The 54,071-nt window shown below is 46.5% G+C and carries 47 protein-coding genes, 1 tRNA gene and 1 rRNA gene (1 of these 49 only partly in view); 20 read left to right on the top strand and 29 right to left on the bottom strand.

The genetic code is table 11. From position 1 onward, the window contains the following. The first annotated feature begins 2 nt into the window (after positions 1–2). The 4 genes from rrf to FKN08_RS17420 all read left to right on the top strand — a co-directional run bounded on the left by rrf (position 3) and on the right by FKN08_RS17420 (position 3,909). Positions 3–119, top strand: a 5S ribosomal RNA gene (rrf, locus tag FKN08_RS17435). Positions 120–165: 46 nt separating this feature from the next. Then, positions 166–242 (top strand) — tRNA-Asp (locus FKN08_RS17430). A 941-nt stretch (positions 243–1,183) separates the two neighbouring features. Beyond that, complete coding sequence (locus FKN08_RS17425; protein WP_145533572.1) at positions 1,184–2,755, top strand: ABC-F family ATP-binding cassette domain-containing protein; 1,572 nt, start codon at positions 1,184–1,186, stop codon at positions 2,753–2,755. After that, positions 2,752–3,909, top strand: a complete 1,158-nt coding sequence (locus FKN08_RS17420) for an MFS transporter (protein WP_145533574.1) — start codon at positions 2,752–2,754, stop codon at positions 3,907–3,909. Before FKN08_RS17425 ends, FKN08_RS17420 begins: the two co-directional genes overlap by 4 nt. Before the next feature lie 74 nt (positions 3,910–3,983). Here FKN08_RS17420 and fis read toward each other — a convergent pair whose 3' ends face one another. From fis to FKN08_RS17375, 9 genes are all read right to left on the bottom strand, one after another. Next, positions 3,984–4,280, bottom strand: a complete 297-nt coding sequence (gene fis / locus FKN08_RS17415) for a DNA-binding transcriptional regulator Fis (RefSeq protein WP_000462885.1) — start codon at positions 4,278–4,280, stop codon at positions 3,984–3,986. Between the two features lie 23 nt (positions 4,281–4,303). Continuing rightward, positions 4,304–5,272, bottom strand: a complete 969-nt coding sequence (gene dusB / locus FKN08_RS17410) for a tRNA dihydrouridine synthase DusB (protein WP_005382505.1) — start codon at positions 5,270–5,272, stop codon at positions 4,304–4,306. Between the two features lie 139 nt (positions 5,273–5,411). After that, entirely contained in the window at positions 5,412–6,299 is an 888-nt protein-coding gene (gene prmA / locus FKN08_RS17405; RefSeq protein WP_005397838.1) for a 50S ribosomal protein L11 methyltransferase, read from the bottom strand. A 165-nt stretch (positions 6,300–6,464) separates the two neighbouring features. After that, positions 6,465–7,808 carry an acetyl-CoA carboxylase biotin carboxylase subunit gene (gene accC, locus FKN08_RS17400; RefSeq protein ID WP_005397839.1) on the bottom strand — a complete coding sequence of 448 codons (1,344 nt, stop codon included), beginning with the start codon at positions 7,806–7,808 and terminating at the stop codon, positions 6,465–6,467. A 14-nt stretch (positions 7,809–7,822) separates the two neighbouring features. Next, positions 7,823–8,287 carry an acetyl-CoA carboxylase biotin carboxyl carrier protein gene (gene accB, locus FKN08_RS17395; protein WP_005397840.1) on the bottom strand — a complete coding sequence of 155 codons (465 nt, stop codon included), beginning with the start codon at positions 8,285–8,287 and terminating at the stop codon, positions 7,823–7,825. 61 nt (positions 8,288–8,348) lie between these two features. Further along, on the bottom strand, positions 8,349–8,798 hold the full coding sequence (gene aroQ / locus FKN08_RS17390; protein WP_005397842.1) for a type II 3-dehydroquinate dehydratase: 450 nt from the start codon (positions 8,796–8,798) through the stop codon (positions 8,349–8,351). A 303-nt stretch (positions 8,799–9,101) separates the two neighbouring features. Then, complete coding sequence (acs, locus tag FKN08_RS17385; protein WP_006742998.1) at positions 9,102–11,054, bottom strand: acetate--CoA ligase; 1,953 nt, start codon at positions 11,052–11,054, stop codon at positions 9,102–9,104. A gap of 237 nt (positions 11,055–11,291) precedes the next feature. Further along, positions 11,292–11,921 carry a 3'-5' exonuclease gene (locus FKN08_RS17380; RefSeq protein ID WP_005382363.1) on the bottom strand — a complete coding sequence of 210 codons (630 nt, stop codon included), beginning with the start codon at positions 11,919–11,921 and terminating at the stop codon, positions 11,292–11,294. A gap of 35 nt (positions 11,922–11,956) precedes the next feature. Next, the gene (locus tag FKN08_RS17375) at positions 11,957–13,783 is read right to left on the bottom strand and encodes a DUF294 nucleotidyltransferase-like domain-containing protein (protein WP_170892589.1); all 1,827 of its coding nucleotides are present in this window, start codon (positions 13,781–13,783) and stop codon (positions 11,957–11,959) included. 230 nt (positions 13,784–14,013) lie between these two features. On the opposite strand from FKN08_RS17375, the gene FKN08_RS17370 reads away from it, so the two are divergent. Together FKN08_RS17370 and FKN08_RS17365 are read left to right on the top strand one after the other, a co-directional pair. Continuing rightward, positions 14,014–15,201 carry a 3-phenylpropionate MFS transporter gene (locus FKN08_RS17370; protein ID WP_145533580.1) on the top strand — a complete coding sequence of 396 codons (1,188 nt, stop codon included), beginning with the start codon at positions 14,014–14,016 and terminating at the stop codon, positions 15,199–15,201. Positions 15,202–15,335: 134 nt separating this feature from the next. Further along, a complete protein-coding gene (locus FKN08_RS17365) occupies positions 15,336–18,767 on the top strand; it encodes a PAS-domain containing protein (protein ID WP_170892588.1) in 3,432 nt (1,143 codons plus the stop codon). A 94-nt stretch (positions 18,768–18,861) separates the two neighbouring features. Here the strand turns inward: FKN08_RS17365 and FKN08_RS17360 are convergent, their stop codons facing one another. The 5 genes from FKN08_RS17360 to FKN08_RS17340 form a co-directional block, all read right to left on the bottom strand. Next, complete coding sequence (locus tag FKN08_RS17360) at positions 18,862–20,247, bottom strand: class II fumarate hydratase (protein ID WP_170892587.1); 1,386 nt, start codon at positions 20,245–20,247, stop codon at positions 18,862–18,864. Between the two features lie 17 nt (positions 20,248–20,264). Further along, the gene (locus FKN08_RS17355) at positions 20,265–20,642 is read right to left on the bottom strand and encodes a hypothetical protein (protein WP_012841320.1); all 378 of its coding nucleotides are present in this window, start codon (positions 20,640–20,642) and stop codon (positions 20,265–20,267) included. Positions 20,643–20,843: 201 nt separating this feature from the next. Continuing rightward, complete coding sequence (locus tag FKN08_RS17350) at positions 20,844–21,326, bottom strand: hypothetical protein (RefSeq protein ID WP_012841321.1); 483 nt, start codon at positions 21,324–21,326, stop codon at positions 20,844–20,846. A gap of 256 nt (positions 21,327–21,582) precedes the next feature. Then, complete coding sequence (locus FKN08_RS17345; protein WP_005397550.1) at positions 21,583–23,310, bottom strand: sodium:solute symporter family protein; 1,728 nt, start codon at positions 23,308–23,310, stop codon at positions 21,583–21,585. A gap of 12 nt (positions 23,311–23,322) precedes the next feature. Beyond that, a complete protein-coding gene (locus FKN08_RS17340; protein ID WP_005397548.1) occupies positions 23,323–23,586 on the bottom strand; it encodes a DUF4212 domain-containing protein in 264 nt (87 codons plus the stop codon). A 520-nt stretch (positions 23,587–24,106) separates the two neighbouring features. Between FKN08_RS17340 and FKN08_RS17335 the strand changes: the two genes are divergently transcribed. Next, on the top strand, positions 24,107–25,852 hold the full coding sequence (locus FKN08_RS17335; protein ID WP_005397543.1) for a potassium/proton antiporter: 1,746 nt from the start codon (positions 24,107–24,109) through the stop codon (positions 25,850–25,852). Positions 25,853–25,854: 2 nt separating this feature from the next. Here FKN08_RS17335 and FKN08_RS17330 read toward each other — a convergent pair whose 3' ends face one another. The 4 genes from FKN08_RS17330 to aspA all read right to left on the bottom strand — a co-directional run bounded on the left by FKN08_RS17330 (position 25,855) and on the right by aspA (position 31,586). Further along, the gene (locus FKN08_RS17330) at positions 25,855–26,484 is read right to left on the bottom strand and encodes a response regulator transcription factor (RefSeq protein ID WP_005397542.1); all 630 of its coding nucleotides are present in this window, start codon (positions 26,482–26,484) and stop codon (positions 25,855–25,857) included. A 194-nt stretch (positions 26,485–26,678) separates the two neighbouring features. Beyond that, complete coding sequence (locus tag FKN08_RS17325; RefSeq protein WP_170892586.1) at positions 26,679–28,490, bottom strand: protein-disulfide reductase DsbD; 1,812 nt, start codon at positions 28,488–28,490, stop codon at positions 26,679–26,681. Positions 28,491–28,651: 161 nt separating this feature from the next. Then, the gene (locus tag FKN08_RS17320) at positions 28,652–29,959 is read right to left on the bottom strand and encodes an anaerobic C4-dicarboxylate transporter (RefSeq protein WP_065646964.1); all 1,308 of its coding nucleotides are present in this window, start codon (positions 29,957–29,959) and stop codon (positions 28,652–28,654) included. A gap of 175 nt (positions 29,960–30,134) precedes the next feature. Next, positions 30,135–31,586 (bottom strand): aspartate ammonia-lyase, encoded by a 1,452-nt coding sequence (aspA, locus tag FKN08_RS17315; protein WP_005397540.1) that lies wholly within the window; start codon positions 31,584–31,586, stop codon positions 30,135–30,137. A gap of 430 nt (positions 31,587–32,016) precedes the next feature. Here aspA and FKN08_RS17310 point away from each other — a divergent pair, with 430 nt between their 5' ends. Beyond that, entirely contained in the window at positions 32,017–32,535 is a 519-nt protein-coding gene (locus FKN08_RS17310; RefSeq protein WP_053807754.1) for an FxsA family protein, read from the top strand. Between the two features lie 70 nt (positions 32,536–32,605). On the opposite strand, the gene trmL is transcribed toward FKN08_RS17310, so the two are convergent. The 4 genes from trmL to FKN08_RS17290 all read right to left on the bottom strand — a co-directional run bounded on the left by trmL (position 32,606) and on the right by FKN08_RS17290 (position 36,090). Further along, positions 32,606–33,085 (bottom strand): tRNA (uridine(34)/cytosine(34)/5-carboxymethylaminomethyluridine(34)-2'-O)-methyltransferase TrmL, encoded by a 480-nt coding sequence (trmL, locus tag FKN08_RS17305; protein ID WP_170892592.1) that lies wholly within the window; start codon positions 33,083–33,085, stop codon positions 32,606–32,608. 136 nt (positions 33,086–33,221) lie between these two features. Then, positions 33,222–33,830 (bottom strand): superoxide dismutase, encoded by a 609-nt coding sequence (locus tag FKN08_RS17300; RefSeq protein WP_005397537.1) that lies wholly within the window; start codon positions 33,828–33,830, stop codon positions 33,222–33,224. Positions 33,831–34,006: 176 nt separating this feature from the next. After that, positions 34,007–35,401, bottom strand: a complete 1,395-nt coding sequence (cpxA, locus tag FKN08_RS17295) for an envelope stress sensor histidine kinase CpxA (protein ID WP_048626677.1) — start codon at positions 35,399–35,401, stop codon at positions 34,007–34,009. Further along, positions 35,401–36,090: a response regulator gene (locus FKN08_RS17290; RefSeq protein ID WP_005397534.1), complete on the bottom strand. Its 690-nt coding sequence runs from the start codon at positions 36,088–36,090 to the stop codon at positions 35,401–35,403. The genes cpxA and FKN08_RS17290 overlap by 1 nt, the downstream gene beginning before the upstream one ends. A 190-nt stretch (positions 36,091–36,280) precedes the next feature. Here FKN08_RS17290 and FKN08_RS17285 point away from each other — a divergent pair, with 190 nt between their 5' ends. The 3 genes from FKN08_RS17285 (at position 36,281) to pfkA (ending at position 39,060) form a co-directional block, all read left to right on the top strand. Beyond that, positions 36,281–36,793 carry a CpxP family protein gene (locus tag FKN08_RS17285; protein WP_005397532.1) on the top strand — a complete coding sequence of 171 codons (513 nt, stop codon included), beginning with the start codon at positions 36,281–36,283 and terminating at the stop codon, positions 36,791–36,793. Positions 36,794–36,904: 111 nt separating this feature from the next. Next, entirely contained in the window at positions 36,905–37,813 is a 909-nt protein-coding gene (fieF, locus tag FKN08_RS17280) for a CDF family cation-efflux transporter FieF (protein ID WP_005397530.1), read from the top strand. Between the two features lie 284 nt (positions 37,814–38,097). Then, complete coding sequence (gene pfkA / locus FKN08_RS17275; RefSeq protein WP_005397529.1) at positions 38,098–39,060, top strand: 6-phosphofructokinase; 963 nt, start codon at positions 38,098–38,100, stop codon at positions 39,058–39,060. A gap of 94 nt (positions 39,061–39,154) precedes the next feature. On the opposite strand, the gene FKN08_RS17270 is transcribed toward pfkA, so the two are convergent. Then, positions 39,155–40,537 carry an MATE family efflux transporter gene (locus FKN08_RS17270; protein ID WP_170892585.1) on the bottom strand — a complete coding sequence of 461 codons (1,383 nt, stop codon included), beginning with the start codon at positions 40,535–40,537 and terminating at the stop codon, positions 39,155–39,157. Between the two features lie 240 nt (positions 40,538–40,777). Here FKN08_RS17270 and FKN08_RS17265 point away from each other — a divergent pair, with 240 nt between their 5' ends. The 3 genes from FKN08_RS17265 (at position 40,778) to FKN08_RS17255 (ending at position 43,672) form a co-directional block, all read left to right on the top strand. Next, entirely contained in the window at positions 40,778–41,068 is a 291-nt protein-coding gene (locus tag FKN08_RS17265) for a co-chaperone GroES (protein ID WP_005381516.1), read from the top strand. A 77-nt stretch (positions 41,069–41,145) separates the two neighbouring features. Continuing rightward, complete coding sequence (groL, locus tag FKN08_RS17260; RefSeq protein ID WP_005381509.1) at positions 41,146–42,792, top strand: chaperonin GroEL; 1,647 nt, start codon at positions 41,146–41,148, stop codon at positions 42,790–42,792. Positions 42,793–43,108: 316 nt separating this feature from the next. Continuing rightward, entirely contained in the window at positions 43,109–43,672 is a 564-nt protein-coding gene (locus tag FKN08_RS17255) for a hypothetical protein (RefSeq protein ID WP_005395435.1), read from the top strand. 100 nt (positions 43,673–43,772) lie between these two features. Here FKN08_RS17255 and FKN08_RS17250 read toward each other — a convergent pair whose 3' ends face one another. Together FKN08_RS17250 and epmB are read right to left on the bottom strand one after the other, a co-directional pair. After that, entirely contained in the window at positions 43,773–44,270 is a 498-nt protein-coding gene (locus FKN08_RS17250) for an MgtC/SapB family protein (protein WP_005395427.1), read from the bottom strand. Between the two features lie 95 nt (positions 44,271–44,365). Further along, entirely contained in the window at positions 44,366–45,388 is a 1,023-nt protein-coding gene (epmB, locus tag FKN08_RS17245; RefSeq protein WP_170892584.1) for an EF-P beta-lysylation protein EpmB, read from the bottom strand. Between the two features lie 32 nt (positions 45,389–45,420). Between epmB and efp the strand changes: the two genes are divergently transcribed. Together efp and FKN08_RS17235 are read left to right on the top strand one after the other, a co-directional pair. Beyond that, positions 45,421–45,987, top strand: coding sequence for an elongation factor P (gene efp, locus FKN08_RS17240; protein ID WP_005395425.1), 567 nt, complete (start codon positions 45,421–45,423; stop codon positions 45,985–45,987). A 265-nt stretch (positions 45,988–46,252) separates the two neighbouring features. Then, positions 46,253–47,656 carry an SPFH domain-containing protein gene (locus FKN08_RS17235; protein WP_048626682.1) on the top strand — a complete coding sequence of 468 codons (1,404 nt, stop codon included), beginning with the start codon at positions 46,253–46,255 and terminating at the stop codon, positions 47,654–47,656. Between the two features lie 101 nt (positions 47,657–47,757). Here FKN08_RS17235 and frdD read toward each other — a convergent pair whose 3' ends face one another. The 4 genes from frdD to frdA are packed head-to-tail and all read right to left on the bottom strand — an operon-like array spanning position 47,758 to position 51,089. Continuing rightward, the gene (gene frdD / locus FKN08_RS17230; RefSeq protein WP_005395421.1) at positions 47,758–48,135 is read right to left on the bottom strand and encodes a fumarate reductase subunit FrdD; all 378 of its coding nucleotides are present in this window, start codon (positions 48,133–48,135) and stop codon (positions 47,758–47,760) included. Positions 48,136–48,145: 10 nt separating this feature from the next. After that, the gene (frdC, locus tag FKN08_RS17225) at positions 48,146–48,529 is read right to left on the bottom strand and encodes a fumarate reductase subunit FrdC (protein ID WP_005395419.1); all 384 of its coding nucleotides are present in this window, start codon (positions 48,527–48,529) and stop codon (positions 48,146–48,148) included. A 2-nt stretch (positions 48,530–48,531) separates the two neighbouring features. Next, positions 48,532–49,290, bottom strand: coding sequence for a succinate dehydrogenase/fumarate reductase iron-sulfur subunit (locus FKN08_RS17220; RefSeq protein ID WP_005381489.1), 759 nt, complete (start codon positions 49,288–49,290; stop codon positions 48,532–48,534). Then, positions 49,290–51,089, bottom strand: a complete 1,800-nt coding sequence (frdA, locus tag FKN08_RS17215; RefSeq protein ID WP_170892583.1) for a fumarate reductase (quinol) flavoprotein subunit — start codon at positions 51,087–51,089, stop codon at positions 49,290–49,292. Before frdA ends, FKN08_RS17220 begins: the two co-directional genes overlap by 1 nt. A 435-nt stretch (positions 51,090–51,524) precedes the next feature. Here frdA and epmA point away from each other — a divergent pair, with 435 nt between their 5' ends. The 4 genes from epmA to FKN08_RS17195 all read left to right on the top strand — a co-directional run. Further along, on the top strand, positions 51,525–52,496 hold the full coding sequence (gene epmA / locus FKN08_RS17210; protein WP_046874653.1) for an elongation factor P--(R)-beta-lysine ligase: 972 nt from the start codon (positions 51,525–51,527) through the stop codon (positions 52,494–52,496). Positions 52,497–52,505: 9 nt separating this feature from the next. Continuing rightward, the gene (locus tag FKN08_RS17205) at positions 52,506–52,880 is read left to right on the top strand and encodes a VanZ family protein (protein ID WP_048626684.1); all 375 of its coding nucleotides are present in this window, start codon (positions 52,506–52,508) and stop codon (positions 52,878–52,880) included. Between the two features lie 21 nt (positions 52,881–52,901). Beyond that, complete coding sequence (locus FKN08_RS17200) at positions 52,902–53,537, top strand: TetR/AcrR family transcriptional regulator (protein WP_005395413.1); 636 nt, start codon at positions 52,902–52,904, stop codon at positions 53,535–53,537. 144 nt (positions 53,538–53,681) lie between these two features. Continuing rightward, a protein-coding gene (locus tag FKN08_RS17195; RefSeq protein ID WP_170892582.1) for a DHH family phosphoesterase crosses the window boundary here: on the top strand, positions 53,682–54,071 show its beginning. It continues 567 nt past the right edge of the window; 390 of the gene's 957 nt are visible here — the first part of the coding sequence; its start codon is at positions 53,682–53,684; the stop codon falls past the right edge of the window.

Below are 54,071 nucleotides of genomic sequence, written 5' to 3'. Positions count from 1 at the left end.
TGCTTGGCGACCATAGCGTTTTGGACCCACCTGATTTCCATGCCGAACTCAGAAGTGAAACGAAATAGCGCCGATGGTAGTGTGGGGCTTCCCCATGTGAGAGTAGGACATCGCCAGGCTTTAAATTATGGACACTTGCTGATTACAAGCGAGTGATACCACTGCGGAGTGGTAGTTCAGTTGGTTAGAATACCGGCCTGTCACGCCGGGGGTCGCGGGTTCGAGTCCCGTCCACTCCGCCACTTATATTAAGCCTCAGTCGAAAGACTGGGGCTTTTTTCGTTTTGGTTATCCGACTTCCCTTAACCCCATTTCCATATTGAAATTTTGCATCGAGAGGCAGGCTCCTCTCTCGCGATGCTTTCTAAGCCCTGCCATGACGAGTTGATGCGCAGCTCTGTGCGGTTTCTACTTAACCGGGTCCCAGTCTCGAGCGCTAGTTTTGAGCCCTTGTGCTTACTTACCAAAGCTTCCTTTATTATTACCTGGAAAGTTTATTCGCTAGGTTATGTTATTTTCGGGGGAGATTTCTCTGCTTTAGATGTTTTGATTTAGCCACAGGCGATCATTAAAATAAACTCAGCGCATTTAAAACTTTCCTAACATGGATCTTGTTTGTAGATCTATTTAAGCCAGTGCCTGCCTTAAAGGATATTTGCTACTTCTTCCCCTCTAACCGTCTCCAACCGACAAAGCCACTACTACGTACGTATAACGTGAGCGGTATAGGTGATCCCATAGCTGTGTTTGCTGAGTAAGTCGTTCACCTGGCACATTGACTGAGGAAAGGTCTTCTTTCAGTGGACCTTTGTGTAAGTCACGATAGTTTTAATAATTATCTGGTACTTTTTATTCTAAAGGTGTACGCTTCACATTGAATGTTTTTTCGACAGTAAACCATGTTATATCTCTTGTTTAAAAGCTTTGTAAGAAGGCTGAACTCCGTGCAAAAAACGCGATGAAGTGTTGCTCGGAGTCTTAAATTAATCTTCATCAGGTGTTTATGCGTGAGTAACTTCGCTGAAGTTATACGCAGGCGTTTGTACACCTGATAAAAGAGAAGAGATGGCCGGTGATATTTCATCATCGGCCTTTTTGTATCTGTTAAGCAGCTACAAAGCATTATCCAGTATTGAAATAAGGGCCGGTATTGATCACCGGCCCTTTTTATTTGGTTAAAAACATGAGTATTTTACAAGTTAAAAATTTGTCTTATCAGATCGCTGATAAGAGTTTATATAACAACGCGACATTTCGAATTAACGTGGGAGAGAAAATAGGTATCACTGGAGCGAATGGCGTTGGAAAAAGCACCTTATTAAAACTGCTTACCGGTGAATTATCTGCAGATAAGGGCTGCATTGACTGGTTACCAAACCTTGAGGTGGGGTATTTAGAGCAACATTTTAAGATGGATAATGCGCTGACGGTTTATGAATGCTTAAAGAATGCTTTTGAGAACTTATACGCTGCCGAGCAGAAGCTTTGGACTTTGTATCAGGCGATGACCGAGTCTCACTCTACATCTCTTTTAAGCCAAGTCGCCCGACTACAGGCATATTTAGAAGATGAAGACTTCTATGCAATTGATACCAAAATTGAACAAGTTGCTGTAGGTCTTGGCATTTATCAATTTGGCTTAGATACACCGCTTGTCTCGCTAAGTGGTGGTCAAAGACACAAGGTCCTTTTAGGGAGGTTGTTACTCCGCAACCCCGATGTGTTAATTCTCGATGAGCCGACAAACTATCTTGATGCTCTGCACATTGAATGGTTGGTCACGTTTCTCAACGATTACACTGGCACTGTTTTACTGGTTTCTCATGATATTGACTTCCTTAATCAAGTAGCGACCAGTATTTGTGATATTGATTATCAAACGGTCCGAAAATACAGCGGCACTTATGTCAAAGCAATGCAGCAAAAGCAGCACGACGGTACTTTGTTAGAAAAGCAATATAAGGCTCAGCAAAATGAAATTCGAAAGTTAGAGCAATTTATTGCCAAAAATGGCGCTGGAGTTAACGCGAGTCTTGCTAAGGGACGCAAGAAAAAACTGGATAAAATCGAACGTATTCAACTTAATCATACAGAGAAAGTATCGATGTTTGATTTTGCTTACCAGCCCATTGGGCAACAGTATGTGATTGACGCAAAAGCGTTGATGATAGGTTATCAGCAGCCTCTGCTTCCTGCGCTTGATATCACGTTAGCGCGCGGGGAGAAGTTGGTCGTTTCTGGTTTTAACGGCGTAGGTAAGTCGACTTTACTTAAAACCCTTATGGGGGAGATCGAGCCGCTCTCTGGTGAGGTGGTATTGGCAAAAGGTGCAATGATTGGGTATTTTTCTCAAGATTTGTTTTGGCGTCACCCTCAGCACACGCCCGAGCAGGAGCTATGCTCTTGTGATCCAACGATATCAAGCAAAGAATCACGTAAGCTATTAGCTCGTTTTGGGGTCTCCGGAGATAAGACGCAGCGCCACCTAGATACATTGAGTGGAGGTGAGCAAACTCGCGTGAAACTTTGTTGTTTATCAGTCCAGAGATGCAATGTTTTGCTGTTGGACGAGCCAACGACACATTTGGATAGCAGCAGTAAAAATGCGCTTAAAGAAGCTCTCCAGCGCTTTTCTGGTAGCGTGATTGTGGTATCTCATGAGAAGGCGTTTTTACAATCTTGGCTCGGCAGAGTTTTAGATATTTCGTTGCTCACTTGTGCTGAATCGGAAACAAAACAGGAGGTGGAGCTATGATGCAGTCCATGATCCTATTTCTTGTTGCTTTTCTTGTAGGTGCTGATGAATTGATGCTTGGATCTATTCTTGAACCTATCGGAAATGATTTAAGTGTTCAACCGAGTCAGGTTACGTTATTTATTACAGCATATAGTTTAGCTATAGCAATTTGTGCTCCTTACCTGGGACGTTTATCAGACCGGGTTGCGCGTATTCGTATCATGTTGCCTGCTTGCTTCGTATTTGGGGTTGCGTCTATTACGACGGGCATAGTTCATGATTTTGAACTTGCGATTGCAAGTCGAGTGATCACAGGTATTGCAAGTGCAGGCATGTTGCCAATTGCATTCGCGTTGGCGGGAGACGCGAAGGGTAATAGAGCGATGCGTCAAATTGTGATGGTTCAGGCGGGATTAACGCTGGGTATGATAACCAGCCCGGCGATCGGAGCATTGTTGACCCAGCTTTTATCATGGCGTGCCGCTTTTATTATTTTGGGCGTTGCGGCTCTTCTTGTCGGTGCCATGAGCGTAGTGTTCATGAACAACAAGCATAATGAGTCCAAGAAGTCAGATACTCTGCCACCTATCACAGACGTCATTCATCTTCCAGGCGCGTTGAGGGCGATTCTAGCGATGTGTTTAGGCCTAGGGGGAGGTATTGGTGTATTTAACCTGATAGGCCTTCATATTCGAGATACCAGCGAGTTGGCGCTCGGTTGGGTGGGCGCTATTTATGCTGCTCTAGGGATCGTGAGTGTGGTTGGAAATATGTGCGTGGGGAGAGCTTGCCGTTGGCTTGGTAGCTCTCGAGCCGTTATGCGAGTGGCTTTAATGGTGTGCATACCTTGTAGTGCATGGGTGTTATCAAATGAGATGAGTACGGTGACCGCTTATCTTCCAGCTCTAGTGCTCTGGTCTCTTGCTGGAGGGGTAGGCTCTCCGGCGTTACAAGCACATATAGCAAGCTTATCTGATGAACATCGAGGTGTGCTGATGTCTTCTGGAATGAGTATGATGCACTTTGGTGTCGCGATTTGGTCTGCCTTGGCGGGCTTTGCTTATTCTGTAGGTAGTGAATGGGTCGCTGTCGTGGCTTTGTTATTGTTTGGCTCAGCGGTAGTTATATTAAAGCCAGTTGGTAATGCTGAACAAAGTGAGCGTTATTCGTAGTATTTTTGTAGATAAAGAAAAGCCGTTACCTAAAAAGGTAACGGCTTGTTCCAAATACTTTTTGAAAAACGGTCTTAGTTCATGCCGTATTTCTTAAGTTTTTTGCGAAGAGTACCGCGGTTGATACCCATCATAGTTGCCGCGCGAGTTTGGTTACCGCGAGTGTACTGCATGATAGTATCTAATAGTGGCTGTTCAACTTCAGCTAGAACTAATTCGTATAGTTCTGTTACTTCCTGGCCGTTTAGTTGAGCAAGGTAGTTTTTAAGAGACGCTTTAACAGAGTCACGTAAAGGCTTCTGAGTAATCTGGTCTTGTGACGTTACTGTAGTTACTGTTAATGCTTCTGAAGTCAGATTTTGTTCGAACATATTCGGTCTAGCTCTTCTCTTAATTATGATGCAACGTTATCAAAATAACCTTCTAACGCCTCAATTTGCAGCGGAGCTGCGTCGATAGCGTTGAAGGTACGGCGAAACTCACTTGCCTGTTCATGCTCTTTCAGGTACCACCCAACGTGCTTGCGCGCGATACGTGGACCTAAGAACTCCCCATAAAATTCATGCAGAGCATTTACATGACCAAGCATAATGGTTTTCACTTCCTCAGTTGGAAGCTCCTCCATTGTGGTGCCGTTTTCCAAATAGTGATGGATTTCCTGGAAAATCCAAGGACGACCCTGGGCAGGGCGTCCAATCATTAAAGCGTCCGCACCGGTGTACTCCAGTACAAATTTGGCTTTCTCCGGGCTATCGATATCACCGTTCGCGATAACCGGAATTGAAATCGCCTCTTTTACCGCTTTAATGCTGTCATATTCGGCCTCACCTTTGTACATACATGCTTTCGTTCTGCCATGCAGAGCAAGAGCTTGTATGCCGCAGTTTTCGGCTAATTTAGCGATCTGGACACAGTTCTTGTTGTCTGTATCCCAGCCAGTTCGAGTCTTTAACGTTACAGGAACGTCCACTGCATTCACGACCGCTTTCAAAATCTCTTCGATAATGTTTGGGTATTGAAGCAGAGCAGAGCCCGCTAGCTTCTTATTCACTTTTTTTGCCGGGCAGCCCATGTTGATGTCGATGATTTGTGCACCGTTCTCAACACTGAATTGAGCTGCGTCCGCCATAAGCTGTGGATCGGAACCCGCAATCTGTACAGAGCGAATGCCCGATTCGCCCTCGTGTACCATGCGCTGTTTCGACTTTGACGTTCCCCATAGTTTTGGGTTAGCAGACATCATTTCACTGACGGCCATTCCCGCACCATAGCGAAGACACAACTCGCGAAACGGTCTATCCGTTACACCAGCCATAGGGGCTACGATTAGATTGTTCTTAAGTTGATAGTTTCCGATTTTCAAAACGTCATCACAGTTCTGTACCAGCAAGGGCGCGCATTTTACGCATTTTTTCACTGCGTGAAAAGACTAATATTTGAGCATTTACAAATTGTTTTTGTAAATTGTATGAATTTCAAACAATTAGCTCTGAAAACCTTGTCTAGCCTTGCTTACGACCAGAGATGCGACACCATTCACTTTGCTCAACAATCGGGTCAATGTGAAGCTCGTCACGGTAATAATTCGCAACATCTTCGGCTTGGGTGTCTAATACGCCAGACATTGCAAGGTCGCCATTTGGTTTAACTAGGCCTTTAATGATTGGTGCAAGTTCACGCAGTGGGCCAGCAAGAATGTTAGCAACAACCACGTCTGCAATCAGACCTTCTGGTTGGTTTTGCGGTAAGTAAACTTCTAGTTTGTCGGCAACGCCGTTACGCTCTGCGTTGTCTTTCGAAGCAAGCAGTGCTTGAGGATCAATGTCGATCCCTATCACTTTTTCAGCGCCCAGTTTGATCGCCGCGATCGCCAGAATGCCCGAGCCACAACCGAAGTCGATAACGGTCTTACCGCTTAAGTCCATGCTTTCTAGCCACTCAAGACAAAGTGCTGTTGTAGGGTGAGTACCCGTACCGAATGCAAGGCCAGGATCCAACATAACATTAACAGCGTCAGGATCTGGAATGTCGCGCCAGCTTGGACAAATCCATAGTCGTTCACCAAATTTCATTGGGTGGAAGTTTTCCATCCATTCGCGTTCCCAGTCTTTATCTTCAAGCTGTTCTACTTTGTAAGCAAAATTGTCAGCCAGCATATTGCTCGCTTTAATTTGGTCGATGATGAAGTTAGTGTCTGCTTCTGCATCATACAGTGCTAGAATATCAGTATCGCCCCATAAGCGAGTTTCGCCAGGTAGAGGTTCGAATACAGGTGTATCCTGCGCGTCTAAGAATGTAACAGACAGCGCGCCAGTCTCTTCCATTAGCATATCGCCGATTTGCTCAGCGTTTTCATTGGTCGCGTTGAGTTTGATTTGAATCCAAGGCATTGGTTTTTGCTCTTAAAGTGAATGAAGTGGCGCAGAGTTTACCAGAACTCTACGATTTGTTTGAGTATATACCCAAATAAGCCTACGTATCTGTTGAACGCTTAGAGTCCATACAAAACAAAAATGCCCACGGGTGTGGGCATTTTTTAAGACGTTAGCTAAGGCTTATTGTAAGCCGAGCTTCTTCTCTAGGTAGTGGATGTTTGCACCACCATGCTGGAAGTTTTCGTCATTCATAATGGAGAATTGCAGTGGCACGTTGGTTTTGATGCCTTCGATGATCATCTCACCCAGAGCATTCTTCATGCGCGCAATCGCCACATCACGGTTTTCACCGTACGTGATTAGCTTACCAATCATTGAATCGTAATGAGGTGGTACTGTGTAACCAGAATAGATGTGTGATTCCCAACGCACACCCATACCGCCAGGCGCGTGGAAACGCTCGATCTTACCTGGAGATGGTAGGAAGCGTTCTGGGTCTTCTGCGTTGATACGGCACTCAATCGCATGGCCACGGATCTTAATGTCATCTTGAGTGAATGACAGAGGTTGACCCGCTGCAACGCGAAGCTGTTCTTTGATTAGGTCGATGCCGGTAACCATTTCTGTTACTGGGTGTTCTACCTGAATACGAGTGTTCATTTCGATGAAGTAGAATTCACCGTTCTCGTACAGGAATTCGAACGTACCTGCGCCGCGGTAACCAATTTCGATACATGCACGAGTACAACGTTCACCGATGTACTTACGCATCTCTTCAGTGATACCTGGTGCTGGCGCCTCTTCCACTACTTTTTGGTGACGACGTTGCATTGAACAATCACGCTCACCAAGGTGGATTGCGCCGCCTTGACCGTCAGCGATAACTTGCACTTCAACGTGACGAGGGTTTTCTAGGAATTTCTCCATGTAAACCATATCGTTGTTGAATGCTGCTTTTGCTTCAGCACGCGTCATTGCAATCGCTTGGATTAGGTCTTTTTCTGCGCGAACGACACGCATACCACGGCCACCGCCGCCACCAGACGCTTTGATGATGACTGGATAACCGATGCGTTTAGCAAACGCCTTGTTTTTCTCTTCGTCGTTGTCCAGAGGACCGTCAGAGCCAGGTACACAAGGAACGCCAGCTTTCTTCATTGCGTTGATAGCCGACACTTTGTCACCCATCAGGCGGATAGTGTCTGCTTTTGGACCAACGAAGATGAAACCACTGCGCTCAACTTGCTCAGCGAAGTCTGCGTTTTCTGACAAGAAGCCGTAACCAGGGTGAATGGCAACGGCCCCTGTTACTTCTGCTGCAGAAATAATTCGTGGGATATTTAGGTAGCTGTCGATACCACGAGCAGGGCCGATACATACGGTTTCGTCTGCGAGTAGTACGTGCTTAAGATCGCGGTCAGCTGTCGAGTGAACAGCGACGGTCTTAATACCTAATTCTTTACAAGCGCGAAGAATACGAAGTGCAATTTCACCTCGGTTCGCGATGACTACTTTGTCTAGCATAAGGCAAGCCCCGCTTATTCGATTACAACAAGAGGTTGGTCGAATTCAACTGGTTGGCCGTCTTCAGCTAGGATCGCTGTAACAACGCCAGATTTGTCCGCTTCGATTTGGTTCATCATTTTCATTGCTTCAACAATACATAGCGTATCGCCAGCATTTACTTTCTGACCCACTTCTACGAATGCTTTAGAGTCTGGGCTTGGAGAACGGTAGAAAGTACCAACCATTGGAGAAAGAACTTGGTGACCTGCAGGCGTTGCAGCTGCTGGAGCTTCTGCTGCTGGCGCTTCTGCTACTGGTGCCGCTGCTGCTGGAGCAGGTGCCGCTACTGGAGCTGCTGCGTAGTGAACTGGTGCTTGAGGGGCTGCAGTGCCGTGACGACTGATGCGTACTGACTCTTCACCTTCAGAAATCTCTAGCTCAGCAATGCCAGACTCTTCAACTAACTCAATTAGCTTCTTGATTTTACGAATATCCATCTTTTCTTTCTCTTTTATCTTGTGATTAAGACAACCCTCGTGGGGTTGCAGAGTGTTAGGGTTACTTTGCCTGTAGCTTATTAATCGCTGCAGACAGAGCGAATTCATAACCTTGTGCGCCTAAACCGCAAATCACGCCTTCTGCTTTATCTGACAGATAAGAGTGATGACGAAATGGTTCACGTGCGTGCACATTTGATAAGTGCACCTCAATAAATGGGATGGCGACGCCAAGTAATGCATCTCGCAGTGCCACACTGGTATGAGTGAAAGCCGCTGGATTGATGATGATGAAGTCAATCTTGCCATAAGCAGCATGAATGGCTTCAATCAGTTCGTACTCACGATTTGATTGTAGGTGTTCCAGTTCCACCCCAGCGTTATGAGCTTGCTTCGTAAGAGCATCCACAACTTGTGCTAAGGTGCTGTGACCATAGTGTGTCGGTTCGCGCAGACCCAATAGGTTAAGATTTGGTCCGTTTAGAACAAGAATCCGTGACTTTGCAGACATTATGTTGCTATCTTCCCTTATCGTGAGTGGAACGTTTATATTCCCAAATATACGATAGTTCAGCACGATTTTTTTGTTAAAACCGAGCAAATTTTAAAAAATCGACCAAGATTATAGCTAATTCATAGCAATTAGCAGCAATTTACTGGTCTAATCTCCTAATAGCCACCTTCGTTTCTGTAACCAAGTTAACAAAAACAACATAATTACCATGTTCTTTGTGTGGCCAATTTGTGCGCAAAAGCAAAAAACCGCCATGAGTGATGGCGGTTTTTAAAGTGCTTTTAAAACAGTTGGTTGAATTTATGCCAATTCTGCTTTCTCTGCGATGAGTTTGTCTACCACGCTCGGATCGGCAAGCGTTGACGTGTCTCCGAGGTTGCTTGTATCGCCCGTTGCAATCTTACGCAGGATTCGACGCATTATCTTACCAGAACGAGTCTTCGGTAAGGAATCTGTCCAGTGCAGTACATCTGGTGTCGCGATTGGACCAATCTCTTTACGCACCCAATCTTTAACTTCTTTGTGCAGCTCAGCTGACGGGAATTCACCATCGTTCAATGTAATGTAAGCGTAGATAGCTTGGCCTTTGATGTCATGTGGAATACCAACAATCGCCGCTTCTGCAATCTTGTGGTGCGCCACTAGCGCTGATTCAATTTCAGCGGTACCCATACGGTGACCCGACACGTTCAGTACGTCATCAACACGGCCTGTGATCCAGTAGTAGCCGTCTTCGTCACGACGCGCACCATCACTGGTGAAGTACATCCCCTTAAAGGTTGAGAAGTAGGTCTGTTCAAAGCGCTCATGGTCGCCGTAAACCGTGCGCATCTGGCCTGGCCAAGAATCAAGGATAACCAAGTTACCTTCAGCAACGGTATCTTCAAGAATGTTGCCCATATTATCGACAAGAGCAGGCTGGACGCCGAAGAATGGGCGAGTCGCAGAGCCTGGTTTTAGATCGGTTGCCCCTGGTAGTGGCGCAATCAAGATGCCGCCAGTTTCCGTTTGCCACCAAGTATCGACGATAGGTGAGTTCTCGTTACCAATCGTTTTGTAGTACCACTCCCACGCCTCTGGGTTGATTGGTTCGCCCACTGAGCCCATGATGCGCAGGCTTGAACGAGATGTGCCTGCAACCGCTTCATCACCTTTTGCCATTAGCGCACGAATCGCGGTTGGGGCGGTGTATAGAATGTTGACTTGGTGTTTATCAACCACTTCACTCATTCGGCTTGTGCTTGGGTAGTTTGGTACACCTTCGAATAAGATGGTCTTCGCCCCATTTGCAAGTGGACCGTAGATTAGGTAAGTGTGACCGGTAATCCAACCCACGTCCGCGGTACACCAGAAGGTTTCGCCTGGTTGGTAATCGAACACATATTTGAAGGTCATAGCCGCGTAAACGAGGTAACCGCCTGTTGTGTGTAGTACGCCTTTAGGTTTGCCTGTTGAACCTGAAGTGTAAAGGATGAAGAGCGGATCTTCGGCTTTCATCTCTTCTGGTGGGCAAACGTCAGAAACGTTAGCTGTTGCTTCGTGCCACCAAACATCACGGTGTTCATGCCATTCGACATCACCACCTGTACGTTTAAGCACCAACACTTTATTGATGGTTTTTACGTCTGGGTTAGTTAGTGCTTCGTCCACGTTCTTTTTCAGTGGAACGGCACGCCCGCCGCGCACGCCTTCATCAGCGGTGATCACGACTTTTGCGTCAGAGTCGATGATACGGCCGGAGAGTGCTTCTGGTGAGAAACCGCCAAATACAACGGTATGAACCGCACCGATGCGGGTACAAGCGAGCATAGCCACTGCGGCTTCTGGAACCATTGGCATGTATAAACACACCACGTCGCCTTTACGTACGCCTTGCTCTTTCAATGCGTTGGAGAACTTACATACTTCTTTGTGCAGTTCGTTGAAAGTGAGTGTTTTGTCGTCGGCTGGATCATCGCCTTCCCAGATGATTGCGACGTCATCCCCGTGTTCTGCGAGATGACGGTCAATACAGTTCGCCGAGACGTTCAGCGTGCCGTCTTCAAACCAACGAATGTCGACATGACCAGTATCGAAAGAGGTGCTTTTTACTTTGGTGAAAGGTTTGATCCAATCAACGATTTTGCCGTGTTCGTTCCAGAAGCCCTCTGGATCGGTTACCGACTGCTGATACATGGCTAAGTAAGTATCATTATCCGCGTGTGTATGAGTTTTAATATTTTCTTTTACCGGATAAACGTGGGCTTCGCTCATGGCTTCTCTCCTTGTGCCTTATTTCTCGGCCTTACACCAATCTAGATAAGATTTTGAATATGTTTTTGTAGGGCTGTTTTTTGGTTCTAAATAACTTGGTCGTGGTAATGACGACGTTGTGCTTATAACTGTCAGTTACTGCGCGTATTTCCACAATTAGACTTTAGGATGAGAGTGAAGGAAGCGCCGTGAAATCGCTGAAACAAAAGTATTTCTGGGAGCTAGGTCAACTGATTTTTATGTATACGGCGCGGTTAGGTTGGGCAAATCGCCTTTCGTTAAGCGAACAAAGACCAAAGCGGCAGAAATCGCATCTTGTAAAGCGTCGTGTTTATCTTGGATAGGAAGTTCGAGGTGTTTACAAATAGCATCCAGACTTAAGTCGAAATAGGCATTCGGCAAATGTCTTTCCAGCTTGTCGTGATAAATCTGACTGACCTCGATGAGCGGGTTAGGAAGTGGAAAGCCAAGTTGCCTCAGACAAGCAAGATCTAAGATCTTTTTATCGTAACGAATGTGATAACCGACAAGTGGTCGGTTGCCGATGAAGTCGAGCAGCTCGAGCAGCGCCTCTTTTTCGCTAATCCCGTCGACTAAGTCTTGGTGGCGAATTCGATGAATTTTGACTGAGCCAGAATCGAGCGATTGCGGCGCGCGTAAGCGGACTTCAAATGGCTGGCTAGTGATGATGCGGTTGTCGATGATCTTCGTGGCCGCAATGGTCACCAACTCGGCACGATTTGGATCAAGGCTGGTGGTTTCGCAGTCGAGAGAAACGTATTCTGTTTTATCGGGCGTGCAAAAAAGCGACTGATAAGGAGAGCCTTTCAGTTTGTAGTGCCAGTATTTGCGTTGTAACCAGTTCATTGCCTACGCCTCTGTATGATTTATGAAAATCATGGTTAATCACGAATTTGATAGTGGAAGCCTAAAAATTGCTTAAATTTTTTCACTACATGTAAGCTGTGGCGAAGTAAATCACGCTCGGTTCTATCCAGTTGTTTAATATCAATGTTATTCAATGCTTCTTGCTTTTTGAGTTGTTGATTAAGGCGAACCTTAAAGAACAATTTCAGTGCTTCGTTGAGGTTATCTGCCGTTTCAGGCTCTAAGATGCGTTTTTTCCGAAGTGCTTCAATGCGCTCAAACGTGTTCTTCTCCTCAATGGCATATTCCAAAGACAAGGTGCGAATGCCGTGCACAATTGGGAAAATGCCGCCGCGTTTAATATCTAATCCGTCCTTAGCACTTTTTACGTTGCCAAACAGAGTTAGGGGCACAGAAAACTGCAAGGCAGGGCGAGTAAAATCAGACAGTATCAACATGCGATCTTTCATTGTGTCGCGAAGGTGGGCCGCGATTGGAGCCAGCAGCTCGCGATTTCCCGCAACAGCATGGGCGTCACTGAAAATGGCTAAGTCCATGATTTGTTGTGGTTCGGCTTTGGCTATCCAGCGGTCTAAGGTGTTTATCCACTCTTGCTGCGTTTTGACCCATTTCGGGTTGTTGACCATGACTTTACCCGGGCAGAGTGGGTAGCCGAGCTGTTGTAGAGTGTGCGTGAAGGATTGCATCACTTGTTCGCAATGAGGCCATTCCAAACCATCTTGAATAATTAGAGCATTGTCTTGGTCTGTCTTGAGAATTTGTTCTCCTCGACCTTCTGAGCCGAGCACGATTAAGCAACAATGATCGTGCAAGGCTGGTGGAACCACTAACTCGAACGCTTTTTCGATAATTTGCTCGTTCACGGCGGAAATTAACTCCATGATAAAGCGAGTGCGGATGCCGTTTCTCAATAAGCTCTCGACCAATTGACGTTGGCGGTTTGAGGCTAATGCGAGCTCTTCCACACTGCTTGCTCTGGCAATACTGAGCGTTAATACGTGAGAGTGGGTAGAGAACGCGCTGAGAATTTGGGTCATATCCAGCATGCCGACGGCTTGGTTGCCATCACATACCATGAGACGTTTCATTCGATTTCGGGTCATGGTGATCATGGCATTGAATAAAAAATCACCATCATCAACGTGATAGACAGGAAAGGTGGCGATATCACCAACAGGGGTATTGAGTGCGCTGCCATCTAACATCACGGAGTGCAGCATGTTGGTTCGCGTCACGATGGCGTATGGATGAGCCGAGGGCCATTTTTCTAATCGCGGATCGTCATCATTGAGTTTGACAAGTGCTGCATCGATCCCATTTGCTTTTAGGGTGTGCGTCACCTCGTTAATCGGCGTATTTGGCTCAAGGATCATCGGTGGGTGATAAATGCTGCGGTCCACTTTGGTGAGGATAAACTCTGCCAAGTTTTGTTGTTGGTGAGCGGCTTCGATGAGCTCTTGTCGCTTTGATAAATTGTTATCGAAATAGGCCGCAAACTGACCATTCTCGTTGTAAAGCGCCAGAAAGACGTCTTTCGGTAGCAGATAGGAGAGCGTGTCCTCAAGAGCGATGTATTGATGACGTACGTTGTCTTCAAGTAATGAGCGCACATCAAACATATCGTCATTGGCATAATGCGCGAACACTTCCTGCTGATCTTGGGAGCGTTCTTCTACCGCGCCTTTGATCAGAATATGCAAGTGAGGGTTTTTCTGTCCGCAAGATAAAATAACATCTCGAGCTCGATAGTAGGCAACGTCCAGAGACGAGCGCAGTCGTGTCTGTTGTGCTTCGGTTAAGCGGTCGAACGGTGGAGATTGCATGTTAAATTTGTCAGGCATGAGAACACCCAATGATGGAAGGAACACTCTCTAAGTCTGACAAATTTCCTACTGGAAGCCAGACGACTTTGGTCTAAATCACGATGATTTCGCTTTAAGATGGCCAATGTCGCAAAGTTAGTATTCCATCGAGGAAACGATAAGTTGCCTATTCTTCCCTTTTTATAATACGCATAGCGATCCATAATTCCCGGTTCGAACGTTGATGTTCCCGTTTTAGGATATTAGTAATGTTGAAACCTTCTCCGTATGGCTGGATTTCCCAGTACTTTCTCGGATTCTTCTTTGCGTATGGCGTATATCTGCCATTTTGGTCACTCTGGTTTAAGGAGCAAGGTGTCTCTTCGACCGACATCGGTTTGCTAGTTGGGTTAGGTCTTGCGACACGTTGTGTCGCCAATATCGTGATCACCCCACGAGTGCACAAAGTTGAACACCTTATGCCTGCTTTACGTTGGTTGAGTTTCGCTGCCCTCCTTTTTGTTGGATTTCACTTTTTTACAGGTGGCAGTTTTTGGTTAATGGCGTTAGCGACGGTGCTATTTAACCTCTGTTGTGGACCGATTGTTCCATTATCGGATGCGATGGCAAACTACTACGCTCGTCTGAAAATGCTCGATTATGGCCGTACGCGCTTATGGGGCTCGATCGCCTTTATCGCGGGTTCGACGGCCGTGGGTTATCTGGTGGCTGAATTTGGCTCTGATATGATCTTGTACACGGCGATGGCCGGGGTATTAGTTTCGTTGCTATTTTCAATGCGTATGACTAACCCGATGCCCGTTACGCTTGATGGGCAAAGCGCGGAGCGTCCAAAACTGAGTGCTCTTTTGACAGACAAGCCGATACTTAAATTCTTAGTGTTGGTGTCATTAATTCAGGGCAGTCATGCGGCTTACTACGGTTTTAGCGCTATTCACTGGAAAGCCGCAGGTCATTCGGAAGATGTGATTGGCTATCTGTGGAGCTTGGGTGTTGCAGCCGAAGTGGCAGTGTTTGCGCTGAGCAAGCGTTTATTTGTCGGTTGGTCAATGCGCGCGTTATTTGTTGTTGCTGCCGTTGGTGTGATGATGCGTTGGGGCATTACGGCATCGACAACGTCGATTGTTGCTTTGGTGATTGTTCAATTATTGCATGGCGTGACATTCGCAACGGCACACATTGCTGCGATTCAATATATCCAAAACTCGGAAGAGAATAAGATAGTGGCGCTGCAAGCATTGTATAACGCGATTCCTCTAGGCGCATTCATCGCACTGATGACCGTGTTGAGCGGTTGGGGTTATGAGCACTGGGGACCACTTGTGTTCTGGGGCATGGCCGCGATGGGTTTATTGGCATTGTTCATCAAGCTCGAACCACAAGAGCCACATCATGTGGTCGATGTATCAGACAAGTCACTGGAAACACAGAATTAGACTTCTGTGACAAAGGTTAAAAACTAAGCTTTGTCTCCGTTGTGAAAGCAGTGTTAAATGAAACCTCTCCCTAATGGAGAGGTTTTTTTATTCTCTTGCTTTAAAACGGCAAGAAAGGCAAGAAAGGATATCGGATGCAAGGATGGCTGGTGGTTCCCGTTTCTTTGGCGTATTTGGGAGCCTTATTTATCATCGCGTGGTACGGCGACATTCAGAAAAGGTGGTTAGCACGCTGGCGGCCGTGGATTTATAGCCTTTCCATTGCGGTGTACTGTACATCGTGGACCTTCTACGGCACGGTCGGGCAGGCCAGCACTAACCCTTGGTCTTTCTTGCCCATCTATATTGCCCCCATTTTAGTGTTTACCATCGGATGGCGCGTTTTAGCTCGGCTTATTTTGATTGCTAAACGGGAACACATCACGTCGATTGCTGATTTTATCGGAGCTCGTTACGGCAAATCTCAAGGTTTGGCCGTAGTCGTTACACTCATTGCGGTTGCGGGAATTTTGCCGTACATCGCTTTGCAGTTGCGTGGTATCACCATGGGGCTAGAAATCATTGCCCCAGAACTGGCTACCGATTTTGGTTATCAAAACGATAGCGTGTCGTGGTTTGTCGTGGTCGCACTGGCAATTTTTACCATGCTATTTGGTACCCGGCACATTGATAACACGGAACACCATCGTGGGATGATGATGGCGATTGCCTTCGAATCGATTATCAAACTGTTGGCGTTTTTAGTAGTCGGTGTATTCATTGTTTGGTTGGCGATGAACACCGAGAATTTGAGCTTAGTTGACGTTGCCACACAGACGTATCAGTCACCAAACATCCCTACCATATTGATTCATACCGTACTCACGATGCTGGCGATTGTTTGTCTTCCACGACAATTCCATACGATGGTAGTGGAAAATGAACGCGCGCAAGATTTGCATGTTGCTCGTTGGTTGTTTCCCATTTATCTGATCTTGATGGGGATTTTTGTTTTACCTATTGCGTGGGTAGGGCAAGGTTTGTTGAGTGGTGCTTCGCCTGATACTTATGTGATCAGTGTGCCGATGTCGGTAGGGGCGAGTGAAATCGCTTTGCTTGCATTTTTAGGCGGCACTTCGGCGGCCAGTGGCATGGTTATCGTGTCGACGATTGCCTTAGCGATCATGGTATCGAACGACTTGGTTATGCCACTACTGTTGCGTCGCATGCGATTGACGCAGCGTAACCATCATCACTTCTCTGAATTATTACTGCGGATCCGCCGTGGTCTGATTTTAGTCCTACTAATTGGCGCTTGGGGTTTTTATCAAGCGTTAGATACCATTCACTCACTCTCAGCGATCGGCTTTCTCTCATTTGCGGCGATCACGCAATTCGCGCCTGCGCTGGTGGGCGGTATGTACTGGCGTCAAGGGAATAAGAAGGGTGTGTATGTTGGCTTGGCGGTAGGCTTTACCATTTGGCTGATTACGTTAATGAGCCAAACGGACATGCTTGCCGGGAATGCCAGTAACAACTTTTTGATTTGGTTGATCACCCCACCAGAGGTATTGGCTGGCTTTGACATTGCGATTTCAGATTGGGGGATGATCCTCAGTGTGGTCGCCAATGCAGTGTGTTTTGTTGTGGTTTCTATGACCACACGACCAAGCCTAAGTGAGCGCTTACAATCGGCGTCATTCGTTGGTACGCCACTGCCTGAAAGCGAAAACATGAGCCTGTACCAGAGTCGTGTTACGGTTGCGGAACTAGAAATGTTAGCGTCTAGGTTTGTTGGGCGAACGCGAGTAAAAGCGGCTTTTCAAGCGTATTGGAGCCAGCAACGAGAAGAGCTAATGCCGAATCAGCAAGCGCCATCTTCTCTGATTCGACATACCGAACGTGTATTAGCCGGGGTATTCGGTGCTTCTTCTGCTAAGTTAGTACTTACTTCTGCCCTGCAGGGAAGAAACATGCAGCTTGAAGAGGTGGCGACTATCGTCGATGAAGCCTCTGAACTGTACGATTTTAGCCGAGGCCTACTTCAAGGGGCGATTGAACATATCGGCCAAGGTATTGCGGTGGTCGATAAGCAACTACGCTTGGTAGCGTGGAACCAACGCTATTTAGAACTCTTTGAATTTCCGCCAGGCCTGATTCAAGTAGGTCGACCGATTGCGGATGTGATTCGGCACAATGCAGAGCAAGGGTTGTGTGGCCCTGGTGACCCTGATGACCACGTCCGTCGCCGTGTTTATCACCTTGAGCAAGGGACTCGGCACACCTCTTCTCGGGTTCGTCCCGATGGTCGCGTGATTGAGGTACAAGGTAACCCAATGCCAGGTGGTGGCTTTGTGATGAGCTTTACCGACATCACCGTATTCCGTGATGCAGAGCAAGCACTGAAAGACGCCAACGAGACATTGGAAGAAAGGGTACGTCTGCGGACTCGAGAATTAGAACAACTTAACAAGCAGCTGGTGGAAGCGACGCAGCGCTCCGATTTGGAATCGAAGTCCAAATCACGGTTCTTGGCGGCAGTAAGCCATGACTTGATGCAGCCACTCAACGCGGCGCGTCTATTCGCCTCTTCACTATCGGAAGTAGCCAAAGACAGCGAAGCTAAAAAGCTGTCGGCTCACATTGAGAGTGCTTTAGAGGCGGCCGAAGACCTGATAGGAGATTTGCTGGATATTTCGCGCTTGGAGTCGGGCAAGCTGGAAGTCAATGTGCACGGTTTTGCGTTAAACGATGTGTTGTCGAATTTGAATGCGGAGTTCAGCGCATTAGCCAAGCAACAAGGTATAGCATTCACCATGATTCCATCCTCACTCATGGTGAAATCGGATCCCAAACTGCTGCGCCGTGTGGTGCAAAACTTCCTGACCAATGCGTTTCGTTATAACCCGAATGGCAAAGTGGCGCTTGGTGTTCGCCGGGTAAAAGGGCGAGTGCGTATTGATGTGTGGGACAACGGTGTAGGTATTGAAGAAGAGAAGCAGCAAGAGATCTTTGAAGAGTTTAATCGCGGAACTCAAGTTCGTTCCGACCAAGGTCTCGGGCTTGGTTTGGCGATTTCCAAGGGAATTGCTCAAGTGCTCGGGCATGAAATTTCGATGCGTTCTTGGGTTGGTAAAGGCAGTGTCTTTTCCATCACGCTTGATAAAGCCGATCATGTGCAGCCGCCCCCAGTTCAAGTCACGACAAGTAACCAATCTGAACTTGGTCATCTAAGAATTCTATGTGTCGATAATGAGCCTGACATTCTAGTCGGCATGGAAAACTTACTGTCTCGATGGGGCTGCGATACGCGAGTGGCGACCGATTTGGTAGAAAGTCTACAAGCTCTCGAGGATGGTTGGATTCCGGACGTGATTTTTTCCGATTACCGACTTGATGATGGTCGTACTGGTTTAGAAGTGCTACAGCAATGCCGCCTGAGATTAGGCCACAGCTTTGAAGGCGTCATCATTAGTGCAGATCGCACCGATGATATGCTTGATGGCATCAAGGCAAATGGGTTCAGCTTTATTGCGAAGCCAGTTAAGCCGCTTAAATTGCGTTCGGTGCTCAACCGCGTCGCATAGATTTAGAGTGTTTTAGCGTTGCTATAAAAGAGACCTCCGAATGGAGGTCTCTGTGTTTGTAATCTTATTTTGGTTTGTAGGCTGAGTTTGCCGCTTATTCCGCAACACCACCTTGGGTGAGTTTTGCGGGATTAAGCAATCGTTCTAGCGTGGCTCTATCTAAATCGGTTTCTTCTTCTGCGACATCAATAATCGCACGACCCTGCTTATAGGCTTTCTTCGCGATTTCTGCCGCTTTCAGGTAGCCAATGACCGGGTTGAGGGCCGTGACCAAAATTGGGTTTTTGGCGAGCGCTACATCCAAGTTATCTTGACGAACTTCGAATGTTGCAATGGCCTTATCGGATAAAGCGGTTGCGCTGTTAGCGAGCAACTCGATGCTCTCCAATATATTATGAGCAATGACAGGTAGCATGACGTTTAGTTGGAAGTTACCAGCTTGGCCCGCGACGGTAATCGTGGTGTCATTACCAATGACTTGCGCTGAGGCCATAGCTGCGGCTTCTGGGATCACAGGGTTTACTTTGCCAGGCATGATGGAAGAACCCGGTTGCAAGCCTTGTAATTCAATCTCACCTAAACCAGCCAATGGGCCTGAATTCATCCAACGAAGATCGTTTGCGATCTTCATGATCGCAACTGCTGCTGTTTTGAGCTGTCCAGACAGAGCGACGATCGCATCTTGACTGCTTAAATTGAAAAAGAAGTTATCACTGGCCGTGAACTGAATACGAGTTGACTGGGTTAGGTTGCTAGCGAATAAGTCTGCAAAGCGTGGATCGGCATTGATCCCCGTGCCAACCGCTGTACCACCTTGGGCTAAGGCTTTTACCGCAGGAAGTGCTTGTTCAATCGCTTGTTTTACGTGCTCGATTTGGAACTGCCAACCGCCAAGCTCTTGAGCAAAGGTAATTGGCATCGCGTCCATTAAGTGGGTGCGACCGGTTTTTACAACATCTTTCAATGCTTGTTGCTTAAACTCTAGTGTTTGGATGAGGTGTGACAGGGCCGGGAAGAGCTGTTTTTCAATGGCTAATGCTGCGCTAACTTGAATTGCGGTTGGCACCACATCGTTGCTGCTTTGTCCCATGTTGACGTGATCATTAGGACTGACGGTACCGCCTAGATGCTGGGAGGCCAGTGTTGCAATCACTTCATTCGCATTCATATTTGAGCTGGTGCCTGATCCGGTTTGAAATACGTCAATTGGAAATTGCTCAATATGATTGCCCTCGATAATCGCCTGAGCTGCGTCAGCAATCGCATTAGCGATATCACCTTCAAGCAGCCCCAATTGTGCGTTGGTGAGTGCCGCAGTCTGCTTGATGTGTGCCAACGCTTGGATGAAGCCAGATGGCATCTTATATTGACTGAATGAGAAGTTATCGACGGCGCGCTGAGTTTGGGCTTGGTAGAGTGCATCTGCTGGGACTTTCACTTCGCCCATACTGTCAGTTTCTATGCGGAATTCGGTGCTCATGGTAGGGATCCTTTTGGTTAATCGAGTGAGATTTGAATCAGGCGTAATTGTTGTTGTAATGCGAGAAATTTCACGTCGCCTTGTTCAAACTGATAGTAATAGCGTTTGAGACAGAATAATGGCGTATGGATAGAATCGAGACAGACACGACGGAAGATACGACTGCGAGTGGAGTCTTGAATTGCGTCTAGTAGATGGAAATAAACCTGACGCAAAAAAAGCTCACACAACAATAGATTTTCTTCATCGGCACCGTGTTCATAGCAGGAAGACAACACCATTCCCCAATGAATATAGTCATGAATTACGTCTGGCTCAAAGCCGTGTGGTGCGGCGAGAAGGAATCTATCTTGTGCCTTAAAAAATGCGTTGAAGATGTCCCGTTTGTTGTCCATAACCACCTCTCAATTTATGTAATGATAATTATTATCAATTAAGTGGCGAGTTGGCAACCATTTTCAGAGTAAGAGGTTTGCAAAGAAAGCATTACAAAACAAAAAGCCGACGTAAAAGCGTCGGCAGAGAGGGAATTATTTAGTCCTGAGGTGACAATGAGGTATCGACGTTTTGGATATCGGTGTCTTTATCTGTGGCCATTACTCTGTAAATAAGGTTTCGTACTTCACAAACGCGGTTTGTGTTTCGCCGTAATAAAGTGTGCCTCCAGATTGAATGACGACTCTTAGCCAACTTTCTGCGGATGCTGGTCTTGGTAAGGTAATGTACCAACTTTTTCCAGCCTGATCGGCGGGCTTCATATCAATCGGCTGAGCATTTTTCTCTTCATCATTAACGATGGAAACTTTGACCCCTTCGAGTGGATAGGCGGCATTGAGTGACAGTTCTAAGCCATTTTTCGTGAGCTGTTCTGAGCGAAACTTCACTTTAAAGTCGCCATTTTCCATGTCACACAGTCCACTGGTGTAACGACAGTTAGACTTACTCGCGAGTTTGTAAGTTTCCCCTTCTTGTGCCGCGTGGGGTTTTTCGCTGAGTGCCATATCGGTGCCGAAGTAGGCGATCAAAGAAAGAATCGGCGCAATCAGCAGTGCGAGAATAAAGTGCTTGTTTTTGAACATAAAATACTAATTCCATCAATTATCTGTTCATTTTTACTGGCTAAAATCACTAATAACTTCGTTAATGATTTTGAAGGTAGAGCAACTAGCTTGCTGCAATTTTTGCCCTGTTCTAAACGATTGTTTCTGCGTTCCCCGAACATATAACCAATGCCGTACCTGTGCTTCCTTGCTACGGCTCAGGGAATCTAATTATTAGAATAAGTTAGGTGAATAAAAAAGCCCCAAGTGGGGCTTTTGTGGCTTGCGTTATATTTTAGTGATCCACGGCATCGCCTGCACCAACAGGGACACGAACGTGTTCAACAAGATCTTTAACTTCTTGAGGTGTTTCCGCCGTAACTTTCGATACCGCGAATGCCACGATGAAGTTAAATAGTGCGCCGATAGCACCAAACGCGTTTGGCTCAATACCTAGGAACCAGTTGGTTCCCCAGCTTTCTAGATATTTCCAGTCAGCAACGAATAGGATGCCTTTGTGCTGGAATACGTAGAACAGTGTGATACTGATACCGGCAATCATACCGGCGATTGCGCCTTCTTTATTGATGCCTTTGCTGAAGATACCCATCATCAACGCAGGGAAGATGGATGACGCAGCAAGACCAAAGGCGAGCGCCACCGTACCAGCTGCAAAGCCTGGAGGATTCAATCCGAGATAGCCTGCGGCTGCGATTGCCACCGCCATCGAGATTCGGCTGGCAAGCAGCTCCTTCTTCTCGGATATGTTCGGATTTATAACCCCTTTGATTAAGTCATGGGAAATCGCCGACGAAATAGCAAGCAACAGACCCGCAGCTGTGGATAGTGCTGCAGCGAGACCACCAGCGGCAACGAGTGCAATGACCCAGTTTGGTAGCTTAGCGATTTCTGGGTTTGCTAGTACCATGATGTCACGGTCAACTCGCAACTCATTGGTGTCAGGGTTTGAGGTGTACTCGATCAGGCCATCGCCATTCTTATCATCAAAGCCTAATAGACCTGTTGTTTCCCAGTTTTTGAACCAATCAGGGCGCTCATCATACGCAAGGTGTTGGCCCGGAGCTGGGTTAACGGTATCCATTAGGTTTAGACGAGCCATTGCTGAAACTGCTGGCGCTGTTGTGTATAGAATCGCGATGAACACAAGTGCCCAGCCAGCAGAAGTACGCGCATCACGTACCTTAGGTACCGTAAAGAAACGGATGATAACGTGTGGTAGACCCGCAGTACCGATCATCAATGACATGGTGTAAACGAACATGTTTAGTGTGCTACCGCGAACCTGCGTAGTGTACTCACTAAAGCCGAGTTCGGTCACCACTTGGTCGAGCCTATCGAGCAGATAAACATCGGTGCCTTGAATGGTACTCCCGAGGCCAATCTGAGGTAGCGGGTTACCTGTAAGTTGCAGAGAGATAAAGATTGCAGGGATAGTGTAAGCAAGAATGAGTACGCAATATTGAGCAATCTGCGTGTAAGTGATGCCTTTCATGCCGCCAAGTACTGCGTACATGAATACGATACACATACCAATCAGTAGGCCTGTTGAGTAATCAACTTCTAGGAAGCGACCGAAGGCAACGCCAACGCCTTTCATCTGGCCGATAACATAAGTGACCGATGCGATGATAAGACAGATAACCGCCACGATACGTGCCGTGTTCGAGTAGAAGCGTTCACCAACAAACTCTGGCACCGTAAACTTACCAAACTTACGTAGATAAGGGGCGAGTAGTAGCGCAAGCAGTACGTAACCGCCAGTCCAACCCATTAGGAATACGGAGCCGCCGTAACCCATAAAGGCAATCAGACCCGCCATTGAGATGAACGATGCCGCCGACATCCAGTCAGCAGCGGTTGCCATACCGTTAGCGATTGGGTTTACCCCGCCACCTGCGACATAGAACTCTTTGGTTGACCCCGCACGCGCCCAGATCGCAATACCGATGTAGAGGACGAAGGTTGCACCAACAACCAAGTAGGTAATAGTTTTCAAATCCATCTGAGTTACTCCTTACTCATCTACGCCGAATTCACGGTCGATTTGGCGCATCTTCCATGCGTAATAGAAAATAATACCTAGGAAGGTGTAGATGGAGCCTTGCTGAGCAAACCAGAAACCAAGTTTGTATCCACCTAATTGAAATTGATTAAGTACGTCGACAAATAAAATGCCGCAGCCGAAAGACACTACGAACCAGATGACCATAAGGCCAATCATGAGCTTCACGTTTTTGTCCCAATAGGCTTTGGCTCTTTCTTCGCTTTCAAATGCCATTGCCGTCTCCTTACGATTGGTATTGTTGTTAAAAAAATGTTTCAACATGTACATTAGCAAGGTGTTGGCAAGAACTCTTTTCAACTTTAGTCGGGGTATAAAAAATAAAAAACTCCCGTGATATGGGCGCTTAGAGAAGAGTTAGGGTTATTTGTTAATGTTAAAAAGCTGTTAAATTAGCCAAAGGTCTAAGGAGAAAAATGATAAAAAGCACGAATAAGAGACGTGATTAATTTTTTCTTCATTGATTTTAGCGATCCTTAACAGAAACATTCTGCGTTCTTCTTTTTATCAATCAGCGAAAAAATTGGCGTGAAAAATTCACAAGTAATTTATTTACATAAAGTTTTCGTACCAAATCACCGTTTTAGCGCACAATAAAGTAATATAACTGAGTCATTCTCGTACAACCTCGCGCTTTGGGACGGTTTAAGGAGGAGGCAGATTAAGGCATTAACTTATTAACGAAGTCGCCTTAGCTCATCACAAGCATATCGTTTTTCATTAAGGGAGGGTGAGAATGGACGCAGACACCATTAATAGTTTTTTTCTTATAGGTGCGTTGTTAATCGCACTTAGCGTTCTTTTAAGCCCAGTTTCCTCTAAGTTGGGAATCCCAATTCTTTTGGTATTTTTAGCCGTTGGAATGCTGGCGGGGGAAGACGGTTTAGGCGGTATTTTATTTGATAATTTTTCGATCGCTTACTTGGTCAGTAACCTCGCATTAGCCATCATTTTGCTCGATGGTGGTATGAGAACACGGGTTGCCAGCTTTAGGGTGGCGTTATGGCCTTCGGTGTCTTTAGCAACGTTTGGGGTTGCGATCACCACTATTTTGACCGGGCTGATGGCAACGTGGTTATTCGACTTAGACTTGCTGCAAGGTATATTAGTTGGTGCGATAGTCGGTTCCACTGATGCCGCCGCGGTTTTTTCTCTACTCAAAGGTCGTAGTCTTAACGAACGTGTTGGCTCAACGCTGGAAATTGAATCCGGCACCAATGATCCTATGGCGGTGTTTCTGACTGTTACTCTGATTGCTATTTTAGCGAACCCAGATGCAGATTTGAGTGTGGGCTTTTTGGCGCTCAGTTTTCTTAAGCAGTTTGGTATTGGCGCTTTACTCGGTTTTGCTGGTGGCTGGATTTTGTGGAAGGTCATCAATCGTAATCAACTGCCGGATGGCTTATATTCGATTTTAACCGTCAGTGGTGGCTTGCTGATTTTCGCTTTATCTAATGCATTAGGTGGCAGCGGTATTCTGTCAATTTATCTGGTTGGTTTACTGCTAGGTAATCGTCCAACACGCAGCCGCCATTCCATTCTTCATGTTCTAGATGGCATGACGTGGCTAGCTCAAATCGGTATGTTCCTCGTGCTTGGTTTATTGGTTACGCCTTCCAACTTGCTCTCTATTGCGTTGCCTGGTTTGGCGCTGGCCTTTGGGATGATTTTATTTGCCCGTCCAATCTCGGTTTGGATCGGTTTACTGCCATTCAAGAGTTTCACACCACGTGAAAAGTGGTTTGTTTCTTGGGTGGGATTGCGCGGTGCTGTCCCAATCATTCTGGCGGTATTTCCAATGATGGCAGGATTGCCAGATGCGCAGTTGTACTTCAATTTGGCGTTTTTCGTGGTAATGGTCTCTTTGATTGTGCAAGGTGGCACATTGACTAAAGCGATGTCTCTGGCGAAGGTAGAGCTGCCTTCTAAACCTGAGCCAATTTCACGCACTGGTGTGGAGATTTACCCAACTAGTGAGTGGGAACTGTTTATCTATAAGCTTAAAGCGGATAAATGGTGTATTGGTGAACCATTGCGTAGTCTTTCGATGCCGGATGGAACGCGCATCGCCGCAGTATTTCGCAATAAAGCGTTATTGCATCCGTCAGGTAGTACGCGCCTCGAAGAAGACGATACCTTGTGTGTGTTGGCGCAAGAAAAGGATTTGGATGCTCTGAGCTTGCTATTCAGTGAAGCGCCTGAGAAAGCGTCATTGGCACGATTCTTTGGTGATTTCTTCCTAGATATTGAAGTGAACCTTGCCGATATTGCGATGATGTATGGCCTGAACTTGGGCGATGAGTCACTCGATAAAAGCTTAAGAAACCTTGTAGAAGAACAACTGGGGACTACACCAGTGTTAGGGGACCAATTCGAGTGGCAAGGCTTGCAATGGATCATTGCCGATGTCGTTGACCAACAAGTCACCAAAGTAGGTATCCGTTTGCCAAGCGAGCAAAGCCTGCTCGCTGACGAGGAGTGAACCTAGTCGTTCATCTCCGTTAGCATGATGACGGCTTGTGTGCGGTTTTTTACGCCGAGCTTGCGGAAAATCGCCGTCATGTGCGCTTTGATGGTGGCTTCTGAAACATTCAATTCGTAGGCGATTTGTTTGTTCAGTAAGCCATCTGACAACATCCCCAACACCTTATATTGCTGTGGCGTTAGCGCGGCAATCTTCTCCGCTAAGTCATTACATGCCGCGTTATTGGTGATCAGCCCTTCAGGAAAATACGGGTCGCCATTGAGCACTTGATTGAGCGCATTCACCAATTCGCGCATGTCGCTCGATTTAGGAATAAAACCAAACGCACCATGGCTTTTCACTTGTGTCACGATCGCTGGCTCTTCACTAGCCGAGACGACGACGATTGGTAAGTCTGGGTGTTCTGCTCGCAAGTGAATCAAGCCAGACATACCATTTGCTCCTGGCATTTTGAGATCCAATAGCACCAAATCTGGCTCTTCTTCTCGCTCTAACAAAGCCAGTAGTGCGTCGAGTGAGTCCGCTTCAAGCAAATTTGCCCCACTGATTGCCATGTGGATAGATTGAAACAAGGCATTACGGAAGAGTGGGTGATCATCTGCAATGATGATGGTGTAGGTCGAATCCATGACGTTAAACACTTTTGACTATTTCGTTAAATTTATTATTGTCCAGCTTTGAGATAGTGGACAATATTTATTCGCTAAAAGTCTGAACCAAATCGACTTTTATTAGGAAAATTGCATATAAGCGCAATTTTCTCATTCAAATCTGGGTAATAAAAAACGCCAGTGGTCATCACTGGCGTTTGAATATCTGATGATCAGAATTGTTGGATGTGCTCTAAGAAAGGCTCGGCTTGCATAAAGCCGGTTAAACGCGCGTTTGAAATGTGTTCGCCATTCGCATCCCAGAACTCGATGGTTGGCAAGCCAAGCACGTTCATGTGTTTGAGTAACTCAATATCTTGCACTTGGTTCTTGGTTACATCAGCTTGCAGAAGAACAAAGTCTTTTAGCTTGGCTTCGACGCTTGGATCATGGAAGGTGTACTTCTCAAACTCTTTACACGCCACACACCAATCGGCGTAGAAGTCGAGCATCACAGGTTTGCCAGCTGCTTTGGCTAGCGCTAGTTGTTCTTCCAACTCTGCAACATTGGCAATGCGTGTAAAGCTTACGGAAGTTTGTTGAGCTTGCGTTGCGTTATTACCAAACCAGTAATTTAATACTGGCTGTGCTGACGCGAGCAAACCCAATACGGCGATGATGCCAACGGCGCTTTGTTTCCAGCCACCAAACTCCAAGCTGTTTTTCACATGATACAGCCAACCAAAGGCAGCGATGCCCAGTGTTGACCACAGAATTGTTGACCACATTTCTGGCATGATGCGTTCCAACAAGAAGATAGGCGCAGCAAGCAGAATAAAGCCGAACAGCGTTTTCACGCGGTCCATCCAACCGCCGGCTTTTGGTAGCAACTTGTTGCCAAATACCGCCACAAGGATCAACGGAATCCCCATGCCCATCGCCAGCGCGTAAAGGGCGACTCCACCAGTGAGTAAGTCGCCACTTTGTGCGACGTAAAGCAGCGCACCAGAGAGTGGGGCGGTAGTACACGGAGAACAAACCAAGCCAGATATTGCCCCCATTGCAAACACGCCAGCACTGCTACCACCTTGCTGCTTGTTACTTAAGTTATTCAGCCACGTTTGCACGCTGCTTGGTAACTGCAATGAGTACAGACCAAACATCGACATAGCTAATGCGATGAACAGTACACTCAAACCAATCAGCACATAAGGGTGTTGCATCGCCGCTTGGAACTGCATGCCCGCAGACGCCACTACAAGGCCGAGCAGCGTGTAAGTCAGCGCCATGCCTTGTACGTAAACAAATGACAAACCAAGCGCACGACGTTGGCTCAGCTTGCCACTGCCAAGCACGATGCTGGTCAAAATTGGGTACATCGGCAGTACACAAGGGGTAAATGCTAGACCCACACCAAGTGCCAAAAACAACAACGGCGTCCACCACTTGTCGGCTAGATTCGCGGCTAAGCTATCTTGCTCACTGACTGGTACTGAAGTGGAGGTTGGTTTTGTTGCTGGCTGTGCTTGTTCTGTCGCCGGTGCCTTGGCAGTCGGTGCTACGGTGTCGGAATTGGATGAAGAAAACGCGCTGATTGGAATCTCACGTGTTTCTGGTGGGTAGCAGAAGCCCGCTTTCGCACAGCCTTGATATTGCACAAGGACGCGCGCGCCCTCTTGCCAATTACTCAGTGGGATATTGACAAATAGTGGTGTGGTATAGATATGCACATCACCAAAGAATTCATCTTTATGTGGCGTGCCGTTTTCCATTTGCAGTTCGCCCAGTGAGATGTTCTCACCAGACACAGATAAACGCTCTTGATACAGGTAATAACCATCGCGTACCTGCCAATCGAGCATCAATTTGTCGTCTTGCTGGTAGAAATTAAACGGAAATGCCTGATCGACCGGAACAAAGCTGTCGCTGCTGCTACCAAAACTGTTGTTCTGGCTATTGGTAAACTGGTCTTTGCCAAATAAAGCTAAAGACGGAGTGGAAAAGGTAATGAGCCCTAAGAGTAAAACGGAAAGTAATGCGCGCATAAAAGAGTCAATTCATCTTAGATAATTGCCGTTAGTGTAACTCAATCAGACCCGGAGGCGAGTCAATAAGTTTCATGAAAATGAAGATTTATTGAGCATAAATCAAGACAACAGGCAATAAAAAAGGGAGCCGAAGCTCCCCGAGTAAGACTCTGTTTCTACTAGATCAGTAGACCACCGAATGCGAAGCCAAGTGCTACCGCAGATGCAATGGTTACCACACCAGGTACGAAGAACGGGTGATTAAATACGTATTTACCGATACGCGTTGAACCCGTGTCATCCATCTCAACCGCCGCAAGTAGCGTTGGGTAAGTTGGCAGTACGAATAGCGCACTTACTGCTGCGAAAGACGCAACGGCGGTTAGTGGTGCTACACCGATAGCAAGTGCTGCTGGCATTAGCGCAACCGTGGTTGCACCTTGAGAGTAAAGCAGCATAGACGCGAAGAATAGAACCAGTGCTAGCATCCATGGGTAGTCTGCTAGTAGCGCACCAGCCACTTCTTTGATGCCGTCAACGTGCGCGTTAACGAAGGTAGAACCTAGCCATGCCACACCAAGAACACACACACACGCTGTCATACCAGAGCGGAATGTTGCTGCGGCTGGGATTTTGCCAGCGTCGATTTTACAGCTCATTACGATAGCTGCCGCGGCTGCTAGCATTACTGTCATGATTGCTTCGTTACGACCAAGTGCAGGGTTCTCGATTAGGCCTACTGAACCAGAGATAGCCGCTGCGTAGCACACAACAAAGGCGATCGCGCCTAGGAAGATGAAGGTTGCTTTTTTCGCTGTTGGCAGGATTTCGCGTTTTGCTTCTGTGTTGAGTTTGATTAGGCCTTTTTCTAGACGCTCTTGGTATTCAGAATCGTCTTTTAGCTCACAGCCCATGAAGTTCGCAACGAACGCACCGATCATACAAGCGATGAACGTGGTTGGGATACAGATTGCCAATAGTGTTAGGTAGTCAACGCCGAATGGGTGCAGCATCGCAGCGAACGCCACTACTGCCGCTGAGATTGGCGAGGCAGTGATAGCGATTTGCGATGCCACTACTGCGATAGACAGTGGACGAGAAGGACGCACGCCTTGGCCTTTCGCGACTTCTGCAATCACTGGCAACGTAGAGAATGCCGTGTGGCCAGTACCGGCCATCAGCGTCATTAGGTAAGTTACGATAGGCGCATAAAAGGTGATGCGCTCAGGATGCTTGCGCAAAAAGTTTTCAGCAACTTGCACCATCCAGTCTAAACCACCAGCCACTTGCATTGCTGCGATGGCCGTGATGACAGACATGATGATCAAAATTACGTCAACGGGAATGTAAGCTTGGCTTGTTGGCACACCTAAGATCAAAGACAACGCAATGACCCCAGCACCACCGGCAAAACCAATGCCGATACCGCCGATTCTAGCCCCCAAATAGATGAAGAGCAGAACCACGAAGAGTTCGACCATGACCATATTGATACCTCTTTAGTTTTTTATTGATTCTGATTTTTTGAACACTCAGGAACAGGAGTAAATGCTCAGAGAATTAGAACCCAGTGGCCTAATGGCAATAAAAGCATATAAAAAATGTGGTTAACCGTATGAGAGCTTAAAAAAGGGGCCTGAGTGGCCCCCTTCGAATTAGTTATTACTCGTAGCGTTTCGCTTTGTAAGTTGGATGCATGAAGTTTTCGACTGACAAGATTTCATCAAGCTCTTCTGCGGTTAGCAGGCCGCGCTCTAGCACAACTTCGCGAACACTCTTACCGGTTTCCGCACAAATCTTACCTACGATGTCACCTTCGTGGTGGCCGATGTATGGGTTTAGATAAGTGACGATACCGATAGAGTTGTAAACGTAGTTTTCACAAGTCTCTTTATTGACTGTGATGCCGTCGATACATTTATCACGTAGGTTCACACACGCATTGTGTAGTAGAGAGATAGACTCAAACATGCTTTGTGCGATAACTGGTTCCATTACGTTTAGCTGTAGCTGACCGCCTTCTGCTGCGAAAGAAACCGTGTTGTCGTTACCTAGAACTTTGAAGCAAACTTGGTTTACTACTTCTGGGATAACTGGGTTTACTTTTGCTGGCATGATTGAAGAACCTGCTTGCATTTCAGGTAGGTTCAATTCATTTAGACCAGCGCGTGGGCCAGAAGAAAGTAGACGAAGGTCGTTACAGATCTTCGATAGTTTCACCGCTAGACGTTTTAGTGCACTGTGCGTCATTACGTATGCGCCACAGTCAGAAGTCGCTTCGATAAGGTCTTCTGCCGCAACAACGTCAAGACCTGTTACTTCCGCTAGGTGTTTTACTGCAAGAGCTTGGTAGCCAGTCGGTGTATTTAGACCTGTACCGATTGCGGTTGCGCCTAGGTTGATTTCTAGGAGTAGTTTAGAGGTGTAATCTAGAGCACGAATCTCTTCGTTTAGTGTTACTGCCCAAGCGTGGAACTCTTGACCTACAGTCATTGGTACCGCGTCTTGTAGCTGAGTACGACCCATTTTCAGTACATCTTTAAACTCAATTGCTTTAAGTTCGAATGCGCCTTTTAGGTACTCAATTGCTTCCATTAGTTTGTGTACGCTGTTGTAAACCGCGATACGGAAACCTGTTGGGTACGCACAGTTGGTTGATTGGCTCTTGTTTACGTGGTCATTTGGGTTAACAAATTCGTATTGACCTTTCTCTTTACCCATTAGCTCAAGCGCAACGTTTGCGATCACTTCGTTTGTGTTCATGTTCACGGAAGTGCCCGCACCACCTTGGAATACGTCTGATGGGAACTGATCCATGCACTTGCCAGTTTCTAGGATCAAATCACACGCTTCGATGATGTAGTTTGCAACGTCTTTTGGAATCGCACCAAGTTCTTTGTTTGCCAACGCCGCTGCTTTTTTGGTCATTACCATACCGCGTACAAATTCTGGTACGTCAGAGATGGTCATATTAGAGATGTTGAAGTTCTCGATCGCACGTAGCGTATGAATACCGTAGTACGCATCTGCAGGGACATGACGTTGACCTAATAGATCTTCTTCAATACGAGTGGCTGGGTTTGCTGTTTTTGGAGCATCAGATAGGGTAGCCATAGCAGGATCCTTAGATGATAATTCTGATAATAAAGTTATTTATTAGCCATTTCTGCAATATAGAATCCATTCATCAGAATTTTTGGCTGGAAAATCCGTCCTGACTTATGTGGCACATGATACTGCACCTAGCGCATAAAAATAGTAACTAGATCACCTTTTTCGTTTTTCATGAGTCAATAATTTGCAAAGTATGAACGGGTTATTAATAACCCTTTATGGGTACTCGATTTTCCTCGACAAACATGGGTTTTTAGAGTTCGAAATTAGCACTTTAAAAGCACGAAAAAATCGGTATGCAATTGAATTAAACACTCCACTACCGCTTTTTCTGCGTAGGAAGAGACCAGTATGAACACGCTTTTTTACAACGATTCGTTTGAGCTTAGTCTGCTTTTACCATTACACTGAATTAAACAAAGGAGGGCGTGTGTTTCCTATCTTATTATTGGCATTTATTTTTGTCCCGATCATTGAAATCGGCTTATTTATTCAGGTGGGCGGCTTTTTAGGTTTGTGGCCGACTATCGCATTAGTATTAATCACGGCATTTGTCGGTGCATCGTTGGTGCGCAGCCAAGGCATCCAAACTCTGATGTCGGTGCAGGGGCGTCTGGAACAAGGTGAAATTCCAGCCCAGCAAATTTTTGAAGGTGTAATGCTAGCGGTGGCTGGCGTGCTGCTGTTAACACCGGGCTTTATGACCGATGCTCTTGGTATGCTGGTGTTGCTTCCTGCGCCACGCGCCGCGATTGCCAAATACTTGATGAGTAAAATGGTGGTGAAAACCATGCATGGTGGTGGCTTCCAAGGTGGTTTCTCTAACCAAGGGCCATTTGAGCAAGACCCGTTCCGCCGTGACCCATTTAATTCCCAGTCAGACGATGGCAATACCTTTGAAGGGGAATACGAGCGTAAAGACGATGATGATCGCAACAAGCTCAACTGATTGAGTCAGAGAGTAAAGAAAACAAAAGGGCGCACTAAGCGCCCTTTTTTGTGTTTGGAATTCGTGGTGCTTACAACGCGCCTTCAAACCCCATTTGACGCCATGCTTCAAAAGCAATGATCGCAACGGCGTTCGAAAGGTTTAGGCTGCGCGCATCTGGCATCATTGGAATGCGGATACGCTGCTCCATTGGCAAGCTATCGATGATTTCAGCAGGCAAGCCACGAGTTTCTGGACCAAACATCAATACGTCACCTGATTGGTATTGTGCATCAACGTGGTGACCTGTGGTTTTGGTGGTGCAGGCAAACAATCGGTAGTTACCTTGTTTCTCTTTCTCTAAATATTCTAAGAATGCTTGATAGTTCTTATGACGCATTACGCGAGCTAAATCATGGTAATCCAAACCAGCGCGGCGGACTTTCTTCTCTTCAAGATCGAAACCTAGAGGTTCAATTAAGTGAAGGTTTGCACCGCAGTTGGCACAAAGTCGAATGATGTTGCCGGTGTTCGGCGCGATTTCTGGTTCGTATAAAGCGATATCAAACATGGTATTGAAATAGAGTTGGTCAAATAGAGGGGCAGTATATACCCAAGTCAGCAAGATATGCGAGATTCAGCAAGATTGACCTGGGTATGAAAGCAGGCATTAGCGCGGACGTTAATACCGTAAGTATCGATGCTCTTTATAATAGAGCGTGAGCGTAATTTTCTTCAACCGCTCGCCAGTTGACGACGTTCCACCATGCGTCAATGTATTCTGGACGACGGTTTTGGTAGCTGATGTAATACGCGTGCTCCCACACGTCAAGAGCGAGAATTGGCTCGCCGCGTACATCCACTACGTCCATCAGAGGGTTATCTTGATTGCTGGTGGACGTAATGTGAATCTCACCATCTTTTACGATCAGCCATGCAAAGCCAGACCCAAAGGTATTAATCGCGGCTTGGGCAAACGCTTCTTTAAATTGCGCAAAGCTACCAAATTTATCGTTAATTGCCTGAGCAAGTGCGCCTTGAGGCTCACCGCCACCGTTTGGAGACATGCAATTCCAATAAATGATGTGGTTGTAGTAGCCGCCGCCATTATTACGCACTGCAGGGCTGAGCTTAGAGATATTGTCAAAGATCTCGTCTAGCGACTGAGTTTCGAGCTCGCTCCCTTCAACGGCACTTACGAACTTATCGAAATAAGTCTTGTGATGTTTGCTGTAGTGCACTTCCATGGTTTTCGCGTCGATGTACGGCTCTAGTGAATCGTACGGGTAAGGCAGAGCGGGAAATGTATGTGACATAGTAAATCCTCCTTAATTGGAAAATTTACTTTAATGCTAACGATAATTATTATCAACTTTGATCTTTGTAAGGGTATTCGAAGGCGTTCCCACCCAATTTCTAAAGTGAAGATGAAGCCGTGAATCTCTCACTCTAGAAATAGGGTGTGGCTTACTGTTAGCTCATCGGCTTGAAGTTAACGATTGATAGGTAAGGTGATACTCATACGCAATCCGCCTAACGGACTTCGACTGGCGACGATCGTTCCACTGTGCTGGCGGATGGCACTTTCGGTAATGGTTAGGCCGAGACCCGTGCCGCCGGAGTGGCGATCGCGGGCAGTCGAAACGCGATAAAACGGGCGAAAAATCGCGGCTAATTCTTCTTCTGGAACGCCCTCGCCATTGTCATCAACCGTGATATGCAGCGTATCATCATCGGCCTTGATGTCGATTTTTACCTCATCTTTCCCGTAATAAATGGCGTTACGAACGATGTTTTCCACCGCACTCATCAGCAATTTAGGATTGCCGGAGATACTTCGTTTTGGCAGTTCAGAATAGTGTAGGTGCTTGCCCATTTGCTCAGCTTCAAACTGCGCATCTTTAATGATCTCTTCCCACAAACTTTCCAGTGGCTGCGTTTCGCGAGTCATATGGCTGTTCGCCTGCATGCGAGACAGTTCAAGCAATTCGCTGATCATCTGTTCCAAGCGCTGCGCTTCGGTATCGATACGAGTCAGTTCTGGGCTTTCACCCTGCTTACGCGTCGCTAATGCACTCGCCATGCGTAGGCGAGTTAAAGGTGAGCGTAACTCGTGAGAGATGTCGGATAGCAGGCGTTGTTGTCCTGAAATCATCTGATTGACCGCCTCGACCATCTGGTTGAAGCTGCTGCCAGCTTGACGAAACTCTGCCGTGCCTTTTTCTAAATTTGGGTCTGTGACAAATTCGCCTTTCGCGACACGTTGAGCGGCGGCTTCAAGACGCCGCGCTGGCTGACTTAGTGCCCATGCAAGCCATAACAGCAATGGTGTACTAACCAGCATGACCGCGAGCAATAGCTGGAATGGGTGATCAAACAGACGCAAGAGTAGTGGTGGTGGCTCATTCCACTTGAAGCCCACATACATCAAGATATCGGAGCCAGCCAAAGTTATCGGGATTGGACCTGCAATCATGTATCGACCATACAGTTTCTGCTTTGGCTGGTTGTAATCTTCGATACTGGTGACAAAGTTTTGCATGGCACGCAATTGGAAGTTACTGCGTTTTTCTGTCGTAAGAACATTACCGCTGTAGTCAGAAAAAAATACGCGCGGACGAGGGTCATGCTTACCGTGACGGTTACCCTCGATACGAAATAGTATTCGACCTAAATCAGTTTGCTGACTGTATTTTTGTTGGATTGCGTCACGCGTTTCTACCATACGTTTATAGTGCTCTTCTGGAATGTCGCGAGCTTTGCGAGGGTCCAAATGTGGCAGTGATAGCACAGCTATCAGCACCAATAACATAGTGAACCAAAAAATGGCAAAGATGCGTCCATACAAGCTATTGATGTTTGGCAGTTTGATGCGTGATAGGCGCATTAATCCTCCTCAAGCAGCATGTAGCCACGACCACGCAGGGTTTTGATTCGCGGCTTGCCATTGCTCTGATCTGGTAATTTTTTACGTAAGTTCGAAACATGCATATCGATCGCGCGATCAAAAGCGGCGAGTCGTTTACCAAGCACATCTAAGCTCAATGTTTCTTTAGTTAGCACTTGTCCTGGGTTTTGCACAAAGTGGGTCAACAGAGCAAACTCGGTTGCTGTGAGATCGAGCAACTGTTGATCGCAGTATGCTTCTTGTTTACCTGGATAGAGGCGGAGCTCTTGATACTCAATGCAATCGCTGTTTTTGGTGTTTTTCTGTGTGCTGCTGGTACGGCGTAAGATCGCACGGATACGTGCTAACAGTTCACGGTCGCTAAAAGGTTTCGGTAAATAATCATCCGCGCCTAGCTCTAAACCGATCACGCGGTCAATTTCTTCCCCTTTAGCGGTCAGCATCAAGACAGGAGTTTCCCAGTTTTCACGCAAGCGTTTAAGGGTTTCCATGCCATTTAGCTTCGGCATCATGACATCCAACAAAATCAAATCAATCTTATCATTGACCGCAGCTAAGCCTGCTTCGCCATCATTTGCTTCGCTGACGTCAAATCCTTCGAAACTGAGTACTTCTTTTAATAAGCTGGTTAGCTCGATATCGTCATCAATTAAAAGAATGTTTGCCATGGGGGCACCTATAGTAAGTTACCGATAGCTTAATATTACATTGGAATGATGTGCTGCGAAGAGGGTAAAAATCACTCTTTACGATTCTTTACGCTCCCTATACGTCGCTTTACCTAGTGGGTCGTATTCTATACTCAAGCGCTGTGAGAACAGCTCAGAAGAATCACTCACCTGTGTAAGGAATCAAATTATGAAATCTGCAAAAAAACTTGTGTTAGCTGCTGTTGTTCTACCTCTTACTCTCGGCGCAGCAAGCGCATTCGCTTACGGTGGTAAAAACCATCATCAAGGCCCGCGTGATGAATGTGGCATGGGAATGGACCGCGGCATTATGCGTGATTTGAATTTGACGGATGCTCAAAAAGATCAGCTTAAGTCTTTCCGTGAAGCAAACCGCGCACAGATGAAAGGCAAATATTCTGAAAATCGCGAAGCTCGTATGGCTGAGCGACAAGCACACCATGCAAAAATGCAGTCACTCTTACTAGCGGATAGTTTTGATGAAGCACAAGCGACCGCATTAGCAAAAGAAATGGTTGAACGTCAAACTGAGCACCGTGTGCAAATGCTAGAAAGAAAGCACCAAATGCTGAGCGTATTAACGCCAGAACAAAAAGCAGAGTTTGTGAAGTTGCAAAATGAACGCATGCAAGAGTGCGGCGATAGAATGCATAAGCGCATGGAAAAATACCGCAATAATTAAGTCATGAATTGATGTTATATAAAGAGGCAGCCATTGGTTGCCTCTTTTTGATCTGGTTATTTCATGGGCATTCAATATACTCAACGTATGGTTTGAGTTAACTCTTTGATTATGAAACAGCAATATGCACGTTTAGTGACGACCGCAGCTTGGACTGCAACTATTGTGGCGACTCTTCTCTTGATTGTAAAAGTCATCACGTGGTGGGTAACCGGCTCAGTTAGCCTATTGGCATCACTTATCGACTCAATGTTGGATATCGCCGCGTCGGTGGTAAATCTCGTTGTTGTCCGTTATGCCTTACAACCAGCAGACCGCGAACATACGTTTGGGCATGGTAAAGCTGAGTCTTTAGCGGCCTTGGCTCAGGCTATGTTTATTTCGGGGTCGGCGGTATTTTTGATCCTGAACGGGATTGACCGATTTTTCCGTCCACACGCACTGCATGCGCCGGAGCTCGGTGTTTATGTATCGCTGTTTGCGATTGTGGTCACACTTGGCTTGGTGATGTTCCAAAAACATGTGGTACGCGTGACAGGGAGCCAAGCAATCGCGGCGGATTCTCTGCATTATCAGACTGATTTGTATATGAACGCTGCGATCATGGTGGCTCTGGGATTAAGCTACTTTGGCGTGACGCAAGCGGATGCGGTGTTTGCGATTGGCATTGGTGTCTTCATTCTTTACAGCGCCTTCAAAATGGTCAGCGAAGCGATTCAGACGTTATTAGACCGAAAGTTGCCGGATTCCGAATTGGAGCAAATCCGCAATGAATGTTTGAATGTTAAAGGGGTTCTTGGGGTTCATCAACTGCGTACCCGTATGTCAGGGCCGACACGCTTTATTCAGTTGCACTTGGAGCTAGACGATAACTTACGTTTAATCGAAGCGCACTATATTGCCGATAAAGTTGAGGAAAACCTTTTAGCTTTGTTTCCTGATGCGGATGTTTTGATCCATCAAGATCCATTGTCTGTCGTTTTTGGGCCAGAGAAAGAGCAAAAAGCGCAAGATTGGTAGGGCTCGAAAAATCCATAAGTGCCTGACGACAAACAGGCACTTATTGACTATCTTTCCATCAATACTTATTAAGATTCGTGATCCTGATGTGAATCAACAAAGTTTCATAGAGAAACTGTAATACTCTTACATAAGTAGAAAAGTTACATAAAAAAGTGCGTTTTCATTGGTAATCCTGTAGAGGAAATGTAACATAACGCACAGTTCTGGATTATGCAGGTTGCTTGGTAACAAGGGGCCTAAAAGAAAATTAAATAATTGATTGCCAAAGATCGAGGGTGAGCATGATTAAGAAGATCGGTGTTTTAACAAGTGGCGGTGACGCACCTGGTATGAACGCGGCGATACGCGGCGTAGTACGTACAGCACTATCCGAGGGATTGGAAGTATTCGGTGTGTACGACGGCTACCTAGGCCTATACGAAGGCCGCATCGAGAAGCTAGATCGTTCTAGCGTTTCAGATGTGATCAACAAAGGTGGTACGTTCCTAGGTTCTGCACGTTTCCCTGAATTTAAAGAAGTGGAAGTGCGTGAAAAAGCGATTGAGAACCTGAAAAAACATGGTATCGATGCGCTAGTCGTGATCGGTGGTGACGGTTCGTACATGGGTGCGAAGAAACTGACTGAAATGGGTTACCCATGTATCGGTCTACCAGGCACAATCGACAACGATATCGCTGGTACTGACTACACAGTGGGCTACCTAAGTGCACTAAACACAGTTATCGATGCGATCGACCGTCTACGTGATACTTCTTCATCTCACCAACGTATTTCAATTGTAGAAATCATGGGTCGTCACTGTGGTGACCTAACTCTGATGTCTGCAATCGCGGGTGGTTGTGAGTACATCATCACTCCAGAAACTGGCCTAGACAAAGACAAGCTGATCAGCAACATCCAAGACGGCATTGCAAAAGGTAAGAAACACGCAATCATCGCGTTGACTGAGCTAATGATGGATGCCAATGAACTGGCTCGTGACATCGAAGCGGCGACAGGTCGTGAAACTCGTGCAACAGTACTTGGTCACATCCAACGTGGTGGTCGTCCAACGGCATTTGACCGCGTTCTAGCATCTCGTATGGGTAACTACGCTGTTCACCTATTGATCGAAGGTCATGGTGGTCGTTGTGTCGGTATCGTGAAAGAGCAACTTGTTCACCACGACATCATCGACGCGATCGAAAACATGAAGCGTCCAGTACGCAACGATCTATACAAAGTTGCTGAAGAACTGTTCTAAGCAAATTTGAAATAGATAAAGAAAAACCGCGGCTTTCCGCGGTTTTTTTGTATTTGAGTATCAGCAAAAGGAAGCTGACGCATCGGACAAAATCTTACGAAGCGCTGTTTTGTTCAATCAGCGTCAATTTACGTTCGCGCAACGCGAACATGTAACCCAGCAGCCCACCTAGTGTGTTGCCCAGCGCAATACCGATGAACAAGCCTTCAATGCTGTACACTTGGCTGCCAACCCATGCAGCAGGCAACGTAAACACAAACAGACGCATGAAGCTCCATTGGAAAGCGCGTAGCGGCTTGTGCATCGCATTCAGCCCACTCACCAACATCATCACAATACCTTGGAAACCATAGCTAAATGGAACCACGAGTAGATAGTGCCAAAGTAGATTCTTTACTGTTTCTTCTTGTGAAAATAACGCTGCTAAAGGAATGCTCAATGGCACCATCATCAAGAAGATAAATCCTTGGAACACCACCGCAAAACGCATGCTGAGAAACAAACCAGAGAAAGCGCGCTGAGGATTTTTCGCCCCTAAGTTCTGCGCCATAAATGGCGTGAGTGCGGAGGTCAGCGACATCAACACTAAGATCAGAATCGACTCAATACGCTGCGCAGCGCCGTAAGCCGCAACTGCTGCCGTACCGTGGTTGGATAAAAGCATCATCAAAATTGCGCCCGACAATGGATTCATCGCGTTCGACAGTGCGGCAGGAGTGCCGATTTTTAACGTTTGCTGCCAATCTTGTTTCAGTAAGGACCATTGGGGTTGAGCGAGCAACTTTTCGCGTTTAACTAGCACATAGAATGAGCCACATAGTGCACCTAACCAGCTAAAAGCACTGGCTATTGCCGCACCTTGGATACCAAGCTCGGGGAATGGGCCAAGTCCGAAGATCAGTAGTGGATCGAGCATGCCGTTAATCAAGCCTGCCAACATCATGATTTTGGCGGGTGTTTTTGTATCCCCAGATGCTCGTATCGCACTGTTGCCTGCCATTGGGATCACCAACAATGGAATGGTGAGATACCACACCTGCATGTACTCTTCGATGAGTGGAATTAGGTCGTCGGCTGCGCCAAGAAAGCGGAACAGTGGTGCAATGGTGGCAAAGCCAATCGAAGAGGCGATAGCCACGAGTAACACCGCTAATAACAAACCGTGAGTGGTAAACCGAGCGGCTTGTGGGGCGTGACCTTGTCCAAGTAAGCGACCAATATTGGTCGATAGACCCATCCCTATCCCCATCGTGATGCAGTTAACCGCAAAGGTTACAGGGAAGGTATAGCTGATCGCCGCTAGCGCTTGAGTACCAAGCAACGAGATAAAAAACGTGTCCACCAAGTTAAACATCAAAATCGCGATCATACCCATGGTCATGGGGACGGTCATTTTCCGCAGCGTTTCAGGAATGGGTGCGGTCAACAAACCATGCTTATCGGTCGCTTGGGGTTCCAGCTTGTTATTTTCCTGCATGTATGACAACTATGTGGTGAGCAAACTGCAAGGATACAAGAAAGCGAGATGCTGGGCGAGTGAGCATTTCGAACGCAAACCGTTGCTTAGTTGTTCGTTATTTTAACTAAGTCACAAAAATTTTGTGCCACCCCCTTGGGATCGCTGCTTCGACCCCTTATATAGGGATCACGTGTCTGGGGCTACAGTCCCTAAGGACAATTATCAAATAAACATGGAAATTTTCAGGAGAGACGACCGATGAACATTCGTCCATTACATGACCGAGTTATCGTTGAACGTAAAGAAGTTGAATCTAAGTCTGCTGGTGGCATCGTTCTGACTGGTTCTGCTGCAGAAAAATCAACTCGCGGTGTTGTTCTAGCTGTGGGTAAAGGCCGCATCCTAGAAAACGGCACAGTACTGCCGCTGGACGTTAAAGTTGGTGATACTGTTATCTTCGCTGAAGGTTACGGTACAAAAACTGAAAAAATCGACGGTAAAGAAGTGCTTGTCATGTCTGAAAACGACATCATGGCGATCGTTGAATAATAGCAATCATTGAGTAATTTTTTGCTCAGATTCAATTACGAAATTACACACAAAGAATTTTAGAAAGGAAATCAAAGATGGCTGCTAAAGACGTTAAATTTGGTAATGACGCACGAGTTAAAATGCTAGAGGGTGTAAACGTTCTGGCTGACGCAGTAAAAGTAACACTGGGTCCTAAAGGACGTAATGTCGTTCTAGACAAATCTTTTGGTGCACCGACTATCACGAAAGATGGTGTATCAGTAGCGCGTGAAATTGAACTGGAAGATAAATTCCAGAACATGGGCGCACAAATGGTTAAAGAAGTTGCGTCTAAAGCAAACGACGCGGCAGGTGACGGTACAACAACAGCAACAGTACTAGCACAATCTATCGTAAACGAAGGTCTAAAAGCAGTCGCTGCGGGTATGAACCCAATGGACCTTAAGCGCGGTATCGACAAAGCAGTAGCTGCAGCAGTAGAGCAACTAAAAGAGCTTTCTGTTGAATGTAACGACACGAAAGCGATCGCACAGGTTGGTACTATCTCTGCAAACTCAGACGCAAGCGTAGGTAACATCATTGCTGAAGCAATGGAGCGTGTGGGTCGTGATGGCGTTATCACTGTTGAAGAAGGTCAGGCGCTACAAGATGAGCTAGACGTAGTAGAAGGTATGCAGTTCGACCGCGGTTACCTATCTCCTTACTTCATCAACAACCAAGAGTCAGGCAGTGTTGATCTAGAAAACCCATTCATCCTGCTAGTTGATAAGAAGATCTCAAACATTCGTGAACTTCTTCCAACGCTAGAAGCTGTAGCGAAAGCGTCTCGTCCACTGCTTATCATCGCAGAAGATGTAGAAGGCGAAGCGCTAGCAACATTGGTTGTCAACAACATGCGTGGCATCGTGAAAGTTGCAGCAGTGAAAGCACCTGGCTTCGGTGACCGTCGTAAAGCAATGTTACAAGACATCGCGATCCTAACTGGCGGTACTGTGATTTCTGAAGAAATCGGTCTAGAGCTTGAAAAAGTAGCACTAGAAGATCTAGGTCAAGCGAAGCGTGTTTCTATCACGAAAGAAAACACGACTATCATCGATGGTATCGGTGAAGAAGAGATGATCTCTGGCCGCGTAGCTCAAATTCGTCAACAAATCGAAGACGCAACTTCAGACTACGACAAAGAGAAACTACAAGAGCGCGTAGCGAAACTGGCTGGCGGTGTTGCAGTAATCAAAGTTGGTGCAGCAACTGAAGTTGAAATGAAAGAGAAGAAAGACCGTGTAGAAGATGCGCTAGCCGCAACTCGTGCAGCGGTTGAAGAAGGTGTTGTTGCTGGTGGTGGTGTTGCACTTATCCGCGCGGCATCTAAGATTGCTCACCTAACGGGTGACAACGAAGAGCAAAACGTTGGTATCCGCGTTGCACTACGTGCAATGGAAGCGCCAATCCGTCAAATCACGAAGAACGCAGGTGAGGAAGACTCAGTGGTTGCGAACAACGTGAAAGCGGGTGAAGGCTCTTACGGTTACAACGCGGCAACAGGCGAATACGGCGACATGCTAGAGATGGGTATTCTAGACCCAACGAAAGTAACTCGTTCTGCGCTACAGTTCGCAGCATCGGTTGCGGGTCTGATGATCACGACTGAAGCAATGGTTACTGACCTACCGCAAAAAGACGCACCAGCGATGCCTGACATGGGCGGCATGGGTGGCATGGGCGGTATGGGCGGCATGATGTAAGCCAGCTTATCTCTTTGCTCTAAGGGAATCCTTATAGCGGAAAGATAACCGACCAAACCTTTAAAAGTCGAGGCATTTGCCTCGACTTTTTTATGCGCGTTACCCGAGAAATATAGCATTCTGATGTGGCTTCGATTGTGAGAGGCGAGTTCAAGAAATGTCAGTGGAAAAACATGAAAATAGAAGCGATAAAATTTTTTCTTTTGAGTCAGATGGTTAAATCTGACCTACCGCTAACACTTTTTGAACGTGGATAGCGCAAAATCTGAACATTACACTATGTTGTAAATTGTTGCTTCCCATCATGGAGATGAAAATGAAAAAGCTTATGACGTCATTGGCGGTTGCAGCCGCTATCGCATCACCAGTTGCTCTTGCTGACAGTACACCTGTGATGTTCTCTACTATCGACAACACAAACGCACCTTCTAACTCGTCAGTTGGTGGTGTTCGTTTAGCCGTGTTGCATGGACAGGTAAATGAGGTTAAAGGTGTCGACTTTTCACTGCTTGGTATGTCAGAAACGGATCGTACGACAGGTGTGAACTTCGGTCTGTTTTTTGGTGCAGCAAAGGTAAACCAAGAAATGAAAGGTGCGTCTTTAGGCTTAGTTAACTGGAACCAAGGTCAGACGACGGGTGTTAACTTGGGTGCTGTCAACATTACGAACAATGTAAAAGGCTTGAACTGGAGCGCGGTGAACTATTCTGAAGGCTACACCATGGCGGATGTGGGCTTAGCGAGTATCTCTAAAAAATCTAACTTCCAGTTTGGTTTCTTCAACATGACCGATCAAATTGATGGCGTACAAATTGGTCTTTTGAACTGTGCGGATAACGGTTTCTTCAAGTGTTTCCCACTCATCAACTTTGCTAAATAATCCCTGAGCAAGTCAGAATCTTTAGATACAGAAAGCCCTCGATATTCGTCGAGGGCTTTTTAATTACTGATGGGGTGAAGCGAGTTTATCGGCGCGTTAACTATTTAATTAAGCGGGATGAGGTTTTGCGTTGTTGAATTCTTTGGTGAACCCCTCGGCGCAATGCTTTGATGTGGTTTTCTGCTTTATCCACGCCCAGTAACACCGTTAAAGCCAGTAGGGTAATGACCACCGACTGCGTTAAATAACCCAAACCGATCATCAACCCTAATCCTGCCAGTACCCAAATAACCGCTGCGGATGTTACGCCGTGGATTTTTCCATCGAGTGTCATCATCACCCCTGCACCCAAGAAGCCGACGCCAGTAATAATTTGACCAAGCACGCGTGCTTGATCGAGTGTATTTGGCGATAACGATACTGCCATCGACATAAACAGGTAAGTGCCTGAAATAATAAGAATTGCCGTGCGAATGCCAACAGGTTTACCACGAGTTTGGCGTTCGATACCGATCATTAGCCCATTAATGGCACAGCATAGTAGGGCAGGCCAGCTGAATGGGCCAAGATCGAAAATTTGTTCGAGTGCTGTATGCATCTTGACCTCCAAAAGAGCGGAGTATGCATAGACTTACCGTGCAAAGCGAACAAAAATGAACGGTCGTGACGACAAATTTAATTGAGCGTCAGGACCTATTCTAAATGCAAATCCAACGGCGTTTTACTTGGTCTGCCACCAATTTCTCGTGTCAGTTTTGGTACCAGATAACCCGATACACGTGTGATGAGTCCGCGCATAATGGCTTTTGCTTCTTCGTCCGAAATAAAGTAGTGCGCCGCGCCTTGCACCTTATCAAGAACGTGGAGGTAATAAGGCAAGATACCCGCGTCAAATAAGGCTTCACTTAACGCCACTTGAGCTTCTACCGAATCATTCACACCTTTCAGTAGAACGCCTTGGTTTAGAAGCGTAACGCCCGCTCTTTTGAGCTTGAACATCTGTTCAGCAAATTCGTCATTGATTTCGTTGGCATGGTTGATGTGAGTCACAAGGATGATTTGTAACCTTGATGCTTGCAGCAGTTGGCATAGTTCATCAGTGACTCGAGCGGGAATCACCACAGGTAAACGGCTATGAATACGCAGACGTTTGATGTGAGGAATATGAGCAATGTGCTCTAAAAGCCAATGAATCTCATCGTCTTTTGCCATTAATGGATCACCACCTGAGAAGATGACTTCGTTCAACTCTGGTTGTTGTGCCATGTACTCTAAGCACTTGGTCCAGGCTTGTTTCCCGCTTTTGTTCTCTTGATAAGGGAAGTGACGACGAAAACAGTAACGGCAATTTACCGCGCAGCCACCTTTGACAATCATCAGGGCGCGGTTGCGATACTTGTGTAGCAGGCCAGGGACTTCATTGTCCTGCTCTTCCAATGGATCATTAGAGTAACCCGGATGCACCTCAAATTCGTCACTTAATGGTAAAACCTGACGTAAAAGAGGGTCTTTAGGGTTGCCTTTCTCCATCCTATCGACAAAACTTTGCGGTACACGCTGTGCAAACAGCTTGCGCGCGACAAACCCGTCTTGCCACGGTGAAGGATCAATTTCCAGTATTTCGAGCAATTTTGCAGGATCAGAGATCCCATTCGCCAACTGTTTGAGCCAGTTTTGCTCAACAGATTCGACTTTTCGGGTTATTATGTGCGGCATTGAATTTAGCTCTAAGAATGTAAGAGGAAAAAATGGCTACAGTTAGCACCAATGAATTTAAAGGCGGTCTTAAGTTAATGCTTGATAACGAGCCTTGTGTAATTCTGGAAAACGAATACGTTAAACCAGGTAAAGGCCAAGCGTTCAACCGCGTTAAAATTCGTAAACTTCTTTCTGGTAAAGTGCTAGAGAAAACATTCAAGTCTGGTGACACTTGTGAAGTGGCAGACGTAATGGATATCGACCTAGATTATCTATATTCAGACGGCGAATTCTACCACTTTATGAACAGTGAAACGTTTGAACAGATCGCAGCAGACGCAAAAGCGGTAGGTGACAACGCTAAGTGGTTGGTAGAAAACAACACTTGTATGATCACACTTTGGAACGGTAACCCAATTACTGTTACTCCACCAAACTTCGTTGAGCTAGAAGTGGTAGACACAGATCCAGGCCTGAAAGGTGATACTCAAGGTACTGGTGGTAAACCAGCTACGCTATCAACTGGCGCTGTTGTTCGCGTTCCTCTGTTCATCTCAATTGGTGAAGTGATTCGCGTTGATACTCGTACGGCTGAATACGTAGGCCGTGTGAAGTAAGCACTTTAGATTGATTGTTAGAAAGGTCGCTTCGGCGGCCTTTTTTATTGCCTGTAATTCTCTCTTGAATGTCCCTGCATAGAAAATCGATATCCTCCGCAAATTTTCGATGATTTTGTATTATTCGTAAAAATCTTATTTATTTCATGAATCTGTCGATTATTCCTTAATGTAACATTTTGATACATTAGTTCTTGTTGTTGAGTTGTATAGCAATCTGATTTTTATCGATTTAACTCAGTAACAATCCAAAAAGGAGAACAAAATGGAAAGCAGAGGTTTAGGAAGGGGTTTAAAGGTGGAAGAAAGACGTCAGTTACTACACAAAGGATTGAAAGCTGCGGTATTTGGCGTACCGCTGTTGGCAATAGGCTTAACGATTAATAGCTCTGTGCTGATGACCGATGCAGGTTACAGCTACGTGCATCAGAACAATATCACTGGTGAGTTGGATGTGTTTACTGAACCTGGCATTCATTTTCGCATGCCATTTCTGTCCAAAATCACCAAGTATGACCAAGTGATAACCGTGTCATTCGGTAACAGCAAGGGCGAAGATTTTTATCAACGTCTTGATGCGATTCAGGTTCGGTTTGCCGACACCTACATTGGTCAGATCCCCGTAACATTCCGCTTTAAGCTCAGTAATGACCCTGAAGCGGTGAAGAAGATGCACAAAGAGTTCCGTAACAACAGTAACTTGATTGATGCGCTGCTTGTAAAGAACGCACGTAACGTGACGGTGATTACCGCAACCCAATACACGGGTGAAGAGTTTTTCCAAGGTGGTTTGAACCAATTCAAATCGAAACTTGGCGATCAGTTACGAGAGGGGATTTATCTAACAGAGCGACGTCAGGTTGAAGTGGAAGAGTTGGATCTTGCGCCTGTTGGGGCGAATCAAGCCAATCCGAACCAATTACAGCGCACCAATCAACTGGTTTGGAAAACCGTACCTGTCGTAGATAAAACCGGGCAACCAATTCGTCAAGACAACCCGTTACAACAATACGGCATTCAAGTGACGCAGGTGACCATTGGTGACCCGCAGCCAGAAAAGCAATTGGATCAGCTATTGGCGGATAAAAAGCGTTTAGTAGCGGATCGTATTCGCGCGATTCAGGAGCAAGAAACGTCAAAAGCACAAGCAGAGACCGAGCAGTTACGCAAAGAGATTCAACGAACACGTGAGGTGCAAGACGCTCAGCGTGGTAAAGAACTCGCTATTATTGCTCAGCAAAAAGAAGTGGAAGTTGCACGTCAGATTGCAGAGCGTGAAATCGTTGAAGTGGAAAAAACCAAACGACTTGCTGAAGTCGAGAAGGAGAAAGAGCTAGCTATCGCGGAGGCTAACTTAGCCATTCAAAAGGCGAACGCACTTTCTGCTGAGTTTGAAGCGAAAGCGATATTAGCGAAAGGTCGTGCAGAATCTGAGGTCCTAAAAGCGAAGTACTCGGCGTTAGGGGCAAACCGTGAAGTTTATTTGGCAGAGTTGAATCGAGACGTAGCGAACTCGTTGTACAACAACTTGCAAAACTTCCAAGTTCAGATGCCACAAAACTACATTGGTGGTAGCGAAGAAACGGGCTTGAAAACAAACCTAGATGTGATTACTGGCTTTGGCGCCCTGGGTCTTATGGACCAAACGAAGAAGGTCATACAGCAATAAGATCATGGGTGGTCAAAAGCTTAAAAAGCAAAAAGATCATGGGTAACCCAAAGCAATAAAAAAGCTGGCATAGAGCCAGCTTTTTCTTTTTAGTCAGTATCTTAAATCATGAAGATAAAGATAACGGCTAGTGCAGTAATGAGGCCTGCAAATGCATAGCATGCAATTTTACCTATCACACCAGTGTGGAATTTAAGGTCGTGCATGCCGTGGTGTACACGGTGCATCGCATGCCACATTGGTAGAGCTAGGGTGCCAATGATGAATAGCGCACCGATGATACTGGTTGCGAATTCGGAGACACGCTCGTAGCTCATCGCTTCTGCATCAATCACGCCTAGTGGGACCAAGATACCTAGCACCAATACCGTGATTGGCGTGATCATCGCGAACCAAGTACCGCCAGCACCAAATAGACCCCACCAGATTGGCTCATCAGAACGTTTTGGTGATGTGTTTACACTATAATTCGGTTTCATGCTCAACTCCTTACACCACGATGAGAACGATCAGTGAGATGAACGCAACCGCGGCCCACTGAGTCAATACGATGATTTTCTTGTCCACCAGTTTGCCTTTCAAACGAATTGGCATTACTTGCGGCATCATGCTGAAGAAAGTTTGAGCGTGGAATAGGCTACCTAGTAGTGCAACGATGTTGATTGCGACTACGATTGGGTTTGCCATAAAATCCAACCAACCTTGCCATGCTTCAGGGCCTTTCACCAAGCAACCTAAACCGAAAGTTAGGAACAGAGTGAATAGGATCAAAGGCAGCACAGTCGCTTCACGTAGCATGTAGAAGCGGTAGAAAGGATGGTTCTTCCACCAAGTGCGTTTTACTTCACGAACGTAAGGTTTACGATTGCTCATCCTTATGCCTCCACTTTCTTTGGTGAACCATCAGGTTTCAACATAGCAATCACGAAGTCCATAGAAGACTCCACTTTGCCTTGGTTTACTGCCGCTGCTGGGTCAACGTTCTTCGGACAAACTTCAGAACAGTAACCAACAAACGTACAACCCCAAGCACCGTTTTCACCGTTGATAAGCTTCATGCGCTCATCTTTACCGTTGTCACGACTGTCTAGGTTGTAGCGGTGCGCTAGCGTTAGTGCCGCAGGGCCGATGAATTCAGGGTTTAGACCAAACTGAGGACACGCCGCGTAGCAAAGACCGCAGTTGATACAACCAGCGAACTGCTTGTATTTCGCCATTTGCTCTGGCGTTTGCAAGTTCGTACCGTCTTCTGGTTTACGGTCGTTACCAATGATGTACGGTTTGATTGCTTCAAGACGTTCGATGAACGGTGTCATATCAACAATCAAGTCTTTCTCGATTGGAAAGTTCGCTAGAGGTTCGATAGTCACACCGTCTGGGTAATCACGTAGGAAGCTCTTACAAGCAAGCTTCGGTACGTTGTTCACCATGATGCCGCAAGAACCACAGATCGCCATACGGCAAGACCAACGGTAAGACAGATCTTTGTCTAGATGATCTTTAATGTAGCCCAGTGCGTCAAGCACAGACATGGTTTCATCGAATGGAACTTCGAATGTTTGCTTGTATGGTTCTGCATCTTTTTCTGGGTCATAACGCAGAATGTCTACTTTTTGAATGCGATTTGCTGACATTATGCTTGCTCCTCTGCGTTCTTCTCTTCAGCTGCGGCTTTTTCTGCTGCTTCACCGTATAGACGAGCTTTTGGTTGTGACTTAGTGATAGTCACATTGCTGTAATCGATACTTGGCGCTGAATCTGGTTTGTAGAAAGCAAGTGAGTGTTTTAGGAAGTTCACGTCATCACGCTCTGTACAACCGTCGTCCAGACGTTGGTGCGCGCCGCGAGATTCTTTACGTAGAATCGCAGAGTGAACCATCGCTTCTGCGACTTCTAGGCCGTAACCCACTTCAATTGCGTACAGAAGATCAGTGTTAAACACTTTGCCTTTGTCTTTAATGCTGATGCGTTTGTAGCGTTCTTTTAGTTCGGTGATCTTGTTAATGGTTTCTTGCATCAAATCTTCTTGACGGTAGATACCACAACCCGCTTCCATGGTATGACCCATTTCAGTACGGATGTTTGCCCAGTTCTCATCACCTTCTTGGTTCATCAGTTTGGCGATGCGCTCTTCAACTGCTTTCACTTGAGCATCGATTGCAGACTCGTTCCAACCTTTGAATTCTTCAGCGCGTTTCACTGCGTTTTCACCCGCTACGCGACCAAATACCACAAACTCAGCCAGTGAGTTAGAACCTAGACGGTTTGCACCGTGAAGACCAACAGACGCACATTCACCAACCGCGAATAGACCTTTAATGCGAGTTTCACAGCCGCCGTTTGTCTCGATACCACCCATGGTATAGTGAACCGTTGGACGAATTGGAATTGGCTCTTTTGCAGGGTCTACGTTCACGTAAGCTTTTGCTAGCTCACAGATGAATGGTAGACGCTCTTGTAGGTACTCTTCACCTAGGTGGCGAAGGTCTAGGTGCACCACGTCACCCAGTGGGTGTTTGATGGTGTTGCCTTTCTGTTGTTCGTGCCAGAAAGCTTGAGAAACTTTGTCACGAGGACCCAGTTCCATGTATTTGTTCTTTGGTTGGCCAACTGGAGTTTCAGGGCCCATGCCGTAATCTTGTAGGTAACGGTAGCCGTTCTTGTTAACGATGATACCGCCTTCACCACGACAACCTTCCGTCATCAGGATACCTGTACCAGGAAGACCTGTTGGGTGGTATTGAACGAATTCCATATCACGTAGAGGAACGCCGTGACGGTAAGCCATTGCCATACCATCGCCCGTTACGATACCGCCATTGGTGTTACAGTGGTAAACACGACCCGCGCCACCTGTTGCTAGAACAACAGATTTTGCTTTGATAGTAACAAGCTCGCCTTCAGACATGTGAATAGCAATCAGACCTTGAACTTCGCCTTCATCAACAAGCAGATCCACCACAAAGTACTCATCAAAGCGTTTGATGTTGCTGTACTTCATGGATGTCTGGAATAGCGTATGAAGCATGTGGAAGCCAGTTTTATCTGCAGCGAACCAAGTACGTTCAACCTTCATACCACCAAAGCGGCGTACGTTGACTTCACCGTTCTCTTTACGACTCCATGGGCAACCCCATTGCTCCATTTGGATCATTTCGCGAGTCGCGTTCTCTACAAAGTATTCAACAACGTCCTGTTCACATAGCCAGTCACCACCGCCAACAGTGTCGTTGAAGTGGTTGTCTAAGCTATCTTCATCCTTGATAACTGCTGCTGAGCCACCCTCTGCAGCGACCGTGTGGGAGCGCATTGGATAAACTTTAGAAATCAGAGCGATTTCTAAGTCTGGGTTTGCTTCAGCCGCTGCAATAGCAGTACGAAGACCAGCGCCGCCTGCGCCGATGACTGCGATATCTGTGGTGATAATTTGCACAGTTATCCTCCAGTGTGTGATTGCGGAAATCCGCTTGTTATTGTCATTACGAGGCGCTCTTTAAAAAGAACTCCCCAAAAGTAGTAGGGTTAGTGTAGATGAGCCACATGGCAGAAAAATTGATGTAATTGGGTTTTTGCTTCGGTAATGCACTTAAGGGCATAGAATTTATAGGTTATGTGACTGCTATCACGGCATCGAGGTTTTGGCCCTCAAGCATTAACATTAGGGATGTTAAACCTGTGTTGCGTGACATTAACCGCATGGATAATAGGATTTTAACTGAGTGTTTTTTGTGCTGCGGCACGAGTAATACTTGCCTCAAATAGGCGAGCACGTTAGTAAAAAGAAGAAGGGATATTCCTCTCTTCTTGAAGAGTAAAAAGCATGTAGAATGAGACTTTCCTCGCTGAATTAAAGTTTGAGAGACTTGTTATGCAAACCAACTGGCAACCTACTGCTTCCATTGACCAACTTCGTCAACGTGCGACGTTAATCGCGTCGATTCGCCAATTCTTCGCTGATCGACAGGTGATGGAAGTCGACACGCCAGCCATGAGTCACGCAACCGTGACCGACATTCATTTGCATACTTTCCAAACCGAGTTTGTTGGCCCGGGTTACGCCGATGGTAGCAAGCTGTTCTTTATGACCAGCCCTGAATTCCACATGAAGCGCCTGCTGGCGGCTGGCAGCGGTTGTATTTATCAAATCAACAAAGCATTTCGTAACGAAGAAAATGGTCGTTACCACAATCCAGAATTCACGATGTTGGAGTGGTATCGCGTTGGCTTTGACCATCATAAATTGATGGATGAAATGGATGATCTGTTGCAACTGGTATTGAAGTGTGGCGCAGCGCAGCGCATGACGTATCAACAAGCCTTCATTGATGTGTTGGGTGTGTGCCCACTAGAAGGCTCGATGACGGAGCTGAAAGCGGCGGCAAGCAAGCTGGGTTTGAGTGACATTGCAGAGCCTGAAGAAGATCGCGATACGTTACTGCAATTGCTATTTAGCGTGGGAGTCGAACACAAAATTGGTCAGGATGTGCCTGCTTTTGTGTACGACTTCCCGGCATCACAGGCGGCGCTTGCGAAAATCAATCCTCAAGACCATCGTGTTGCGGATCGCTTTGAGGTGTATTTTAAGGGAATTGAGCTGGCAAATGGGTTCCATGAGCTCGATAACCCGAAAGAGCAACTGGCGCGTTTTGAGCAAGATAACGCGAAGCGTCTCGACATGGGTTTAAAACCGCAGCCAATCGACTATCATTTGATCTCCGCATTGGAGGCAGGGTTGCCAGATTGTGCGGGTGTTGCGTTAGGCATCGATCGTTTGATCATGCTAGCGCTCGGCTGTGACCACATTGATCAAGTGACGGCTTTTCCATTCCCAATCGCATAAGGATATTCAATGAACTTGGCTGCTGCACGTTTGGTCATTCTCAGCTACGCAATACTGATCGCTTACTTATCGTTGAGCTCGGGCGAGTTGCAAGACTGGGGCAACATTGCGTATCTTGATAAAATGCAGCACGCCATGGCGTACAGCGGATTTGCGTTTTTAGGTTGCTTTTGCGTGTGGCGTTGGCGTCAGCGTTGGGCGGTGGCGATTAGTATCTTATTATTTAGTGCTGCCATCGAATGGCTACAAGGGTATGTCGGAAGACAAACCTCTTGGTTAGACCTTGTCGCCAACTCAACGGGTATTCTAACTGGTCTGTTATGTTACCGTATTTGGAGCCTCTATCGACCTAGGTTGGTGAAGTCGCTATACTCGATTCGTTAATGAAGAGGGAATACGATAACAATGAAAACGCGCGACAAAATCGTCTACGCGGCACTGGAGTTGTTCAACCAACATGGTGAGCGCAACATCACCACCAATCACATTGCCGATCACATCGAAATTAGCCCTGGTAATCTGTATTACCACTTCCGCAATAAGCAAGAAATCGTTCGTGAGATCTTTGCGCTTTATTCAGCAGAACTTTTAGAAAGATTTACCCCTATTCAAGGCTCACAAGAAAGCCTGACTATGCTGAAGAGCTACCTAGATTCCATCTTTACGCTAATGTGGAAATACCGCTTTTTCTACGCGAATCTACCTGAGATCTTGTCACGAGATGAGCAGTTACATGAGCAGTACATCGATGTGCAAGAAAAGCTGCAAGCGAACCTCATTGCGATCATGCAAGAGTTTGTATCTCTGAAGCTGCTTAATGTTGATCAACAGCAGTTGAAGTCACTGGTGTGTACGTTGCATTTGATTGCGTGTAGCTGGTTGGCGTATCAATCTGCAATGGCTTCGAAAACCAGCATCACTGAGCAAATGGTGAAGCAAGGGATGTTGCAGATGCTTAATGTCGTTAAGCCATTAGCAACTGAGCAGGGGTTAGAGCAGCTACTGTTACTGGAAGATGCGGTCAGCAATCTGCACAGTTAAACGTCAAACTGCTTAATATTTCGAGAGTCACTCTCATTTTCGAGTCGTGGCTCGAGTTGACTTGTCAAATATGCCACGCACAATAGTCCTCATACCGTTCAGCCCTCTCTGGGATATGACTCTCGATAAAGGAACTATCGCTCCATGAATTACGACATTTTTAATGGCGATGCTGATGGCATCATTGCGCTTCTACAATTACGCTTGGCTGATCCTATCGAGGCTCAGTTAATTACTGGTGTAAAGCGCGACATCAAGCTGGTGGAAAAAGTAGACGTGCAAGCGGGTGATGAGCTAACGGTGTTAGACATTTCGATGGAAAAGAACATGGTAGGCCTAGAGCAAGCATTGGCTCAAGGCGCGCACGTGTTTTACGCCGATCACCATAAGGCGGGTGATATTCCTCAGCATGGCAACTTGGATGCGCACATCGATCTCGATGCCAACATGTGTACGGCGTTGATTGTCGATCAATTGCTAAATGGACGTTTTCACACATGGGCGATTACGGCGGCTTATGGCGATAACATGATC

This window comes from Vibrio sp. 1-2 (7-a), assembly GCF_013048515.1.
GTDB classification, from domain to species: Bacteria; Pseudomonadota; Gammaproteobacteria; order Enterobacterales; family Vibrionaceae; genus Vibrio; species Vibrio diabolicus.
This window is presented reverse-complemented; position numbering and strand designations above follow the sequence as displayed.

Coding starts and splice junctions, on each gene's coding strand:
- FKN08_RS17330 (WP_005397542.1), bottom strand. CDS start 26,484: ATGGATTCGACCTACACCATCATCATTGCAGATGATCACCCACTCTTC.
- FKN08_RS17425 (WP_145533572.1), top strand. CDS start 1,184: ATGAGTATTTTACAAGTTAAAAATTTGTCTTATCAGATCGCTGATAAG.
- FKN08_RS17320 (WP_065646964.1), bottom strand. CDS start 29,959: ATGGTCATGGTCGAACTCTTCGTGGTTCTGCTCTTCATCTATTTGGGG.
- pfkA (WP_005397529.1), top strand. CDS start 38,098: ATGATTAAGAAGATCGGTGTTTTAACAAGTGGCGGTGACGCACCTGGT.
- FKN08_RS17325 (WP_170892586.1), bottom strand. CDS start 28,490: ATGCGCGCATTACTTTCCGTTTTACTCTTAGGGCTCATTACCTTTTCC.
- FKN08_RS17380 (WP_005382363.1), bottom strand. CDS start 11,921: ATGAACTGGTTACAACGCAAATACTGGCACTACAAACTGAAAGGCTCT.
- trmL (WP_170892592.1), bottom strand. CDS start 33,085: ATGTTTGATATCGCTTTATACGAACCAGAAATCGCGCCGAACACCGGC.
- FKN08_RS17285 (WP_005397532.1), top strand. CDS start 36,281: ATGAAATCTGCAAAAAAACTTGTGTTAGCTGCTGTTGTTCTACCTCTT.
- FKN08_RS17340 (WP_005397548.1), bottom strand. CDS start 23,586: ATGGCATTTGAAAGCGAAGAAAGAGCCAAAGCCTATTGGGACAAAAAC.
- epmA (WP_046874653.1), top strand. CDS start 51,525: ATGCAAACCAACTGGCAACCTACTGCTTCCATTGACCAACTTCGTCAA.
- FKN08_RS17420 (WP_145533574.1), top strand. CDS start 2,752: ATGATGCAGTCCATGATCCTATTTCTTGTTGCTTTTCTTGTAGGTGCT.
- FKN08_RS17200 (WP_005395413.1), top strand. CDS start 52,902: ATGAAAACGCGCGACAAAATCGTCTACGCGGCACTGGAGTTGTTCAAC.
- groL (WP_005381509.1), top strand. CDS start 41,146: ATGGCTGCTAAAGACGTTAAATTTGGTAATGACGCACGAGTTAAAATG.
- accB (WP_005397840.1), bottom strand. CDS start 8,287: ATGGATATTCGTAAAATCAAGAAGCTAATTGAGTTAGTTGAAGAGTCT.
- cpxA (WP_048626677.1), bottom strand. CDS start 35,401: ATGCGCCTATCACGCATCAAACTGCCAAACATCAATAGCTTGTATGGA.
- aroQ (WP_005397842.1), bottom strand. CDS start 8,798: ATGTCTGCAAAGTCACGGATTCTTGTTCTAAACGGACCAAATCTTAAC.
- acs (WP_006742998.1), bottom strand. CDS start 11,054: ATGAGCGAAGCCCACGTTTATCCGGTAAAAGAAAATATTAAAACTCAT.
- efp (WP_005395425.1), top strand. CDS start 45,421: ATGGCTACAGTTAGCACCAATGAATTTAAAGGCGGTCTTAAGTTAATG.
- FKN08_RS17270 (WP_170892585.1), bottom strand. CDS start 40,537: ATGCAGGAAAATAACAAGCTGGAACCCCAAGCGACCGATAAGCATGGT.
- FKN08_RS17335 (WP_005397543.1), top strand. CDS start 24,107: ATGGACGCAGACACCATTAATAGTTTTTTTCTTATAGGTGCGTTGTTA.
- FKN08_RS17255 (WP_005395435.1), top strand. CDS start 43,109: ATGAAAAAGCTTATGACGTCATTGGCGGTTGCAGCCGCTATCGCATCA.
- aspA (WP_005397540.1), bottom strand. CDS start 31,586: ATGGCTACCCTATCTGATGCTCCAAAAACAGCAAACCCAGCCACTCGT.
- FKN08_RS17355 (WP_012841320.1), bottom strand. CDS start 20,642: ATGGACAACAAACGGGACATCTTCAACGCATTTTTTAAGGCACAAGAT.
- FKN08_RS17300 (WP_005397537.1), bottom strand. CDS start 33,830: ATGTCACATACATTTCCCGCTCTGCCTTACCCGTACGATTCACTAGAG.
- prmA (WP_005397838.1), bottom strand. CDS start 6,299: ATGCCTTGGATTCAAATCAAACTCAACGCGACCAATGAAAACGCTGAG.
- FKN08_RS17265 (WP_005381516.1), top strand. CDS start 40,778: ATGAACATTCGTCCATTACATGACCGAGTTATCGTTGAACGTAAAGAA.
- epmB (WP_170892584.1), bottom strand. CDS start 45,388: ATGCCGCACATAATAACCCGAAAAGTCGAATCTGTTGAGCAAAACTGG.
- FKN08_RS17250 (WP_005395427.1), bottom strand. CDS start 44,270: ATGCATACAGCACTCGAACAAATTTTCGATCTTGGCCCATTCAGCTGG.
- frdC (WP_005395419.1), bottom strand. CDS start 48,529: ATGAGCAATCGTAAACCTTACGTTCGTGAAGTAAAACGCACTTGGTGG.
- FKN08_RS17220 (WP_005381489.1), bottom strand. CDS start 49,290: ATGTCAGCAAATCGCATTCAAAAAGTAGACATTCTGCGTTATGACCCA.
- FKN08_RS17290 (WP_005397534.1), bottom strand. CDS start 36,090: ATGGCAAACATTCTTTTAATTGATGACGATATCGAGCTAACCAGCTTA.
- fieF (WP_005397530.1), top strand. CDS start 36,905: ATGAAACAGCAATATGCACGTTTAGTGACGACCGCAGCTTGGACTGCA.
- FKN08_RS17350 (WP_012841321.1), bottom strand. CDS start 21,326: ATGTTCAAAAACAAGCACTTTATTCTCGCACTGCTGATTGCGCCGATT.
- frdD (WP_005395421.1), bottom strand. CDS start 48,135: ATGAAACCGAATTATAGTGTAAACACATCACCAAAACGTTCTGATGAG.
- FKN08_RS17345 (WP_005397550.1), bottom strand. CDS start 23,310: ATGGATTTGAAAACTATTACCTACTTGGTTGTTGGTGCAACCTTCGTC.
- FKN08_RS17205 (WP_048626684.1), top strand. CDS start 52,506: ATGAACTTGGCTGCTGCACGTTTGGTCATTCTCAGCTACGCAATACTG.
- FKN08_RS17375 (WP_170892589.1), bottom strand. CDS start 13,783: ATGCCTGACAAATTTAACATGCAATCTCCACCGTTCGACCGCTTAACC.
- FKN08_RS17235 (WP_048626682.1), top strand. CDS start 46,253: ATGGAAAGCAGAGGTTTAGGAAGGGGTTTAAAGGTGGAAGAAAGACGT.
- FKN08_RS17360 (WP_170892587.1), bottom strand. CDS start 20,247: ATGAGCACCGAATTCCGCATAGAAACTGACAGTATGGGCGAAGTGAAA.
- accC (WP_005397839.1), bottom strand. CDS start 7,808: ATGCTAGACAAAGTAGTCATCGCGAACCGAGGTGAAATTGCACTTCGT.
- fis (WP_000462885.1), bottom strand. CDS start 4,280: ATGTTCGAACAAAATCTGACTTCAGAAGCATTAACAGTAACTACAGTA.
- FKN08_RS17365 (WP_170892588.1), top strand. CDS start 15,336: ATGCAAGGATGGCTGGTGGTTCCCGTTTCTTTGGCGTATTTGGGAGCC.
- FKN08_RS17370 (WP_145533580.1), top strand. CDS start 14,014: ATGTTGAAACCTTCTCCGTATGGCTGGATTTCCCAGTACTTTCTCGGA.